Here is a 44,571-nt window from a genome sequence, read left to right as displayed (position 1 = left end):
CCGGTGGGTTCGAGCGCCGTGACGACCGTGGCGACCGTCCGCAGGGTGGGTTCCGTCGCGATGACCGCAGCGACCGCCCGCAGGGTGGCTTCCGCCGTGACGACCGTGGCGACCGTCCCCAGGGTGGCGGCTACCGCAGCGACCGTGGCGACCGCCCGTCGTACGGCGACCGCCCGCAGGGTGGCGGCTTCCGTCGGGACGACCGCGGTGACCGTGGCGGGTTCCGTTCCCGTGACGACCGTGGCGACCGCGGTGGCTACCGGGGTGGCCGGGACGACCGTGGCGGGTTCAACCGCGACCAGGACGAGCGTCGGATGGAGCCGGTGCGCCGGCTGCCGATCCCGGACGACGTGACCGGGTTCGAGATCGACGCGGATGTCCGTCAGGACCTGAAGAGCCTGCCGAAGACCCTCGCCGACGACGTGGCGCGCAACCTGGTGATGGTCGCGCGGCTGCTCGACAGCGAGCCGGAGGAGGCCTACAACTACTCGCGCGTCGCGCTGCGGCTGGCGTCGCGTGTGGCGAGCGTCCGTGAGGCGGCCGGCTTCGCGTCGTACATGACGCAGCGGTACTCCGAGGCGCTGACCGAGTTCCGTGCGGCGCGGCGGATGACCGGCCGGGTGGACCTGTGGCCGGTGATGGCGGACTGCGAGCGTGGTCTGGGCCGTCCGGAGCGGGCGCTGGCGATGGCCGGCGAGCCCGAGACGAAGCAGCTGGACAAGGCCGGTCAGGTCGAGATGCGCCTGGTCGCGGCGGGTGCCCGCGCGGACCTGGAGCAGTTTGACGCGGCCGTGGTGACGCTGCAGAGCCCGGAGCTGGCGTCCTCGGCGATTCACCCGTGGACGGCGCGCCTGCGCTACGCGTACGCCGACGCGCTGATCGCGGCGGGTCGGGCCGACGAGGCCCGCGAGTGGTTCGTGAAGGCCGTGGAGGCCGACTCGGACGGTTCGACCAACGCGTCCGAGCGGCTGGCGGAGATCGACGGCGTGGAGTTCACCGACGCGCTGGACGAGGACGCCGAGGCCGAGGCCGTGGAGTCCGAGGAGCCGGCCCGCAAGCCGGTCAACAAGGACGACATCGGCGACGACCGGATGATCTTCGAGGACGAGGAGGACGTCGAGGAGTTCTACGACGACGACGACCTCGAGATCGACGAGGAGTACGACGAGGACTCCTTCGAGGAGAAGAAGCCGAAGCAGGCCTGATTCTCAACTGGCAGTCAGACGGCCCCCGTTCCGGGTAGGAGCGGGGGCCGTTCTGCGTGCTGCGCGGGTTCGGGTCAGCCGAGTTCGAGGGAGCGCAGAACCAATCCGGTGGCCGGTTTGGGGCCGAAGGAGGTGGACTTGCGGGGCATCGTGACGCCCTGCTCGGCGAGGCGGCGGACCACGCGTTCCTCGACGGGGTGGAGCAGTACGGCGGTGCCACCGGTGCGGGCGGCCTCGCGGACGGCGGCCTCGGGGGAGTGCAGGTAGCCGATGTGCTCGGGGCTGTCGGGGACGTGCCAGGTGCGGTCGAGCAGGGTGGCGTGCAGGACGGTGGCGTCGAGGTGGCGCCATTCCTCGGGGCGGTCGGTGCGGACGGTGGCGTCGAGGGTGCGTTCGTCGGGGCCGGTGAGCAGCAGGTAGCGGTCGTCGCCGGCGGTGAGGACGAAGGCGTTGCGGGCGTCCGTGCGGGCCTCGCCGAGGGCCTTGAGGGCGTCGTCGAGGGAGCCGGGGAGTTCGGTGAGCTGCCAGACGTCGGGGTCGAGGGCGGCGATCGCGGCGTGCAGCGGCAGGCGGTGCAGGACGCGGTGGATGGCGCGGACCCGCAGCGGGTAGCGGTCGGTGTCGACGAGCAGGACCAGGCCGCGGTCCCAGGGGCTGCGGGGCAGGTGGCGGTGTTCGCGCTGGAGCCGCAGGTACATCTCCCAGCGGTGGTGGCCGTCGGCGATGAGGGCGCGGCAGGTGGCGAGGTCGCGGCTGACGGCGGCCAGGTCGGCGGGAGCGGTGACGGCCCACAGCCGGTGGTGGGTGCCGTCGCTGGTGGTGACGTGCAGCAGTGGTTCGTCGGCGGCGGTGCGTTCGACGACCTCGGCGGCGCGGCCGTGGCCGCGGTAGGTGAGCAGCAGGGGTTCGAGGTTGGCGCGGGTGGTGCGCATCAGGCCGACCCGGTCGGCGACGGGCTTGGGCATGACGTCCTCGTGGGGGAGGACGACGCCCGTTTCGGCGCCGCTGACGGCGAGGGCGCCGATCAGGCCGCGTTGCAGGTCGCCGGTGGGGGAGTGCTGCTCGTAGACGTACAGGGCGGGCCGGGGGTCGGCGGTGAGGATGCCCTGTTCGCGCCAGTCGCGCAGCAGGCGGGCTGCGTGCCGGTAGCGGGTGTCGCGGTCGGGGCGGAGGCCGGAGTCCTCCGGTTCGGGGCGCGGCAGGATGAGTCGGACGATGTTGTGCGGGTCCGAGGTCTCCAGGTCCTGGCGCCGTCCGGGGTCCACCACGTCATAGGGGGGTGAGGTCACCGCGGCCAGGTCGCCGACCTTCTGGGGGTCGTAGCGCAGGCCGCGGAACGGGGACAGGGACAGCCCTGCGGTGGCGACGTGCCCGGGGTCTCCGGGGCCGCCCGAGGGCTCGTTGCCGATTTCGGCACGAGGGGCGCTCATCCTGGGCATGTTAGCCGGGTACTCCTTGTTGGGAGATCGCGATGCACGCGGCCGTTCCGGTTGCGGGCGGGGCGGTGGGCGCCGACCAGGAGAGCGGGGAGTTGCGGATGAGCTACGGGAGCCACGACGGCGACGGCGCGGAGGCCTCTTCGGGAAGTGCGGCGGGGGCGCCCGGCGGCGGGGTGTACGACTGGTTCCGGCGCGGGGTGCGGCTGTTGGAGGAGCGGCACCCGGCGGCAGCGGTGCAGCTGCTGGCGCGGGCGGCGGAGGCGGAGCCCGGGTCGCGGTCGATCCGGGAGGCGCTGGCGCGGGCGCAGTTCGACGCCGGGCAGTACGCGGCGGCGCTGGCGAGTTTCCGGACGGTGGCGGAGGCGGACCCGTCGGACGACTACGCGCAGTTCGGGTGGGGCGTGGCGGCGGCCCGGCTGGGGGACTTCGAGTCCTCGGCGGAGCACCTGGCGCTGGCAGTCGCGATGCAGCCCGGCAACAAGCACTACCGGGCGGCGCTGCGGCAGACCCGGGCGACGCTGGCGGCCCGGGCGGGGGCGTTCGGTCCGCTGCGGCCGGGGGCACCGGGGTACTTGGCGCCGCCTGAGGAGCCGGACGGGTCCTAAGGTTGCGGGTGTTCGATCGTTCGAGGTGAGTGGAGAGCTGTGATGGTGCGGAGCGTGCCGCAGGGTAGCGCGGTGGCGTTGACGGAGGCGTACGACACGGCGCTGCTGGACCTCGACGGGGTGGTGTACGCCGGGCCACACGCGATCGTGCACGCGGTGGAGTCCCTGGAGCGGGCGCGGGCGGCCGGGATGCGGCTGGCGTACGTGACGAACAACGCCTCGCGGCCGCCGCGGGTGGTGGCGGAGCACCTGTCGGAGCTGGGGGTGCCGGCCGAGCCCGCCGATGTGATCAACTCGGCGCAGGCGGCGGCGCGGGTGGTGTCGGAGAAGGTCCCGGCGGGTTCGCGGGTGCTGGTGATCGGCGGAGCGGGGCTGGTGGAGGCGCTGGAGGAGCGCGGGCTGGTGCCGGTGCGTTCCCTGGACGACGGCCCGGCGGCGGTGGTGCAGGGCTACGACCCGTCGGTCGGCTGGGCGGACCTCGCGGAGGCCTCGTACGCGGTGGGCCGGGGCCTGCCGTGGGTGGCGTCGAACACCGACATGTCGATTCCGACCGCGCGCGGCATCGCGCCCGGCAACGGGACGCTGGTGGCGGCCGTGTCGGCGGCGACGGGCGTGACGCCGGAGGTGGCGGGCAAGCCGCTGCCGCCGATGCACCGGGAGACGGTGCTGCGGACGGGCGCGACGCGTCCGCTGGTGGTCGGCGACCGCCTCGACACCGACATCGAGGGGGCGTTCAACGGCGGCGTGGACTCGCTGCTGGTCTTCACCGGCGTCACCACCCCCGAACTGCTGCTCGCCGCCCCCGTGCAGCACCGCCCGACCTACCTGTCGGACGACCTGCGGGGCCTGTTGGAGCCGCAGCCCGAGGTGTCGGAGCCGGTCGACGGCCGGTTCGCCTGCGGCGGCTGGGAGGCCGGCGTGGACGGCGGCGCGCTGACCCTGGACGGCGGCGGCGAGCGGATCGACGCGCTGCGGGCGCTGTGCGCGGCGGCGTGGACGTGGGCGGACGCGAACGGCGCTACCCCCGATACGTCAAAGGCGTTGGCAGCGCTGTGAGTTGACGATCAGCCGGGCGGGTATCCCGGGAGCACTGCTTCGGATCGTCCAGGGGGGATGATGCGCGGACGTGCGGTGAGGGCTGCCGGGCTGGTGGTGGCCGCGCTGGCGTTGCTGCTGGCGGGGTACCTCGGCGAAGCGGACGGGGAGCGCGGGCCGTACCGGATCTACCTGGCGGCGGCCGACCACATGCCGCCGGGTGACCCGCAGTTGCGGGTGCAGCGGCCGACGGGGATGGCCGTCGAGCAGCTGTCGGGGTGGGGGAGCGCGCCGGGGCCGAATCCGCAGGACTGCTCGGCGAGCTGAGGAGCCATCAACTCGGTTGTGGCCACGGCCGGTTGCGGGATCGCCACAGCGGGTAACCCTACGGCTTCGAGTCGGCCAAGGGGGAGACGATGCGCAGACGTGCTGTCGGGGGCGCCGGGCTGGTGATGGCCGCGTTGGCGTTGGCGGGATGCGCGGGAGGGCCGGCCCCCAAGCCACCGGACGGGGTCGGGACGCCGACCGGGCTGCCGTCGGCGGTGCTTGTCCAGATGGTGCAGGAGCGGTTCCTGGGCGGGCGGGAGCCGGTGGCGGGTTCGTTCCAGGAGGTCGGGCGGACGGAACAGGCGGTGGCCTACCGCTGGTCGGAGCAGGGCGGGAAGTGGTGCGTCACCGTGGCCGCGCTGGACGCCACCGGCGGGTGGAGCCCGTGCTTCGACCCCCAGGACCGGACGCCGCTCGCGGACCCGCCGGCTGCCAAGGTGCTGACGCGGAGCCGGCTGGAGACGGGCGGCTGGGCGGCCGTGCTCACCGCCGACGGCGAGCGGCCGCTGGAGTTGCAGTGCGGGTCCTGGGCGGCGCGGCTGATCGACGTCGGCACCGCGGAGGTGCCGGGCGGGACGCGCCGGTACTACCTGGCGCTGGCGAAGGAGATGCCGCAGGGCACCCCGCAGCTGCGGGTGGAGCGGGCGGCGGGGGCGACCGCCGAGCCGCTGCCGGTGGCGACGTCGACGACGGGGCCGCAGCAGTCCTGCGGGTGAGCGCAGGCGTCAGAGCAGGCTGCGCAGGCGCAGCAGGTCGAGGAAGCTCGCGTCCAGCTTGAGGCGGCCGGTGGCCCAGGCGGTGGGGAACGCCAGCTTGCCGTCGACCAGGGCGACCAGGTCGTCGCCGGTGGTGGCGAGCCGGATGTCGGCCTTGGCGGTGGGGGCTCCGGGGTTTTCGGTGATGCCGGTGAGCTGCCCGTCGGTGAGCCGCCCGGTGAAGGTCAGGCCGAGGTCGGTGAGGTGGCAGCTGAGCGACCGGTCGAGGGCGGTGGCCTTGCGGACGTCGCCGTTCGCGCCGGCGAGGTTGCGGCTGAGCTGCTCGAGTGCGCGGCGGCACTCCTCGATGGTGACCATGGGTGCGGCGTACTCCTGTCTCGGTGGTCGGTGGGGCGTTCCACGCTAACGCGCCGGGCGGGCGGGGCGGCCGGGCGGGGGTGACCGGGGGCCGACCGTGGGGCGGGTGGTGCGGGCGGGTACGGGCCGGCGTAGGACGGGGTAGCGTCAGTGCGGGCAGTCGGTGCCCGCGGAGGAGGCGGTTCGGATGCTGCGGGATGCGGTGCGGGGTGTGGTGGTGGTCGCGACGGAGCTCGCCGAGGAGGCGAGCCGTCGGGTGCTGGGCGCGGCCGAGGGGCTGATCCAGCGGACCGGTGAACTGCCGCCCGGGGTCGAGCAGTTGCGGGTGCTGGCCGAGGAGACGGTGACGGCCGGGCGGGCCGGGGTGGACCTGGTCGCGGGCGTCGTCAAGAGCGAGGCCGAGCGGGTGTTCGAGAAGGTCGGCGACCAGGTGGTGAAGGTCGGCGTGGTGCTGAGCTTCCTCGAGTCGAAGCTGCGCGAGGTCGAGGAGCCGGCCGTACCCGAGCCCGAGGAGAAGCCGGAGGAGCCGACGGTCCGCCCGGCCGCCCGGGCCCAGGGCCTGTTCGGCGCCGGGTGGGACGCGGAGCCCGCGCCCGCCGACGAGGCGTCGGACGGGGCGGCCGGGCAGCCGACGAACACGGCACCGGCCACCCCGGCGCCCCGGAAGGCGACCGCCCGCAAGGGCGCGGCGGCCAAGCAGGCCGCGGCGAAGCGCTCGGTGCCGCGAAAGGCCCCGACGGAGGGCGGCGCGGCCGTGACGCCGAAGACGGTGGCGAAGAAGGCCGCCGCGAAGAAGACGGCCGCGAAGAAGACGGCCGTGAAGAAGACCGTGACCAAGAAGGCCACCGCCGACAGCCCGTCGGCCCCGCTGCCTGCCGCGGCGAACAAGGCCGCGGCGAACAAGGCCGCCGTGAAGAAGGCCGCCGCGAAGAAGGCCGCACCGGCCAAGAAGACCGCGACCGAGAAGAAGGCCGCACCCGGCAAGGCCACGACCGCGAAGAAGGCGCCCGCGCGGAAGCCCGCCGCGAAGCCGGAGCCAGGGAGCACCGACGATGAGTGAGGTGCCGTGGACGGGCGAGTCCGAGGTGGACGAGGCGCTGGCCCGGCTGGGGGAGACGGACGGGGTGGGGGCAGGGGAGCTGGTCGAGGTGTACGAAGATGTTCATGCGCGGCTCGCCGCGACCCTCGCGGCGCTGGACCGCGAGTGACGATTGCGGAATGTGGGAGCTGACGTAGTAGTGGCAGTGGCACGACGCCGTCTGGATGCGGAGCTGGTGCGGCGGAAGCTGGCCCGGTCGCGGGAGCATGCGAGCGAACTGATCGCGGCGGGCCGGGTGACGGTGGGCGGCACGGTGGCGACGAAGCCGGCCACGCAGGTGGAGACGGCGGCGGCCGTGGTGGTCGCGAAGGACGACGCGGACCCGGACTACGTGTCGCGGGGCGGCCACAAGCTGGCGGGCGCGTTCGCCGCGTTCGTCCCGCAGGGCCTGGTGGTGGAGGGCCGGCTCGCGCTGGACGCGGGGGCGTCCACCGGCGGCTTCACCGATGTGCTGCTGCGCGCGGGCGCGGCGCACGTGTTGGCGGTGGACGTCGGCTACGGGCAGCTCGCGTGGTCGCTGCAGAGCGACGAGCGGGTGACGGTGATGGACCGCACCAACGTGCGGGAGCTGACGCCGGAGCTGATCGGCGGGACGCTCGTCGACCTGGTGGTGGGCGACCTGTCGTTCATCTCGCTGGGCCTGGTGCTGCCGGCGCTGGCCGGCTGCGCGGCGCCGGACGCGGACCTGGTGCTGATGGTGAAGCCGCAGTTCGAGATCGGCAAGGACCGGCTGGGCTCGGGCGGCGTGGTGCGTTCGCCGGAGCTGCGGGCCGAGACGATCCGCCAGGTGGCGTCGCAGGCCTGGCAGTTGGGCCTGGGCGTGCGGGCGGTGACGGCGTCGCCGCTGCCGGGGCCGTCGGGGAACGTGGAGTATTTCCTGTGGCTGCGCCGGGATGCGGAGCAGCTGGATCCGGCCGACGCGGACCGGGCTGTGGCGGAGGGCCCCAAGTAGGGTACTTGGCAGGCGTCCGAGCGTTGCGCAGACTGGCATGCCACGACCGGGCCAGCAAGGTCCGGCGGGCGTAGGGAGAGGGCAGCGGGCAATGAGCGATCGTCGTACGGTCTTCCTGATCGCGCACACCGGCCGGGAGGCCGCCCTGCGCAGTGTGGAAGGGCTGGTGGACGGCCTGCTGAAGGCGGGGATCCGGATCCGGCTGCTGGAGGCGGAGGCGGTGGGCCTGGATCTGCCGGACGGGGTGGAGCTGGTGCCGGGCGGCCCGGGCGCGGCCGACGGCTGCGAGTTGATCCTGGTCGCGGGCGGGGACGGCACGCTGCTGCGGGGGGCGGAACTGGCCCGCGAATCCGGGTTGCCGATGCTCGGCATCAACCTCGGCCGGGTCGGCTTCCTCGCCGAGGCCGAGCGTGATGACCTGGCGACGGTGGTCGACCGGGTGGTGGACGCCGACTACGCCGTCGAGGAGCGGATGACCATCGACGTCCTCGTCCGCACCAACGGCGATGTGCTGCACGAGGACTGGGCACTCAACGAGGCCTCGGTGGAGAAGGCGGCACGCGAGCGGATGCTGGAGGTCGTCACCGAGGTGGACGGCCGCCCGGTGTCGAACTTCGGCTGCGACGGCGTGGTGCTTTCGACGCCCACCGGCTCCACGGCGTACGCGTTTTCTGGTGGCGGGCCGGTGGTGTGGCCGGAGGTGGAGGCGCTGCTGATGGTGCCGATCAGTGCGCACGCGCTGTTCGCCCGTCCGCTGGTGACGTCGCCGGACTCGGTGCTGGCCGTCGAGGTGCAGCCGAAAACGCCGCACGGGGTGCTGTGGTGCGACGGGCGGCGCTCGGTCGAACTCCCGGCCGGGGCACGGGTGGAGGTCCGCCGGGGCAAGACGCCGGTCCGCTTGGCGCGGCTGCACCGGGCGCCGTTCACGGACCGGCTGGTCGCGAAGTTCGCGCTGCCGGTGACAGGCTGGCGCGGGCGGTCGGGAACGGCCTGACTGCGCGACAAGCGCCAACCTGTCCGTAGGGTCGCGATCACGTGCAAGTCGTTGTCCTGCGTCGCGATCTTGCGGTTGGGTGCCTTCCGCTTCGCGCAGTTCCCCGCGCCCCTGCATTCTCGACCACCTGCTGTCAAAGGCTGCACGGCTCCGGATCCGCCGTCGCGAAGCGTTCGTTGCGGGCGAGTTCGGCGGCCTCGGTGATGCGGTGGAGGGCGTCGGGGACGTGGGTGGCGGGGAGGGTGAGGGGGAGGCGGAGGTACTCCTCGAACGCGCCGTCGATGCCGAAGCGGGCGCCGGAGGCGATGCGGACGCCGAGGCGTTCGCCGGCTCGGGCGAGGGCGGTGGCGGGGAGGCCGGGGGTGGCCACCCAGAGGGCGAGGCCGCCGGGTGGGAGGGTGAAGCGCCAGTGGGGGAAGTGCTGGGGCAGGGCGGCGGCGAAGGCTTCGGCGGTGGCGCGCAGGCCGGCGTGGCGTTCGGCGCGGACGGCGGGGAGGTGGTGGGTCAGCAGGCGGGTGGTGATCAGCTGGTCGAGGACCGGGGTGCCGAGGTCGAACAGGGCCCGGTCGGTGGCGAGTTGACGGACCAGGGACGGTTGGGCGCGCAGCCAGCCGATCCGTAGGCCGGGCCAGAGCAGTTTGCCGGCCGAGCCGACGGTGATCACCCGGGCGTCGCGGTCGAGTGCGGCAAGCGGGCGGGGCAGGTCGGAGTCGGCGACGCCCCAGCCGAGTTCGGCGCAGGTCTCGTCGGCGAGGACGGCGGTGCCGGCGGCGCGGGCGTGGGCGAGCAGGGCGCGGCGCTGGTCCTCGTCGATCAGGGCGCCGGTGGGGTTCTGGAAGTCGGGGATGGTGTAGGCGAGTTTGGGGGCGGCGCCGAGGAGCACGCGTTGCCACTGGGGGAGGTCCCAACCCGCTTGCCCGGCATGGTCGGTGGCGAACGGGACGGGTACCAGGCGGGCGCCGTGGCGGTCCAGGGCGCGCAGCGTGTTGGGGTAGCTGGGTGCTTCGACGGCGACCCGGTCGCCGCGGGTGAGCAGTGCGTGGTGGGCGAGGTGGAGGGCGCTCATCGCGCCGGTGGTGATCAGGATCTGGTCGGGGCCGGTGGGCAGGCCGCGTTCGGTGAAGCGGCGGGCGACGGCTTCGCGCAGGACGGGCAGGCCGGTCGGGTAGGTGCCGTGGCCGCAGGCGTAGGCGGGCAGCCGGTCGAGGGCGTGGGCGGCGGCCTCGGCGAGCTGGGGCGGGGCGATGGGCGCGGCGAGGCCCAGGTCGAGTTCGCTGCCGGGGCGGTCGGGGCCGAGCGGGTGCAGGGCGTCGGCGGGCGGCCGGGTGCCTTCGGGCAGGGCCGTCCAGGAGCCGGCGCCGCGCCGGGAGCGCAGGAAGCCGTCGGCGCGCAGTGCCTCGTACGCGGCGGCGACGGTGGTGCGGCTGAGCCGGAGTTCGGCGGCGAGTTCGCGTTCGGCGGGCAGCCGGGTGCCGGCCGGGAGGCGGCCGTCGGCGACCAGCCGGGAGACCCGGTCGGCGAGTGCCCGGTAGGCGGGGTGGCGGCCGTCCGCCGGGGGCAGTTGGCGGGCGAGGGCGTGCGGGGTCAGGGTGCTGTGCCACTCGGCCATCGGAAATCAGTCCACTCGGATCGGATTGGCCCTGTCGGGTGCCCTTTTGGACTGCCCATAGTGGCGTTCAGTGCCGAGGAACGGCAAGCACCGTACGAGAAGAGGTCCACCCGATGGCGGTCTCCCTGCCTTTGTTCGCCCGCTCCACCGACCTGCCCCGCCGGGTTGTCCAGCTCGCCGCCGGCCTGGTGCTGTACGGCGTCTCGATGGCCCTGGTGCTGCGCTCCTCGCTGGGCGGCAACCCGTGGGACGTCTTCCACCAGGGCCTGGCCCGGCACCTCGGCCTGAGCGTCGGCACCTGGGTGACGCTCGTCGGCGTGCTGGTGCTGCTGCTGTGGATACCGCTGCGGCAGAAACCGGGCGTCGGTACGGTCGGCAACGTGGCCGTCCTCGGCGTCGCGATGGACGCCACGTTGGCGCTGCTGCCGCACCCGCACGCGCTCGCCGCCCGGATCCCGCTGCTGGTGGCAGGCATCGTGCTGAACGCCGTGGCGACCGGCCTGTACATTGGGGCGCGGCTCGGCCCCGGCCCGCGGGACGGCCTGATGACCGGCCTGCACCGGCGCACCGGCCGTTCCGTGCGGCTGATCCGCACCGGCATCGAGTTGACCGTGCTGGCCGCCGGCATCGCCCTCGGCGGGACGTTCGGCGTCGGCACGGTCGCCTACGCGCTGGCCATCGGCCCGCTGGTGCAGTTCTTCCTGCCGCGCCTCACGGTGCCCGTTCCGGCCGCCACCTCCGGGTGAACCGGGGGGCGGTCGTCGCGCGCCGACGGTGGAACCTCGTAAGGTCGTCTCCGTGTTGGACGAGATGCGGATACGGGATCTGGGTGTCATCGACGACGCGGTGGTCGAACTCGCCCCCGGCTTCACCGCCGTCACCGGCGAGACCGGCGCCGGCAAGACCATGGTGGTGACCAGCCTCGGGCTGCTGCTCGGCGGCCGGGCCGACCCGGCGCTGGTGCGCAACGGCTCCGAGCGGGCCGTCGTCGAGGGCCGGCTGGCGCTCGACCCGGCCTCGCCGGTGGTGGCCCGGGCCCAGGAGGCGGGCGCCGAACTCGACGACGGCGAACTGCTGATCAGCCGTACCGTCTCCGCCGAGGGCCGCTCCCGGGCGCACGTCGGCGGCCGCTCGGTGCCGGTCGGGCTGCTCGCCGAGCTCGGCGAGGACCTGATCGCCGTGCACGGCCAGACCGACCAGCAGCGGCTGCTGCGCCCGTCCCGGCAGCGCGGCGCGCTCGACCGGTACGCGGGCGAGGCCGTCGCGGAGCCGCTGGCCCGCTACCGCGAGGTGTACCGCACCCTGCGCGAGGTGTCCGCGACGCTGGAGGAGCTGACCACCCGGGCCCGGGAACGCGCCCAGGAGGCCGACCTGCTGCGCTTCGGCCTGGAGGAGATCGCCGCCGCCGAACCCGTCGCCGGGGAGGACGCCGAACTGGCCGTGGAGGCCGAGCGCCTCGGCCACGCCGACGCGCTGTCCTCCGCCGCGACGCTCGCGCACACCGCGCTGGCGGGCGACCCCGCCGACCCGGAGGCCGTGGACGCCGGCACCCTGCTCGCCCAGGCCCGCCGCGCCGTGGACGCCGTCCGGCACCACGACGAGCGCCTCGCGCAGCTCGCCGACCGCCTCGGCGAGGTCGGCTACCTGCTCGCCGACGTGGCCGGCGATCTCGCCGGGTACGCCGACGACCTGGACGCCGACCCGGTGCGCCTGGCCGCCGTCGAGGACCGCCGCGCCGTCCTCGCCCACCTGGTCCGCAAGTACTCCGGCACCGAGGGCACCCTCGCCGAGGTCCTCGCCTGGGCCGAGGCCGGTTCGGTGCGGCTGCTGGAACTCGACGGCGACGACGAGCGGATCGACGAACTCGGCGCGCAGGAGACCGAGTTGCGCGCCCAGCTGGCCGACCTGGCCGCCGAGGTGTCGCACGCCCGGCACGCCGCCGCCGACAAGTTCGCCGCCGCCGTCTCCGGCGAGCTCGCCGAACTCGCCATGCCGCACGCCCGGGTGACCTTCGCGATCAGCCAGGTCGACGACCTGTCCGGCATCGAGATCGAGGGCCGCACCGTCTCCTACGGCGCGCACGGCGTGGACGAGGTCGAGGTGCTGCTCGCCCCGCACCCCGGCGCCCAGCCCCGCCCGATCGCCAAGGGCGCCTCCGGCGGCGAGCTGTCCCGCGTCATGCTGGCCGTCGAGGTGGTGTTCGCCGGCGCCGACCCGGTGCCGACCTACCTGTTCGACGAGGTCGACGCGGGCGTCGGCGGCAAGGCCGCCGTGGAGATCGGCCGCCGCCTGGCCAAGCTCGCCCGCAGCGCCCAGGTGGTGGTGGTGACCCACCTGCCGCAGGTCGCCGCGTTCGCCGACCGGCACCTGGTGGTGGAGAAGACCAACGACGGCACCGTCACCCGCAGCGGCGTGAAGACCCTCAACGACGAGGAACGGGTGCGCGAGCTGTCCCGGATGCTGGCCGGCCTGGAGGACTCCGAGCTCGGCCGGGCACACGCCGAGGAACTGCTGGCGGCCGCCCGCACCGCCCGGGGCTGACCCCGCCCCGCCCCCGCACGCGTCGCCCGGCCCGAACGGCCGGGCGACGCGCCGCAGCGGTGCCGACTGTCCAAGAGGGCGAGAGACCTGGCATCGTGGCGAGCGGAAACCAGCTGACTACGAGTCGGAGCGAAGACGACGTGGACCATTCCGCCGCCCGGGCCACCGCGGCCCCCCAGCTGCACGTGGTGCTCGTCCTGGCCGCCGCGACGGGCGGGATCGGCGCGCACGTACGCTCCCTGACGCAGGGTCTGGTCGCCCACGGGGTGACGGTCACGGTCTGCGCGCCCGAGGGCGCCGACCGCCGCTACGGGTTCTCCGCGGCCGGCGCCCGCCTGCACACCGTGGACATCACCCCCACCTCCGGGGCCCGCTCCGACGCCGTCGCGATCGGCGAGCTGCGCCGCGCCTTCACCGGCGCCGACGTCGTCCACGCGCACGGCCTGCGGGCCGGCCTGCTGTCCGACCTGGCGCTGCGCACCGCGGGCCGGTTCCCCGGCATCCGCCCGGAGACCCCGCTGGTGGTCACCTCGCACCACGCGCTGCTCTCCACCGGCCTGGACCGCCGGCTGCAACGCCTGATGGAACGCCGCGTGGTGCGGGCCGCCGACCTGGTGCTCGGCGCCTCCTCCGACCTGGTCGCCCGGGCCCGTGAACTCGGCGCCACCGACGCCCGGCTCGGCCCGGTCGCCGCCCCGCCGCTGCCGCCCGCCGACCTCGACCGCGCCGCGGCCCGGGCCGCGCTGCCCGGCATCGACGACGGCCGCCCCGTGGTGCTGGCGATCGGCCGCCTGGTCCCGCAGAAGTGCTTCTCGCTGCTGCTGGACGCGGTCCCGCACTTCGCCGCCGCCGGCGAACCGATGCCGCACGTGCTGCTGGCCGGCGACGGCCCCGAACGGCAGGCGCTGGCCGAGCGGGTGCGCGCCGAGAAGCTGCCCGTGGAGGTGCTCGGCCACCGCACCGACATCCCCGACCTGCTGGCCGCCGCCGACCTGGTGGTGCTCTCCTCCCGCTGGGAGGCCCGTTCGCTGGTCGCCCAGGAGGCGATGCGGGCCGGCGTGCCGGTGGTCGCCACCGCCGTCGGCGGCGTCCCCGAACTCGTCGGCGACGCCGCCGTCCTGGTCCCGTTCGCCGACCCGCGGGCGCTCGGCGGCGCCGTCCGTGAGCTGCTCGCCGACGACAAGCGGTGCGCCGAACTCGCGGACGCCGGCCACGCCCAGGCCCGCACCTGGCCGGACGAGGCGGCCACCGTCGCCCAGGTGCTGTCCGTCTACGACGAACTGGTGCAGCGTCAGCAGTGACGGGGTGTCAGTGCGACGACAGGTCCAGCCCGCCCGCGGCGGTCAGCCGAAGCGCCGTGTCGATCAGCGGAACGTGGCTGAACGCCTGCGGGAAGTTGCCGACCTGACGGCGCGTCCGCGAATCCCACTCCTCGGCGAGCAGCCCCAGGTCGTTGCGCAGCGCCAGCAGCCGTTCGAACAGCTCGCGGGCCTCGCCGACCCGGCCGATCATCGCCAGGTCGTCGGCCAGCCAGAACGAGCAGGCCAGGAACGCCCCTTCGTGACCTGACAGCCCGTCCACGTTCTTGGAGTTGCTGCCCTGACCATCGTCGTGTGTCGGGTACCGCAGCACGAAGCCGTCCTCGGTGGACAGTTCGCGCTGGATCGCCTCGATGGTGCCGATCACCCGCTTGTCGTCCGGCGGCAGGAAGCCGACCTGCGGGATCAGCAGCAGTGAGGCGTCCAGCTCCTTGCCGCCGTAGTACTGGGTGAAGGTGTTGCGGTCCGGGTCGTAGCCCTTGGCGCACACGTCCGCGTGGATCTCGGCGCGCAGCTTCTGCCAGCGCTCCGCCAGGCCCGGCGGCACGTGCTCCAGCTGCTCCAGCAGCTTGAGGGTGCGGTCGACGGCGACCCAGGCCATCACCTTGGAGTGCACGAAGTGCCGGCGCGGGCCGCGGACCTCCCAGATGCCCTCGTCGGGGTTGCGCCAGTGGTCCTCCAGGTACTCGATCAGGCGCAGCTGGAGCTGGTGGGCGTGGTCGTGCCGGGCCAGGCCCGACATGGTGGCCAGGTGCAGTGCCTCGACGACCTCGCCGTACACGTCGAGCTGGAGCTGTCCGGCGGCGCCGTTGCCGACCCGGACCGGGCGGGAGTCCTCGTAGCCGGGCAGCCAGTCGAGCGAGGACTCGGTGAGTTCGCGCTCCCCGGCGATGCCGTACATGATCTGCAGGTTCTCCGGGTCGCCGGCCACCGCGCGCAGCAGCCACTCGCGCCAGGCGCGGGCCTCCTCGCGGTAGCCGGTGCGCAGCAGCGAGGACAGCGTGATCGCGGCGTCCCGCAGCCAGGTGTAGCGGTAGTCCCAGTTGCGTTCGCCGCCGAGGTCCTCGGGCAGCGAGGTGGTGGGGGCGGCGACGATGCCGCCGGTCGGGGCGTAGGTGAGCGCCTTCAGGGTGATCAGCGAGCGGACCACGGCCTCCCGGTAGGGGCCCCGGTAGCGGCACTGCTCGACCCACTCGCGCCAGAACCGCTCGGTGGACTTCAGCGCGTCCTCGGCGTCCGGCGGCGCCGGGGCCGGCTCGTGCGAGGCCTTCCAGGTCAGCCCGAAGGCGATCCGCTCACCCTCGGTGACGGTGAAGTCGGCGTACGTGGTCAGGTCGCGGCCGTAGGTCTCGGCCCGGCCGTCCAGCCACACCGAGTCGGGGCCGGCCACCGCGACGGTGCGGTGCCCGCCGCCGGGCTGCTCCACCCGGTGCACCCAGGGCACGATCCGGCCGTAGCTGAACCGCATCCGCACCGCAGAGCGCATCCGGACGGTGCCGGCCAGGCCCTCCACGATGCGGATCATCTGCGGCACGTCGGGGGTGCCGAGCAGGTGCCGCGGCGGCATGAAATCGATCACCCGGACGGTGCCGCCCTGGGTGTCCCACTCCTGCTCCAGGATCAGCGAGTCGCCCCGGTAGCGGCGCCGGTCGCAGGGCAGCGCGGGTGCGGCGGCGGTCACCGGCGGGACGGGCGGCTCGGCGGCGTCCAGCAGGCCCCGGCTCGGCGGGGTGGCGGCGGGCGGCGGCTCGACGGGCAGCGCCGGGCCGATCCGCCAGAACCCGTGCTCGTCGGTGCCGAGCAGTCCCGCGAACACCGCGGGCGAGTCGAACCGCGGCAGGCACAGCCAGTCGACGGCGCCGTCGTGGCGGACCAGCGCGGCCGTCTGCATGTCCCCGATGAGCGCGTAGTCCTCGATGCGACCGGCCATGGCTCTCCGTTCCCAGCGGCCCAGCGTGCCCCGGCGGCGGCGGTGCGCATGGGTCGGGGGTCGGGCGAGGATGTCGACGTTTGAGCAGAATACGATGATTCGGGTGTTTCGGGCGCGTCCGGATTCCCCCGCCCGCCTGCCCGCACCTCGTGCGCCGCATGCCCTCCAGGCCCTTTCCCGACCCCCCGGGCGACCCGTCCGGACGACCCGCCGTGGCCCCGTCCACCCGGACGCGGGCGAGCACTCGCCGGGGCACTGATACGCTGGTATCCCGTGGAACTGGTGGGAACGAGGGCCGGGTAGCCCCTCCACCGGCGTCACTCTCCGACACGACACCCCACGGGAGCCCCCTCTTGGCACAGCCCCATTCCGGCAAGTCGGCCAACGGCCGCGCCGTGACGACCAAGCACCTCTTCGTCACCGGGGGTGTCGCCTCTTCGCTCGGCAAGGGCCTCACCGCCTCGAGCCTCGGCGCGCTTCTCAAGGCCCGCGGCCTGCGCGTGACGATGCAGAAGCTCGACCCCTACCTCAACGTGGACCCGGGCACCATGAACCCGTTCCAGCACGGTGAGGTCTTCGTCACCGACGACGGCGCCGAGACCGACCTCGACATCGGTCACTACGAGCGCTTCCTCGACACCAACCTGCACGGCTCGGCGAACGTCACCACCGGCCAGGTCTACTCCACCGTGATCGCCAAGGAGCGGCGCGGCGAGTACCTCGGCGACACCGTCCAGGTCATCCCGCACATCACCAACGAGATCAAGTCCCGGATCCGCCGGATGGCGACCGAGGACGTCGACGTGGTCATCACCGAGGTCGGCGGCACCGTCGGCGACATCGAGTCGCTGCCGTTCCTGGAGGCCGTCCGCCAGGTCCGCCACGAGGTCGGCCGCGACAACGTCTTCTTCGTGCACGTGTCGCTGCTGCCCTACATCGGCCCGTCCGGCGAGCTCAAGACCAAGCCCACCCAGCACTCGGTGGCCGCGCTGCGCAACATCGGCATCCAGCCCGACGCGATCGTGCTGCGCGCCGACCGCGAGGTGCCGCAGGCCATCAAGCGCAAGATCTCGCTGATGTGCGACGTCGACGAAGAGGCCGTGGTCGCCGCGATCGACGCCAAGTCGATCTACGACATCCCCAAGGTGCTGCACGCCGAGAACCTGGACGCCTACGTGGTGCGCCGCCTCGACCTGCCGTTCCGCGACGTCGACTGGACCACCTGGGACGACCTGCTGCGCCGCGTCCACGAGCCGCAGCACGTGGTCAAGGTCGCCCTGGTCGGCAAGTACATCGACCTGCCGGACGCCTACCTGTCGGTGACCGAGGCGCTGCGCGCCGGCGGCTTCGCCAACAACGCCCGGGTCGAGATCAAGTGGGTCACCTCCGACGACTGCGAGACCCCCGAGGGTGCGCAGCAGCAGCTCGGTGACGTCGACGCGATCTGCATCCCCGGCGGGTTCGGCGACCGCGGTGTCACCGGCAAGGTCGGCGCGATCACCTTCGGCCGCGAGAACAAGATCCCGCTGCTCGGCCTGTGCCTGGGCCTGCAGTGCGTGGTCATCGAGGCCGCCCGCAACCTGGCCGGCCTGCCCGAGGCGAACTCCACCGAGTTCGACCCGGCCGCCAAGCACCCGGTCGTCTCCACCATGGCCGAGCAGCTCGCCATCGTCGACGGCAAGGGCGACCTGGGCGGCACCATGCGCCTGGGCCTGTACCCGGCGAAGCTCGCCGAGGGCTCCATCGTGCGTGAGGTGTACGGCGGCGAGCAGTACGTCGAGGAGCGCCACCGCCACCGCTACGAGGTCAACAACGCCTACCGCGCGGACCTGGAGAAGACCGGCCTGCAGTTCTCCGGCCTCTCCCCGAAGGGTGACCTGGTCGAGTACGTCGAGTACCCGCGCGAGGTCCACCCCTACCTGGTCGCCACCCAGGCCCACCCCGAGCTGAAGTCCCGCCCGACCCGGCCGCACCCGCTGTTCGCGGGCCTGGTCGCCGCGGCGATCGACCGCAAGGTCGGCTGACGCTTCCGTTTTTGAGGCCGTGCTGTTCTGAGGCCGCCCGTCCCGGAGTTCGCTCCGGGACGGGCGGCCTCGGCGTGTCGGGGCTTCGGCTCCGCTAGATTGGTCCTTTGTGTCTGACTGACGAGAAGGGGCGGTGTTCGGTGACCGGAATGCGCGACGTGGCCGAGGAATGGGACGTCCGGGACGGGCACACGCCCTTCCAGGGCCGGATGACGGGCATGCGCTCCGAGCAGGTGCGGATGCCCGACGGCAAATGGGCCCAGCGCGACTACCAGCTCCACCCCGGCTCGGTGGCCGTCCTCGCCGTCGACGAACAGGCCCGCGTCCTCGTCCTGCGCCAGTACCGGCACCCCGTCCGGCACCGGCTCTGGGAACTCCCCGCCGGGCTGCTGGACGTCCCCGGCGAGAACCCGCTGCACGCGGCGCAGCGGGAGCTGTTCGAGGAGGCGTACTGCAAGGCGGGGAACTGGCGCCTACTGGTCGACTTCTACACCTCGCCCGGCGGCAGCAACGAGGCGCTGCGGCTGTTCCTCGCCACCGACCTCTCCGAGGCCGAAGGGGACCGCTACGCGGCCCACGGCGAGGAGCTGGAACTCGAGTCCGCGTGGGTCCCGCTGGAGCAGCTGCTCGACCTGGTCCTGGCCGGCGAACTCCACAACCCCACCCTCGTCACCGGCACCCTCGCCCTCCACACGGCCCTGACGCGCGGCGGCATCGACGCCCTCCGTCCGGCGGACGCGCCCTGGCCGGCCCGGCCGTTCTGAGACGCCGCTCCGCGATGGTGGGGGCTTCAAAGGGATGCCGGGTCGCCCACCTGCGCCCGCCCCGCTTCGCGGGCCCACCCGGCACCCGGCAGAACTGAAGGGGTGCGGGGTCGCTCGCCGGCGCTCCGGGCCCGGCCGGCACCCGGCAGAACTGAAGGGGTGCGGGGTCGCTCGCCGGCGCTCCGGGCCCAGCCGGCACCCGGCAGAACCCCACGATGCGGGGCGTTCTGAGTGCGCGCTCCGGGCCCAGCCGGCACCCTGCAGAACTAAAGGGGTGCGGGGTCGCTCGCCGGCGCCCCGGGCCCAGCCGGCACCCGGCAGGACCCCACGGGGTGGGGGTCGGGAGCGCGTCCACACTGCCCGTTGCGTCCCGTGCGGCTTGTGTGGCCGGGTTGGGCCGGGGGGGTGGTGTGGGGGTTGGTGGGACCGGGGTGTCCGGGTAGGGCGGGGTGGTCGAACTACGCTTCGCGGACAGGGCCCGGTGTGCGGGTCCGGGGGGCTGGGCGACGGGTCGGGAGTGGCGCGGGTGGCGAGGGATGCGGCGGCGGTGGCCGAGGCGACCGGAATCTTCGACGCGTTGCCTGCGGGCGCCCGGCCGTTCGGGGGGCGTACGGCGGAACTCGCGGCGCTGAGGGTGGCCGCGGGCCGGCCCGCCTCGGGGCGGGGGCGGTTGCTGGTGCTGGCGGGGCGGCCGGGGTCGGGCCGGACCGCGTTGGCCGTGGAGTGGGCGCGAAGCGTGGCAGGGGAGTACCCGGACGGGTTGCTCTACGCGCGGATGTCGGCGCCGGACGGGACGCGGGTGGGGGCGGGGCGGGCCGCGAGAAGGCTGCTGGAGCAGCTCGGTGAGCGGCCGGGTCTGGCGTTGCTGCCGGGGGCGGCCGAGGAGGATCCGGCGTGCGAGGCGCTGCGCGAGGCGTTGACGTCGCGGCGGGCGTTGCTGTTGCTGGACGACGTGCGGGACACCGGGCAGGTGTGGCCGCTGCTCGCCGAGAAGACCGAGTCGGTGGTGCTGGCCACCACCTCGGGGCCGTTGACCGGTATCGAGGGTATCGATCCGGTGATCCTGGGCGGCCTGGAGCACCGGGTCACGCTCGAGTTGCTGTCCGAGCTGGTCGGCGGTACCCGGATCTCCTGCGACCCGGTGGGCGCGGCCGATCTCGCGGAGGCGTGTGCGAATCGTCCGGCCGCGCTGCGGCTGGCGGCGGGCTGGTTGCGGACGGAGCCGAGGCTGGCCGTCACGGAGGCGGCGGCCCGGTTGCGTCGTCCGCCGGAGCAGGTGCGGGAGCGCTCCCGCGCGGAGGGGGCGGAGCAGTCGGACACCGTGCCGGTGGTGGAGGGCGATCCGCTGCGGGGGGCGTTCGAGCCCGCGTACCGGCGCCTTCCGGCGGCCCGGGCCAGGCTGTTGCGGCTGTGCACGCTGGCGCCCGGCCAGCAGGTCGACCTGCGGACCGCGTCGGCGTTGATGGGCTGCCCGGCGCCGGAGGCCGGGACGCATCTGGCGGCGCTGGCCGAGCTGGAACTGATGGAGCGGGAGCCGGCGGCCGCGGACGGCACGGAGCGCTACCGGGTGCCGGGGCGGCTGTACGGGCGGCTGGTGGAGCTGCGGACCGAGATCGACCGGCCGTCCGAGCTGGAGCTGGCCCGGGCCCGGCTGCTGGAGCGGCTGGTGCGGCTGGTCGATTCGGCGCGGCTGCTGCTGGATCCGGCGGCCGGGCCGAACCCGGACCCGCTGCCGGGGCCGCTGCGGCTGCGTTCGGCCGCGCACGCCGGGCAGTGGCTGCTGGGGGAGCGTGAGCAACTTCTCACCGCCGTCGCGGACGCCGTCGGCCAGGGCGACCTGGACGGCAGCGCGGGCCGGCTGGTGGCGGCGCTGCTGCGCACGCTGCCGCTGACCGGGGAGGCCGCGCCGGCCGATCTGCACGCGCTGCACGAGTCGGTGCTGAAGGTCGCCGAGCGGCAGCGCGCCCCGCGCCGGGCCGCCGCCGCGCTGCTCAACCTCGCCGAGCTGCAGGCGGAGGCGAACCGCTGGGAGCAGGCCGCGGAGCGCTACCGCCGGGCCGTGGAGCTGTCCCGGGGAGCCGGGGACGAGGACGGCTGTGCCCGCGCGCTGGAGGGCGTCGGCCACTGCCACCGGGCGCTCGGCGATCCGCTGCGGGCCGCCGACGCGTACGGGCGGGCGCTGGTGTTGCGGCAGGCGGTCGGCGACCCGGTCGCGGAGGCGCGGCTGCTGGTGCGGCTGGCGGAGGCGCACACGGCGCTGCGGCGCTTCGAGGAGGCGCTGCGCGAGTACCGCTCGGCGGCGGCGGTGCTGCGCCGGACCGGCGACGCGCAGGGCGAGGAGCGGGTCGCGGCGCTGGCCGATCGCCTGCGGCGGCACCTGGGCCAGGAGGGGCTTCGTCCGCTTTCGGAGTAGTGTCTTGAGTGCGGAGTTCATCCCGCAATGTGGCCCAAGAAAGCACGGAAGCCTACGAATCTGCCAACGAGTCGAGCTGATTTGTTCGCTTTGGAAGGCTGACACGCTGCCTGGGCTTCATTACACTCGAACTCAGTCGCGCATGGATCTATGCACCGGTTGCCCCCGTTGTGCTCATCGTGTGCGGCAACCCGCCGGTCTTCCCCCGGTAGGAATCCCCATGCAAGAGGACGTGTTAGCCCGTGAAGGTCGGCATCCCCCGCGAGGTCAAGAACCACGAGTACCGCGTGGCCATCACGCCTGCCGGTGTGCATGAGCTGGTCCGCAACGGACACGAGGTCGTCATCGAGGACAACGCCGGTGTCGGCTCCTCGATCCCCAACGAGGAGTACGTGGCCGCCGGTGCGACCATCCTCCCCACCGCCGACGAGGTGTGGGCCGCGGCCGACATGATCCTCAAGGTGAAGGAGCCCATCGCGTCGGAGTACCACCGACTGCGCAAGGGCCAGACCCTCTTCACCTACCTGCACCTGGCGGCCGACCGCCCGGGCACGGACGCGCTGCTCGCCTCCGGCACCACCGCCATCGCGTACGAGACCGTGCAGCTGGCGAACGGCGCCCTGCCGCTGCTGGCCCCGATGTCCGAGGTCGCGGGCCGCCTGGCCCCGCAGGTCGGCTCGTACCACCTGATGCGTCCGGCCGGCGGCCGCGGCACCCTGCCCGGTGGCGTGCCCGGCACCCACTCGGCCAAGGCCGTCGTCATCGGCGGTGGCGTCTCCGGCTGGCACGCGGCCACCATCGCCATCGGCATGGGCTACGACGTGACCCTGCTGGACCGCGACATCAACAAGCTGCGCGAGGCCGACAAGATCTTCGGCAACAAGATCAAGGCCATCGTCTCCAACTCGTTCGAGCTGGAGAAGGCCGTCGTCGAGGCCGACCTGGTCATCGGCGCCGTGCTGATCCCGGGCGCCAAGGCCCCGAAGCTGGTCACCAACGAGCTGGTCTCCCGCATGAAGCCGGGCTCCGTGCTCGTCGACATCGCCATCGACCAGGGCGGCTGCTTCGAGGACTCGCACCCCACCACGCACGCCGAGCCGACCTTCCAGGTCCACAACTCGGTCTTCTACTGCGTGGCGAACATGCCGGGCGCCGTCCCGAACACCTCCACCTACGCCCTCACCAACGCCACCCTGCCGTACGTGGTGGAGCTGGCGAACCGTGGCTGGAAGGACGCGCTGCGCCGCGACGCCGCGCTCGCCAAGGGCCTGAACGTGCACGAGGGCCAGATCACCTTCCCGGCCGTCGCCGAGGCCTTCGGCCTGGAGTCGGTCTCGCTGGAGAGCGTCCTCGCCTGACGTCCCGCACCTGCTGTCGCCCCCGGCCGTCCTTCCTTCGGTCCGGGGGCTTCGGCATGCCCGCGGCCGGCCCGGGGGGTTCCGCCGAGGTGTTCGGCGGTGTCCAGAGGTGTCCGGGCGTGTCCACGGTCGGTCAATTCCGGTGCGGTTTGTCACCCGCTCTGTCGACAAGACCACCTGACGGCCCCTCATGGCCCCCCGCCTGCGCGGAAACGTTAGGCTCGTCTCTTGACACGGGGTGGGTGGGTGGCCGACACAACGTGCCCACTACCGTGGATTGTGTTGCTGCGAATGCCCGAAACGGCCTAGAGTCGCAAACCGTTGGCATGCTGCCACGCTGACGAATCGACATAGAGTCCTGGATGGCCAAGGAGGTAAGACGACTTGTGAATGAGTCGACATTTGCTCCCGGGGGTGGTCAGCCAGGACTGGCGGAGCTCTCCGCCGGGCAGCCGAACGAGGAAGCCCGGCACGCCACGGTGGGTGCGCAGGAGGTCGGCTCGGTCGCGGTCCGCACCTTCGAGGCCCGCCAGAGCGCGGCGACTGCCGTCACCGACTACGACGCCGACTTCGCGGCGTACGGACTCGCGTACAACGAGCTCGGCTACGGGCCCTACGACGACCCCGACGCCGAGTACGAGCCCGACCCCGAGTACGCGGCCACCCTGGCCCCCGACGCGGCCCGCCAGCGCCGCGAGCGGGTCGGACCGACCGGCCGCCCGCTGCCGTACTTCCCGATCCCCGCGCCGGTCGCCGAGCATGGCCCCGCGCAGATCATCGCGATGTGCAACCAGAAGGGCGGAGTCGGCAAGACCACCTCCACCATCAACCTGGGCGCCGCACTCGCCGAGTACGGCCGCCGGGTCCTGCTGGTGGACTTCGACCCGCAGGGCGCGCTCTCCGTCGGCCTCGGCGTCAACCCGATGGAACTCGACGTCACGGTCTACAACCTGCTCATGGAGCGGGGCCTGACGGCCGATGAGGTCCTGCTGAAGACCGCCATCCCCGGCATGGACCTGCTGCCGTCCAACATCGACCTGTCCGCCGCCGAGGTGCAGCTGGTCAGCGAGGTCGCCCGCGAGTCCGCGCTGGCCCGCGCGCTCAAGCCGCTGCTGCCCGACTACGACTACGTCATCATCGACTGCCAGCCCTCGCTGGGCCTGCTGACGGTCAATGCCCTGACGGCCGCTCACAGCGTCATCGTGCCGCTGGAGTGCGAGTTCTTCGCGCTGCGCGGCGTCGCGCTGCTCACCGAGACCATCGAGAAGGTCTGCGAGCGGCTCAACCCCGAACTGCGCCTGGACGGCATCCTCGCCACCATGTACGACTCCCGCACCGTGCACTCGCGCGAGGTGCTGGCCCGGGTCGTCGAGGCGTTCGGCGAGCACGTCTTCCACACCGTCATCGGACGGACCGTCAGGTTCCCCGAGACCACCGTGGCCGGTGAGCCGATCACCACCTACGCCACCAACTCGGTCGGCGCGGCCGCGTACCGTCAGCTCGCCAGGGAGGTGCTCGACCGGTGCCGCCCCGTCGAGTGAGCCTCCCGGGGGCCGACGAACTGTTCCGGTCCACGGGCGGAATGGCTCTGTCGCCCTCGCTCGCGCGAAACGGTTCCGGCGGCGGGCCTGCCAACGGCGGGCCCTCCAAAGGCGGGCCTGCCGGGGCACAGGAGCCCTCGAAGGACGGTCAGGGCGCTCCCGTGGCGGGCCGCACCGCGGACGTCCCGGGCGCCCGGCCGGAGCCCCCTGCCGGCCCTGCGGGGCGCGCGGAGGACCCCGCCGAGGCGGCGCGGCGGGCGGCGACCACGACGGTGCGCGGACGCGGACGGGCCCGGCGCCCGTCCGGGCGGGAACGGCACGACGAGAAGATCACCGTGTACGTCTCCGCCGAGGAACTGATGGACCTGGAGCACGCGCGACTGGTGCTGCGCGGTGAGCACGGTCTGGCGGTCGATCGTGGGCGGGTGGTGCGCGAGGCGATCTCGGTGGTGCTCGCGGATCTGGAGCAGCGGGGCGAGGCGTCGATTCTGGTTCGGCGGCTTCGGGGGCGTTAGCTGCTGCTCGGGGCGCGTCCACGTGCAGGTCATTGTGGTGGGACGCGATCCTGCGGACAGGTGCGTTCCCCTTCGCGCAGTTCTCCCCCAGCCCTGGCGGGCTGGGAGGTGCCCCCACGCGGCCCCTGTTTTGGCACCCACCTGCGCCCCGGTTTCACGCTCGGATGCCTCAAAGGCTTTCTGCCAGAATGGGACGTTATGTTCCAGGTCCGGTTGGAGAACTTCGAGGGGCCGTTCGACCTGCTGCTCGGGCTGATCGCGAAGCACAGGATGGACGTCACCGAGGTGGCGTTGTCGAAGGTCACGGACGAGTTCGTGGCACACATCCGGGCGATGGGGCCGGAGTGGGACCTGGATGCGGCGACCGAGTTCCTGGTGGTGGCGTCGACGCTGCTGGATCTGAAGGCGGCGCGGTTGTTGCCGGCGGCGGAGGTCGAGGACGAGGAGGACCTGGCGCTGCTGGAGGCGCGGGACCTGCTGTTCGCGCGGCTGTTGCAGTACCGGGCGTACAAGGAAGTGGCGGGGCTGTTCGCGGAGCGGTGGGCGGCGGAGGCGTCGCGGCGGCCGCGGGCGGTGGGGCTGGAGCCGCACCATGCGCAGTTGTTGCCCGAGGTGGTGCTGACGGTCGGGCTGGAGCGGTTCGCGCAGCTGGCCGCGAAGGCGTTCCTGCCGAAGCCGAAGCCGGTGGTGTACGTGGATCACATCCACATGCCGCCGGTGAGCGTGCGGGAGCAGGCGGCGCTGGTGGTGGAGCGGTTGAGCGCGCTGGGGGAGGCGACGTTCGCGCGGCTGGTCGAGGACGCGGACAACGAGCTGGTGGTGGTGGCCCGGTTCCTGGCGCTGCTGGAGCTGTACCGGGAGAAGGTGCTGGCGTTCGAGCAGCCGCAGGCTCTGGAGGAGCTGGTGGTGCGCTGGGTCGCCGAGGGGGACCGGACGGTCGAGGTGACCGACGAGTTCGACCGCCCGGCGGGCGGGGAAGGCGGCGTTCGATGACGGAGCGGCGGCCGCGGCGGGCGCTCGGCCTGCCCGGGCAGGCCCGGCCGGGCGAGTGGCAGGAGCCGGTGCACCGGGACGGCGGGCCCGCGGCCGGGGTGCCGTTGCGGGCGGCGCTGGAGGCGGTGCTGATGGTGGCCGACGAGCCGGTGGCGGAGGCGCACCTGGCCTCGGTGCTGGACGCGTCCAGCGGTGAAGTGGCCGCTGTGCTGCGGGAGTTGGCGGCAGAGTACACGGCACAGGGGCGCGGTTTCGAGCTGCGGCAGGTGGCCGGCGGGTGGCGGTTCTACAGCCGTGCGGAGTGCGCGGCGGCGGTGGACCGGTTCGTTCTGGACGGGCAGCAGGCCCGGCTGACGCAGGCCGCGCTGGAGACGCTGGCGGTGGTGGCGTACCGGCAGCCGGTGTCGCGCGGGCGGGTTTCCGCGGTCCGTGGTGTGAACTGCGACGGCGTGATGCGTACCCTGGTACAGCGAGGACTGGTCGAAGAAGCCGGCACCGAGCCCGAAACCGGAGCGATCCTGTATCGGACGACGAACTACTTCCTGGAACGGATGGGGCTGCGCGGCCTGGACGAGCTGCCGGAGCTCGCGCCCTTCCTGCCCGAGGTCGACGACGTGGAAGCGGAGTCCCTGGAGGGCACGATGATCGCGCAGGCGGTCGCCGCCGCACAGGAGGGGCCGAACCAGGCCGACCGGACCCAGACGGATACGACGTACGGACATTTTGATGCGTAGCAGTGGCAACGGCAGGAACAGCGGCGGCGGTCAGGGCCGGGGCGGACAGGGCGGCCGGGGCGGCCAGCAGGGCGGCGGCCGCGGCGGGTCGTCCTACGGCCAGGGCGGCGGCCAGGGTCGCGGTGGGTCGTCCTACGGCCAGGGCGGCGGACAGGGCCGCGGCGGGCAGTCCCGCGGCGGCTCGGGCTCCTATGGTGGCGGCTCGGGCTCGTACGGGGGCTCGTCGCGCGGTGGCAGCGGGCGCGAGGAGCGTCGCTACCCGGACCGGCCGCTGCGGCCGGAGGAGCGCAAGTACGACCGCCCCGAGTACGGCGGCGGCCCGAACGCGACGCCCTCGTACAGCGCCTACGGTTCGCGCAAGCCCGGGGCGGCGCCCCGGCCGCGCCGGGACGGGCAGGGCGCGCCCGGCGACCCGCGGCGCCAGCCGCAGCGTTCGCGCGAGCTGCAGGGCCGGATCGAGGACCGGGTGCTGGCCCGGCACGAGGGCCCCGGCAAGCAGGTCGGCGAAGAGGGCGAGCGCCTGCAGAAGGTGCTGGCGCGGGCCGGCATGGGCAGCCGTCGGGCCTGCGAGGAGCTGATCGCGCAGGGCCGGGTCGAGGTCAACGGCAAGCTCGTCGTCGAGCAGGGCCTGCGGGTCGACCCGATGAAGGACGAGATCAAGGTCGACGGTCTGACCGTCGCCACTCAGTCCTACCTGTTCTTCGCGCTGAACAAGCCGGCCGGCGTCGTCTCCACCATGGAGGACCCGGAGGGCCGGCAGTGCCTGGGCGACTACGTGACCAACCGGGAGACCCGGCTGTTCCACGTCGGCCGCCTGGACACCGAGACCGAGGGCCTCATCCTGCTCACCAACCACGGTGAGCTGGCCCACCGCCTGACCCACCCCAAGTACGGCGTCACCAAGACGTACCTGGCGGCCATCCAGGGCCCGATCCCGCGCGACCTGGGCAAGCAGCTCGCCAAGGGTGTGGAGCTGGAGGACGGCTGGGCGCGGGCCGACAGCTTCAAGGTGATCTCCAACGTCGGCAAGAACTACCTGGTCGAGGTGACCCTGCACGAGGGCCGCAAGCACATCGTGCGTCGCCTGCTGGCCGAGGTCGGCTTCCCGGTGGAGAAGCTGGTGCGCACCGCCTTCGGGCCGATCTCGCTCGGCGACCAGAAGTCGGGCTGGCTGCGCCGGCTGACCAACCCCGAGGTGGGTGCCCTGATGAACGAGGTCGGGCTGTAGCAGCCCGCTCTGGAAGCCCGTTCGCCGTACGGCGGGCGGGCTTCCGGCGTGTGCGGAGGGCTTTGCCGGGTCTTGACCGGTGAGACGGGCCGTGCAGCCTTGCTATCGTTCGACCCGTTGGCAGAAGATTGCCACCGAAGTTCGCCCCGACGCGTGGCGGAAGTGCGCCACCGCGTCAGGGGACGGGGCGGCGGGGGAAGGAAGCACATGCTCGACGCATTCACCGTGCTGGGCCTCGGGCGGCCCGACGGTCAGGTGTACGCCGCGCTGGTCGTCGCGCCGCAGTCGACCGCCCAGGAGTTGGCCGAACACTGCGGCCTGACCCTGGACCAGTGCCGGCAGGCGCTGGACCGGCTGGCCGAACAGGGCATGGCGACCCGTGCCCCGGTCGACCGGGAGCGCTACCTGGCGGTCGCCCCGGACGTCGCCATCGGCACCCTGATAGGCCACCGCGAGGCCGAACTGCGCTCCGCCCGCGCCGAGATGCACCGCCTGATGGACGCCTTCCGGGAGGCGTCGCGGTACACCGACCCCGCGCACTCGGTGGAGGTGCTCACCGGCAGCGAGGCGATCGCCCAGCGGCTGGAGCACCTGGTGGAGTCCGGCCAGTACCAGATCCGCGGCTTCGACTGCCCGCCGTACGTGCAGGACCCGACCGTGCAGCAGCCCCGGCAGCGGGCCAAGCTCAAGGCCGGGGTGCGGATCCGTACCGTCTTCGACAAGGAGGCGATCGCCTGGCCCGGACGGCTCGAGCAGGAGATCCTCACCGGCGTCGAGGACGGCGAGGAGGCCCGGGTGCGGCCGGTGCTGCCGATGAAGATGATGATGGCCGACGACAAGATGGCGATCATCCCGATCAGCGTCGGCGACAGCGTCCTGGACGCCGCGTACGTCATCCACCCGTCCGCCCTGCTCCAGGCCCTGGACGCGCTGTTCGAGGCCGAGTGGGAGCGGGCCGTGCCGCTGCAGACCGTGATCGGCGACGGCGACGGCCCCGGGCCGGACTCCGACCACCTGAAGCTGCTCGGGCTGCTCGCCGCCGGCCTCACCGACGAGTCGATCGCCCGCTCGCTCGGCTGGAGCGCCCGCACCACCCAGCGCCGCCTGCAGGGCCTGATGCGCGAACTCGGGGCCACCACCCGGTTCCAGGCCGGGATGGCGGCCCGCGAGCGCGGCTGGCTGTAGTCCGCTAGCTCCAGGGGAGCAGCGCGGCCCAGCGGCCGTCCGGGCCGCGCTCCAGCTTCTCCAGGCCCACCACGGCCGTCCGGTTCAGCCGGCCGTAGATGTGCGGGAACAGCACCCCCTCGGTGCTTCCGGGAGGCGGCCCGCCGATGGCCGCCTCCCACTTCACCATCGGCTCGACGAGCTTCTCCTCGATCAGCAGCGCCATCAGTGGGTCCGGGGCCTGGGGGAAGAACAGGTTAGCGACCGCCAGCACCGTGGTCTCGTCCGGTGAGCAGTGCAGGAAGCCCTCGGTGAGCAGCGAGGCGGCGGTGTACGGCCGGCCCGGGTCGCGCAGCCAGTCGTCCAGCGGGGCGAGATGGTAGATCATGTCTCTTTTGTACCGGAGTTGACGCCGCGTCGGGCGCGACCGCTCACAGCCCCGCCACCTTCGCCGACGCCGACACCTCGTACACCAGCGTGACGGTGCGCCGGCCGCCCGGCGGCATCGGCACCTCCCAGCGGGCGATGCCGTCGGCGTCCAGCTCATCCGGCGGCGGCGAGCAGCGCTCCTTGCGCAGCCGCACCTCCACCGCCGACACCTCGGAGACCGGGATCCGCTCGCGGACCGTCACCACCTGCTCGGCGTCCTCGCCCGGCGCGGAGAACCGCGACAGGTGCAGGCGCACGGTGCGGGTCAGCAGGGTGCGCTGGCCGCCCAGGCCGGCGCCCTCGCGGCGCTCCTCGGCCTCCCGGACCACCCGCAGGCCGTCCGTGGCGCCGAACGCCAGGCGCACCGGCGCGCCCGCCGCGGCGAACTCCAGCGTGCCCCGGCCCGTGTAGCCGGAGCCGCGCACCAGGTCCACCGGGCCGGCCAGCAGCGCGTGGCCCGAGGCGTTGCGGAACGACACCACCTCCGTCACCAGCTCCGACAGCTCCGGCGCCGCCGAGAACTCGCTGCGCGCCCCCGTCTCGAACACGCTCACCGGCACCCGGTGCGCCCGCCCGTCCGAGGGCACCGTGACCGGCTCCGCGGCCCGCAGCACCCGGACCTCGCCGCCGTCGTCCACGCCCGGCAGGCCAGGTTCCAGCGGGCCCGCGTCGGCGATCGCCTGCTCGCGCAGCTCCACCTCGACGGTCTTCTTCTCCTGCGCGGAGCGCTCCCGCAGCACCAGCCGGTCCTCCACCAGCGCCGGCGGCTCGCCCGCCAGTGCCGAACGCGCCGTGGACAGCGTCAGGGCGACGTTCGACCAGTCCTCGCCGGTGCGCTGCCACACCATCGCCTCGGTCTCCAACCGCAGCGTGCCGCCCACCAGTTCGGCCCGGTACGCCGGACGCCACAGCGCGCACGGCGTCAGATGCCCCACCCGGGCCAGGAACCGGCCCGGCTCGGCGCACTCCACCGACAGCTCCACGAACGCCAGCAGCTCGGCCGGCTCCTGCTCGGCCCGGGCCAGCGCCAGCTCGGCGTGCCCCTGGGCCGCCATCAGCTCCGACGCGCGCAGCCGCGAGGCCCGCAACTGCTCGCCGTACGACTCCCGTTCGGCGTCCACCCGGTCCAGCTCGCGCGACCAGCGGGCCTGCTCCAGTTCGCCGCTGCCCGCGCCCTCGCCGATCTCCCGCAGCAGGTCCGCCGCAAGCTGGCCGAGCAGCGCCAGGCGCGCCTCCAGCCGCTCCTGGCGGCGCGACTCCGCCAGGTACTCGCGCTCCAGCTGATGCACCCGGCGGCGCAGCGCCGAATCGTCCGGCCCCGGCTCCAGCGGCGGCCGCGGCTGCCAGGACCGCACCAGGCGGACGTCCAGCACCTTCGCCGCGCCGGTCGGCGCGCCGTCCCCGGCCAGCACCGCCGCGTGCAGCGAACGGTCCACCGCCAGCGCCGTCACCGGGCCCAGCCGCAGCCGGTGCACGCCCGGCCGGAGCTCCAGCTCCGCCGTCCGCTCCAGCTGCGCCCGGTCCTCCAGGCACGTCACCGCGGTCACCGGAAGGGGAAAAGTCTCCTCGTGCACGTTCAACTCCTCCGATTTCCGCCGACCACGGCCTTACCGGCCGGGATGCGGATCACATAACCGCCCGTCAGCTCCACCGAACCTCCCGGCGGCACCACCACCCGGCGGATCCGCGCCGAGGCGGGCACCCCGGGGGACGGCTCCGCGGGAGGCGACCAGCCCGGACGCTCCTCGATCCGCACCTCCGCGTCGCCCGACACCGGGACCCGCTCGCGGACCTCCACCGACGCCTCGTGCGGCAGCCGGTTCACCAACTCGATCCGCACACCGTGGTCCAGCACCGTCGTCGAGTTCAGCACCCCCGACGTCGACTCGCGCACCTCGCTGTGCCGCGCCACCCGCAGCTCCTCCGCCCGGCCCAGGCCCAACTCCCGCACCCCGCCCGGCGCCAGCGTCGGCAGCCCCGCCGTCAGCAGGAACTCGCCGTCCACCGACACCTCCACCGGGCCGGCCAGCAGCGCGTGCGCCGTCGCGTTCGACAGCTCCAGCACCGCGTACACCGCCTCCTCCACCGACGGCACGCACACGTAACCCGTGCGCACCCCCACCGGGAGTTCCGCCACCGCCACCGTGTGCCACACCCCGTCCGAGGGGACGTGCGCCGGGGCCTGCGCGTCGAAACGGTGGTCGAACGACCCCGCCGACAGGCGCGGTGGCGCACCGAACCGCGGCAGCGGCAACCGGCCCACCTCCTCCGCCCCGCGCAGTGCGCCGCCCGCCCCGGGCCGCGACGGCTCCGGGAACAGCCGGCCCCGGCGGAACGGCTCCTGCTCCGGGCCCGCCAGCACCAGCGCCGCGTAGTCCAGCTGGTCGGACGACGGGCGGAGGGCCGGTTCGGTGTCCGCCAGTGGGGCGGGGGCCGCGCCGTACGGCGCGCCGGGTGGTGGGGGAGCGGCGGCAGCCATCGGCATCGGGGCGGGCGGCGGGGCGAAACCCGGGGCGGCGGGAACGGGTGCGGTGTCCGCGCCACCTGCCGCGCCGCCTGCTGCTCCAGCTGCCGCTCCGCCGAAGCGCGGACGGCCTGCCAGCGTGCCACCCGGGCGGGGGGCCCGCTTCGCGGACGGCCCCGGCCCCGGCATCGGCGCGGACGCCGCGACCGGCGCCGCTCCCGGCGCCCTGGGCGGCTCCGGTTTCGACCGCTGCGCGTCCTGCCAGCCGTCGAACAGGCCCGCCAGGCCCGCCGGTTGCGTCCGCCACCCCGACGGCGCGGGCGCCGCCTGGCTGCGGCCGATCCGCAGCGAGCTCAGCCGCGGCAGCCCGCCCGGCCCGGCGAGGTCCGCCGTCGACAACGCCAGCCGCACCCCCGACCAGTCCTCGCCCGTCCGCTGCGCCACCGACGCCCGCAGCACCAGCCGTGCCGAACGCTCGCCCCGGCGGTGCGCCAGTTGGTACGTCGGCACCCAGACCGCCCCCGGGACGGTGTACTCCACCTCCAGCTCCACCGGGCCCTCGCCGCGCACCGTCAGGTCCGCGCACGCCCCCGACTCCACCCCGCCGGGCTGTTCGGCGCTGGAACGGGTGCTCGCGGCCGCCGCCGCCGTCCGGAAGGCGTGCTCCGCCAGTTGAAGCTCCAGGGCCAGCTCCACCGCGCGCTCCTGGAGTACCTCCAGCCGGGCGTCCACGAACTCCGCCAGCGCCAGCACCGCTTCCGCCGGGGCCCGGCGGTGCCCCTCGTCCCGGCGGCGCTGCGGCGGCACCACGCGCAGTGCCGACACCTCGGCGATTCGCTTGTCCAACCGCTCCTGACGCTCCTGCAGCAGCTCGACGCGCTGCCGGAGATCCGTCAACTCCCGTTCCCAAGCCGGGAGTTCGTCCTCGCCGCGGACGCGCGCCGGATACGCCGTGCGGGCCTCGGCGACCCGGCCGGTGCCCGACAGCACCCGCACCCGCAGCGACCCCTCCGCCGCCAGCAGCGGCAGCCCCGCCACCCGCACCCGGCCGTCCGCCGGCAGCACACCCGACGCGCGGCGCCGGCACACCGCACCCACCGCGTGCACCACCACCGAGTCCAGCCTCGACTCCCACACCGCCAGCTGCCCCGCCACCCCGCCCCCTTCGACCGCCGGCCCGAACCCCGGACCCGGGCGCCCAGTCTGCACCCAACCCCCGTCACAGCGCCCGGATTTCTGCTGCGCGTCGGCCAACCCGCGCCCGGCACAGGCCCGTGCGGGACAATGGCCCGACCAGCACCGCGACCAGGGAAACGGGACCCCGCCATGCGAACAGCCGCCGTCATCGGCACCGGACTGATCGGCACCTCCGCCGCGCTCGCCCTCACCCGTCGCGGCATAAGCGTGTATCTGGAGGACGCCGACCAGGACGCCGCCCGCACGGCCGCCTCGCTCGGCGCCGGCACCACCGAACTCCCCGACGGGCCCGTCGACCTGGCGATCATCGCCGTCCCCCCGACGCTCGTCGGCAAGGTCCTCGCGGACTGCCAGCGACGCGGCCTCGCCCGCTGCTACACCGACGTCGCCAGCGTCAAGGCCGGTCCGCGCGGCGAGATCACCGCGCTCGGCCTCGACACCGTCCACTACATCGGCTCGCACCCGATGGCCGGCCGCGAACGCTCCGGGCCGCTCGCCGCCACCGCCGACCTCTTCGAAGGCCGGCCCTGGGTGCTCACCCCCACCCCCGACACCGACACCGAGACGCTCAACGCCGCCCTCGAACTCGTCGCGCTGTGCGGGGCGATGCCCATCGTCATGGACGCCGCCGACCACGACCGGGCCGTCGCACTCGTCTCGCACGCGCCGCAGCTGCTGTCCTCGCTGGTCGCCGCGAGGCTGGAGCACGCCGAAGAGACCGCGGTGCGGCTGTCCGGGCAGGGCGTGCGCGACGTCACCCGGATCGCCGCCTCCAACCCCGCGATGTGGATCGACATCCTCTCCGCCAACGCGGGCGTCGTCGCCGACATCCTCGACGACCTCGCCACCGACCTCGCCACCACCGTCACCGCGCTCCGTGCCCTCCAGGGCACCGACGAGAACGCCCGCCGCGAGGGCGCCGCCGGCATCGAAGCCGTCATGCGACGCGGCAACACCGGCCAGGCCCGCATCCCCGGCAAGCACGGCGCACCGCCCACCCGCTACGAGACCGTCACCGTCGTCCTCGGCGACCAGCCCGGCGAACTCGGCCGCCTCTTCGGCGAGGTCGGCGCCCTCGGCGTCAACATCGAGGACGTCACCATCGAACACTCGACGGGCCAGCAGGTCGGCCACGTGCAACTGTCCGTCGCGCCGTCGGTGGTGCGGGCGCTGGTGGCGGGGCTGCGGGAGCGGGGGTGGGGGGTGCGGGACTGACGGGCTTCGCCGCGGCCCGGGGCTTGGGCGAGGGGGGCTCGGGCTGCGGGGAACTCGTTGCGGGGGGAGCGATGAGTTTCGGGGGTGGGGGTCGTCTGTAGGGGTGGGCGCCGGTGGGGCGTCTGTTCTGTGGACGGAGGGCTCTGCGATGAGCGGGACTGGCGGGCGGCTGGCAGTGGTGGACATGGCGGCGTGGGAGGCGGCGCGGCAGGAGTTGCTGGTGCGGGAGAAGGCGCACACGCGGGAGGCGGACGCGTTGGCGGCGGCGCGGCGGGGGTTGCCGATGGTGGAGGTGGACGGGGCGGCCGAGGTGGTGGGCGCCGGTGGGGCGGTCGCGTTCCGGGACTTGTTCGAGGGGCGTGACGAGCTGGTGGTGTACCAGCACATGTGGTACGACGGGGCGCCGTTCCAGGGGCAGTGCGAGGGCTGCACGATGGTGGCGTGGCACCTGGGGGACTCCGCGTACCTGAACGCCCGGGGGGTCTCGTTCGCGGTGCTGACCAGTGGCCCGTGGGCGGAGGTCGCCCCGTACGTGGAGTTCATGGAGTACACCCAGCCGTGGTTCTCCGTGCGTGACGCGCCCGCGCCGATCGGCGGTGACATGGGCCGGCTGATGAGTTTCCTGCGGGACGGCGACCGGGTGTTCCTCACCTACAGCACCACCGGCCGCGGCACCGAGCGGATCAACAGCTCGCTCGCGCTGCTCGACATGACGCCGTACGGCCGCCGGGAGGGCTGGGAGGACGTCCCGGAGGGGTGGCCGGAGGTGCCGGACGCGGGGTCGCCGGTGGGTGGGCACGGCGCGCCGATCGGCTGGTTCTGGCGAACGGACGCCGACGGGGTGGCGACCTGGGGCCCGACCGGGCGGCCGGTGCCGCAGTGGACCCGTCCGGGGGCGTCGCCGGTGGAGACCCTCGGTCGGGGCGGCCACTGCCACTGACGACGGTCGAGCCGGGGACGGGGCCGGGACGGGGCGGGGCGGGAGTCCATTAACCTTGAGGTGAGTTCTTGTGCCGTGAGAGAGAGGTTCGCCCCGTGGACAGTGTCGACCGAGCGTCGAACAGCCCGGTCGTCGTCGCCATCGACGGACCTTCGGGTTCCGGGAAGTCGACGGTGTCGCGGGCGGTGGCCGCACGGCTGGGCCTGAGCTTCCTCGACACCGGCGCGATGTACCGGGCGATGACCTGGTGGATGCTCGCCAACGAGGTGGACGTGGACGACCCGGAGGCGGTCGCGATCGCCTGCGCGAAGCCCGTCATCGTCTCCGGCACCGACGCCGCCGGGCCGACCATAACCGTGGACGGCCAGGACGTCTCGGCCCCGATCCGCGGCCCCGAGGTGACCGCCAAGGTCAGCGCGGTGGCCGCGGTTCCCGCGGTGCGGGCCCGGCTGGTGGAGCTGCAGCGCGGCTGCGCCTCGCACGCCGCCCGGGGCATCGTCGCCGAGGGCCGTGACATGGGCAGCGTGGTGTTCCCGGACGCCACCGTGAAGGTTTTCCTGACCGCCTCCGAGCAGGCCCGTTCGGCCCGCCGGGCCGCCGAGCTGCGCGCCAAGGGCCTGGACGAGGCGACCATCACCGCGATGGCCGCCGACCTGGCCCGCCGGGACGCCGCCGACTCCTCCCGCGAGACCGCCCCGCTGACCCGGGCCGCGGACGCGGAGCTGGTGGACACCAGCGAACTCACCCTGGACCAGGTGATCGGCGCGATCATCGCCCTGGTCGAGGACCGGGCCGGCCTGACCGCCGCCTGATCCCCAACACCCCCTTTTAACGATCCGACCGCGCGAGATCCGCGCGGTTCGCGCTGCCCGCCGGGCAGGTACGCACGGTCCGCCCCTGGGAAGGGCCGGGCCGGGAAATGGAAGACGGAAACATGAGCAACGACACGACCGCCCAGCACGGCGAGCTCGGCGACGCCGAGTACGCCGAGTTCATGGCGCTCGCCGCCGAAGAGGGCTTCGACATCGGCGAGGTCGACGCCGAGCTGGACGGCCACGGCCCGCTGCCGGTGCTGGCGATCGTCGGCCGCCCGAACGTCGGCAAGTCCACCCTGGTCAACCGCATCATCGGCCGCCGCGAGGCGGTCGTCGAGGACCGCCCCGGCGTGACCCGTGACCGGGTCAGCTACGAGGCGATGTGGGCCGGCCGTCGGTTCAAGGTGCTGGACACCGGTGGCTGGGAGATCGACGTCCTCGGCATCGACGCGATGGTCGCGGGGCAGGCCGAGCTCGGCATCGAGCAGGCCGACGCGGTGCTGTTCGTGGTGGACGCCACCGTCGGCGCCACCGACACCGACGACGCGCTGGTCAAGCTGATCCGCCGGGCCGGCAAGCCCGTGGTGCTGTGCGCAAACAAGGTCGACGGCCCGTCCACCGAGGCCGAGGCCGCGTACCTGTGGTCGCTGGGCCTGGGTGAGCCGTACCCCGTCTCCGCCCTGCACGGTCGCGGCTCCGGCGACCTGCTGGACGCCGTGCTGAAGGTGCTCCCGGAGGCCCCGCCGCAGCTGTTCGGCGACGGCCAGGCTCCTGGCGGCCCGCGCCGCGTCGCGCTGATCGGCCGGCCCAACGTCGGCAAGTCCAGCCTGCTGAACAAGGTCGCCGGCGAGGACCGCGTGGTCGTCAACGAGCTGGCCGGCACCACCCGTGACCCGGTCGACGAGATGATCGAGCTCGGCGGCAAGACCTGGAAGTTCATCGACACCGCCGGTATCCGCCGCCGTGTCCACCTGACCTCGGGCGCGGACTTCTACGCCTCGCTGCGGACCTCCGCCGCGCTGGACAAGGCCGAGGTCGCGGTCGTCCTGGTCGACGCCAGCGAGACCCTCACCGAGCAGGACACCCGGATCATCTCGATGGCCGTCGAGGCCGGGCGCGCCGTCGTCGTCGCCTACAACAAGTGGGACCAGCTCGACGAGGAGCGCCGCTTCTACCTGGAGCGCGAGATCGAGCGCGACCTGGTGCAGGTCCAGTGGGCGCCCCGGGTGAACGTTTCGGCGAAGACCGGACGCCACATGGAGAAGCTCGTCCCCGCGATCGAGACCGCGCTGGCCGGCTGGGAGACCCGCATCACGACCGCCCGCCTGAACGCCTTCCTGGGCGAGCTGGTCGCCGCGCACCCGCACCCGATCCGCGGCGGCAAGCAGCCGCGCGTGCTGTTCGGCACCCAGGCAGGCACCCGCCCGCCGCGGTTCGTGCTGTTCGCCTCCGGCTTCCTGGAGGCCGGCTACCGCCGCTTCATCGAGCGCCGCCTGCGCGAGGAGTTCGGCTTCGAGGGCACCCCGATCTCGATCTCGGTCCGGGTGCGCGAGAAGCGCAAGAAGAAGTAGTAGTAGCGGACGCCGACACGGCTGTGGGCCGCGGACACCGGTGAGGTGTTTCGCGGCCCACAGCCGTTTTTCGTGCGCCCGTCAGGCGTCCCGGCCCGGGGGCAGTGACAGCACCGAGCGGTGCCGCCCGCCTGCCGGGCCGGCCGCCGGGCCGGCCGCCGTCGGGGCCGCGGGGACGGCGGCGGGGGCCGGGGGCGCGGCGGGCTGCGGGGACGGGCCGAGGTAGCCGGACGCCACCCAGCCCTGGCCGTTCCCCTGCGCGCCGGACGGCTGCGCGGGCAGGAACTGTGGCGCGGCCTGGGCCTGCGGCCCGGCGTACGGCTCGAAGGACTGGTGCTGCTGCGGGTACGCGGCGGGCTCACGCCGCTCGGCCGCCACCTCGCGCGGCGGCTGCTGGTCGCGGACCGCGAAGCCGGCGAAGCGCAGCCCCTCCTCGCCGGAGCGGTCGCCCGGCAGGGCACGGAACATCCGCCGGTACTCGGAGTACAGCGAGTCGTAGATCGGGGTGGCCGACACCGGGTGCTCCGCGTCGTACGACGGGCGCATGCCGGGGATCGACCGGCTGGCGGGGGAGGACGGACGGCCGGCGGAGGCGAGGTCGTAGCTGTACACGTAGGAGCCAACGAGCGAGACCGGCTTGGGATGCGGGGGCGCCGCCCCCAGTCCCAGTCGCAGGGCGGCCTGTCCGGTCGGCAGGGCGGCCTGTCCGGTCGGCAGGACCGGCCGAACAGGTTCTATGGCCGGACGGCCGCCCCGGACGTGCTCAACCTCGGCCGCGGTGGCCGGGGTTGACGCGCGGTCGGACGATCCGGTGGCGGCCGGGTCGTTCACGGGGTCGGTCATCGGTGCGCCCCCGCTCAGGTGCCGGCCAGCGGCAGCATGCCCGCGGCCAGCACGCCGCGGGCGGCGGCGCGGTCCAGGGCGATGCGCAGCAGGTCCTCGCGGGGCTGGCGGCCGACCGCGCCGGCCGGCACCGCGAACATGATCACCTCGGACTTGCGGGCCGCCGCGGCCCGCCACGCCGGGGTGACCTGCAGCGCCTGGTGGGCCTGCCACCAGGCGGCCGAGCCGCCGGTCGCCGAGGGCTGCAGGATCGCGTGCAGCTGCCCCATCGCCATCAGCACCGACCAGCCGGCCCGCGGCCGGGCGGGTGCCCGGTTGACGTCCGGGATCAGCTGGAAGCCGTGCTCGGTCAGCAGCGTCAGGAACTCGTCCTCGCCGCTGGTGCTGCCCGGCCGTCCGACCGGCCCGGTCGGCTCGATCGCCAGCGCGGCCTGCTGGGTGTCGCCGCACAGCACGATTCCGCAGGTCACGCCGAGCACGGCGGGCTGCGACCGGCCGACCGTCGCGGTGTTGATCGGCTCCGGGACGGTCACCAGGGCGACCGGCTGGGGCTGGGAGGGGTGGGGCTGGGAGAGCTGGGGCTGGGAGAGGTGGGGATGCGAGGGCTGTGGCGGTACGGGCGCCGTCGGCTGGGGGGTGGGGGCCGCCCCGCCCTGGCTGATCGAGGCGACGGCGCCGCGCAGCTGCTGCTCGTCCACCGGCACCACCTGGGACGGGATGCAGCGGGCGTGCGCGAAGGCCAGCACCGCGGTCTCGTCGCCGACGAACAGGACCGTGCTGGTGGGTTCGCGCAGCGAGTCGCCCGGTTGTCGGCAGGAGGTGCAGTCGTAGGCGTCCGGGGCGTGCGCTCCGGCCAGCAGGCCCTCGGCCTCTTCGTCGCCGATTTCGGCGCGTACGTCCTCGCTCACCTGAAGCATGCGCGGCACAAAGACTCCTCGTTTCGCCCTGACGTTCTGTGTGCGCCCGGTGGGACATTCCGGGTGCGCGGCGCGGGGCGCGCCGACCGCCATTACCAACGGGAGGTTGTGGCTGGGGTCACGGGTCGGCGTGCGGACGACGAGATTTGCGTGGCTTATGACTGCCCTGTGTACGCGGGACGTCGCTATCTGTCGACGCTGTGCCCGACCTCACACCGGTCAAACTGTGACCGGGACCATATCCGCATATGGAATGACCTTCGGAAATACGGACAAAGCGGACATTTCGCCTTCGTTTACTTGATCAATACCCCCGGTAACCCCTCATTGACCTGGGAGAACCCGAAACTGTTTGGCGCGCCGTGAAGCGGCTCGTAGGTTCATGGCCGGTGCAACGAGCACCTCCCGGGTTCACCCCCGACGCAACGGTCCGCTCCGGCTCACCCCGGAACCGGACCCTGCGCCACCGGCGCGACGGCAGCCAGCCGCCGCCGGGGATGCGGACAGGTGGCCGGGGCGGCAAGCGGCACGTCCGACACGTGCACGGCCGCCCACCGGACTTGGCGAGCGAACACGGCCCTGCACAGGGTCTGGTTCCGCCTGCCCATCCCGGGGATGTCGAGAGGGATCTCATGACTTTCCGTAACGAGACTGCCGCTGCCACCACCACCGTCTCCAAGCGCAACCGCGTCCGCGCGGCTGTCGTCGGTGGCGCGCTGCTCGCCGCGCCGGTGGCCGGCCTCGTCACGGCCAACTCGGCCTCCGCCGCCGACGTTGCCACCTGGGACAAGGTCGCTCAGTGCGAGTCCAGTGGCAACTGGTCGATCAACACCGGCAACGGCTTCTACGGTGGCCTGCAGTTCACCTCCTCCACCTGGGCCGCGTTCGGTGGCACCGCGTACGCCGCGCAGGCCAACCTGGCCACCAAGGCGCAGCAGATCTCCGTCGCCGAGAAGGTGCTCGCCTCCCAGGGCCCCGGCGCCTGGCCGGTGTGCTCCGTCAAGGCCGGTCTGACCAAGGGCGGCGCGCCGGCCCAGGTCGACACCTCTGCCGGTTCCTCCTCGACCTCGACCTCCACCTCGTCGAACACCGCGAAGTCGACCTCGTCGAACACCGCGAAGTCGACCTCGTCGAACACCGCGAAGTCGAACACCGCCGCCGCGGACAACTCCGCGAAGGCCTCCCGCTCCGAGACCCGCGCCCAGGCCCCCAAGGCCCAGCAGAGCGCCCCCGCGAAGCAGGACGCCCCGAAGCAGACCTGGAAGAACAAGTCCGGCGCTGCTGCCAACACCTACACCGTCAAGTCCGGTGACACCCTGTCCAAGATCGCCGCCGGCCTCGGCGTCGACTGGCACGCGCTGTACAACAACAACACCGGTGTCGTCGGCGGCAACCCGGACCTGATCCTCCCCGGCCAGGTCCTGTCCGTCTGAGACACCCCCGGAAGCCCCTCCGCTTCCACCGGGATCCGCTGATCCCCTCCTGTCGGCGTGAAGCCGCCACCCTGCCTGTCGCGGGGTGGCGGCTTCCGCCGTTCGCGGATGCTGTTACGGGTGGGCGATGGCCGCGAGGACGCCCGGTGCCACCGTGTCGGGAAGCGCGGCGGACGGGAAGCGGCGCAGCAGCGCGGCCCGCACCGCGTCCGGGGGGACGGGTTTGCCGAGTTCGGTCTCGAAGGCACGCAGGTAGTCGCCCGTCCAGACGACCGGATCGGGAACGTGGTCCGGGACCGGGGTGGTGAGGTGGCGGTGGCCCGGGACGGTGCGCTGCGGTTCGAGGGCGGCGATCTCGTCCAGCAGCGCGATCCAGGCGGTGCGCTCGGCGGCGTGCGGGGTGTCGGCGAGCCGCGGGTGGACGTTCAGCCACAGCAGCGGGCCGCCGAACAGGGTCCGGCTGCGGTGCTCCCACACGTAGTGCCGGTCCGGCAGGCCGAGGGACGCGCCGCGCAACTCCAGCCGGTGATCCTCCAGCTCCACCGCGTCCTCGGCCAGCGGCTCCAACCCGACCAGCCGGGTGGGGAGTTCCGCCCCCAGGCCGGCCCACGCGGCGCGCACCGCGACGTGATCGCGTTCGATCCGGGCCAGGACGGGCGCCGGGGAGAGGAACCGGGCCTCCGGGAACTCGTCGCGCAGCACCTCCGCCGCGAGCCAGTACTCCGGCGCGAAGTCCGGCACCAGCACGGCGCTCAGCCGCCGCCCCGAGGACGTGACCTCCCGGGCCAGCCGCCGACCGTCCGCCAGCCGCAGCCCCGTACCGATCAGCACCGCCCGGTACTGCCCGAGCACCAGCATCGCCACCTGGTGCGACGACTCCTCGGGAAGATCCACCGCCCGGAACTCCAGGGGATGCATCGCGCCTCCTCCGCCAACCGGCAACACCCTCCACCCCCAGGGTCGGACGGGACGGGGGTCGGCGCATGTGGGGCGACGGGTGGGCGGCGGGGCGGATCTGAGGGGATCGGGTCCCGGAGGGGGACGGGGGCCGGCCGTTCTGGGGTGGTGGTGAGGCGGGGACCGGAGGGTGGGGCTGGGGCAGAGGGCGCCGGACGGGACGGGGGCCGGCGCATGTGGGGCGACGGGTCTTGGGGCGGGGTGGGGCGGCCGGGGGAGGTGCGGTTGGGCCGGGGTGGGGCGGCCGGGGGAGGTGCGGTTGGGCCGGGGTGGGGCGGCCGGGGGAGGTGCGGTTGGGCCGGGGTGGGGCCGGCCGGGGGAGGTGCGGTCGGCCGGGAGGGGGCCGGGGTGCGGGTGGGAACATGGAGGGATGAGTGGTGGCGAGGTGTTCGCCGGGGAGCTGTTCGGGCGTGAGCGGGAGGAGCCGGCGCCCGGGGTGGTGCTGGTGCCGGGGTGGCTGGGGACGGGGGAGCAGCGGGAGCTGGTCGCGGCGTGCCGGGAGTGGGCGCGGCCACCGGCCGGGATGCGGACGGTGACGCTGCCGACCGGCGGGGTGATGTCGGTGCGGACGGTGTGCCTGGGCTGGCACTGGTATCCGTACGGATACGCACGAACCGTGGTGGACGGGGACGGCGCGCCGGTGAAGGCGTTCCCGCCGCTGCTGGGGGAGCTGGCCCGGCGGGCGGTCGCGGAGGCGTACGGCGACGGCGCCGGCGGGATCGCGGGCGCGGCGGGCTTCGCGCCGGACGTGGCGCTGGTCAACCACTACCCGCACGGCGCGAAAATGGGCCTGCACCGGGATCGCGAGGAGCGGGTGGACGCGCCCGTGGTGTCGCTGTCGCTGGGTGACAGCTGCGTGTTCCGGCTCGGCAACACCGAGACCAGGACCCGCCCCTGGACGGATCTGGAGCTGCGCAGCGGCGATCTGCTGGTGTTCGGCGGCCCGATGCGGTTCGCGTACCACGGCGTGGTGCGGACGCTGCCGGGGACCGCCGACCCGGACCTCGGGCTGGTGGGGCGGCTGAACATCACGGTGCGGCAGTCCGGCCTGGAGTAGCACGGGCCCTGGCGTGCGGTCGTGGAGTGGCACGGGCCGTGGCCTGCCGGTCCTTGCGTGTGCCGCGTGCCGGTCGTGGAGTGGCGCGGGCCGTGGCCTGCCGGTCCTTGCGTGTGCCGCGTGCCGGAGGGCGGGAATGCCCGGCGGGCGCGGAGACTTGTGTTGGACGGAACAGGCGTCCGGCGGCACACCCAGCCCCGCCCGGCCGCCCGGAGAGGGAGCGACACACATGGGAACCCCCGTCGACCAGCTCGTCGACCTGCTCGACCTGGAGCGGATCGAGCTGAACATCTTTCGCGGCCGCAGCCCCGAGGAGGCGCTGCAGCGCACCTTCGGCGGGCAGGTCGCCGGCCAGGCGCTGGTCGCGGCGGGCCGTACGGTGGACGAGGACCGGCCGGTGCACTCGCTGCACTCCTACTTCCTGCGCCCCGGCATCCCCGGTGTCCCGATCGTCTACCAGGTGGACCGGATCCGGGACGGACGCTCCTTCACCACCCGCCGGGTGCTGGCCATCCAGGACGGGCGGTCGATCTTCGCGCTGACCGCGGACTTCCACAAGCCCGAGCCCGGTGGCATAGAACACCAGTTCCCGATGCCGGACGTCCCCGCCCCCGAGGACCTGCCGAGCGCGCTGGACGAGGTCGGCTCCCGGCTCGGCGAACTGCCGCCGTTCATCAGCCGCCGCCAGCCCTTCGACATCCGCTACGTCGACCGGCTCAGGTGGAGCCGCGAGGAACTCGACGGCGTCGAGGCCCGCAGCGGCGTCTGGCTGAGGACCAACGGCCCGCTCCCCGACGACCCGCTGATCCACGTCTGCGCGCTCACCTACGCCAGCGACATGACACTGCTGGACGCCGTTCGCGCGCCCGTCGAACCCCTGTGGGGAGAACGGAACTTCGACATGGCCTCGCTCGATCACGCGATGTGGTTCCACCGCCCGTTCCGGGCCGACGACTGGCTGCTGTACCAACAGGAGTCGCCGATCGCGCACGGCGCGCGCGGCCTGGCCCGCGGCGAAATCTACAACCGGGAGGGGCAGTTGGTGGTCTCCGTGATGCAGGAGGGCCTGTTCCGCCCGCTCGCCGGGCGCTGACCCTTCCGCCAGTCGTCCGGGCCCGTCCCGGGCCCGTCCCGGGCCCGTCCCAGACCCGTCCCGGACCCGTCCCGGACCCGTCCCGGACCCGTTCCAGACTCGTCCAGCCGAAACAAGTGCACGAACCAGAGCACCACTTGGAGGCAGTCCGATGACCGACACCGCAGCCGAGGCGTGGCAGCACTGGACGGAGTCCCGGAGCGCCGCGGTGAGCGCCCCGCACGGCCCGCTGGCGCTGACCGGCACCCACTGGTTGGAGCCCGAACCGGCGAAGCTGCCCGGCCTGCCCGGCACCTGGTGGGCCGAGAACGGCACCGTGTGCGCCGAACTCGCCGCCGGGGACGGCGTCCGACTCGAAGGCGAGCAGCAGGAGGCGACCGGCCGGGTCGCGCTGCGCCCCGACACCGACCCGGGCGCGCAGATCGCCGTGCTGGACGCGCTGCGCCTGGTCCCGATCGAGCGCGAGGGCGAACTCGCCCTCCGCGTCTTCGACCCCGACGCGCCGCGCCGGGCCGCGTACGCCGGGATCTCGGTCTTCCCGTACGCGCCCGACTGGGCCGTGCCCGCCGTGTTCACCCCCTTCGAGAGCGGCGCGCAGGACTTGATGGTGGAGAACGCCGATGGCCGGTCCCGTCCGATGACGGTCGCCGGCCAGGTCGCGTTCATGCTGGCCGGTCAGGAGTTCACCCTGACCGTCAGCGGCTCCGGGGGCCCGCTGAGCGGTGTCATCGCGGACGGCACCAGCGGCCGGGAGACCTATCGGTTCCGGTTCATCACG

Annotated in this window: 40 protein-coding genes (1 of these 40 running past the window's edge); 30 read left to right on the top strand and 10 right to left on the bottom strand. The window is 73.8% G+C overall.

What is annotated here, in order from left to right; genetic code table 11:
* The first annotated feature begins 332 nt into the window (after positions 1-332).
* Complete coding sequence (locus tag ACFYS8_RS06960; protein ID WP_387636896.1) at positions 333-1,205, top strand: tetratricopeptide repeat protein; 873 nt, start codon at positions 333-335, stop codon at positions 1,203-1,205.
* 74 nt (positions 1,206-1,279) lie between these two features.
* Here ACFYS8_RS06960 and ACFYS8_RS06955 read toward each other — a convergent pair whose 3' ends face one another.
* Complete coding sequence (locus ACFYS8_RS06955) at positions 1,280-2,635, bottom strand: DUF1015 family protein (protein WP_387636748.1); 1,356 nt, start codon at positions 2,633-2,635, stop codon at positions 1,280-1,282.
* Positions 2,636-2,676: 41 nt separating this feature from the next.
* On the opposite strand from ACFYS8_RS06955, the gene ACFYS8_RS06950 reads away from it, so the two are divergent.
* From ACFYS8_RS06950 to ACFYS8_RS06935, 4 genes are all read left to right on the top strand, one after another.
* Positions 2,677-3,249, top strand: coding sequence for a tetratricopeptide repeat protein (locus ACFYS8_RS06950; protein WP_387636746.1), 573 nt, complete (start codon positions 2,677-2,679; stop codon positions 3,247-3,249).
* A gap of 42 nt (positions 3,250-3,291) precedes the next feature.
* Complete coding sequence (locus ACFYS8_RS06945) at positions 3,292-4,305, top strand: HAD-IIA family hydrolase (RefSeq protein WP_387636744.1); 1,014 nt, start codon at positions 3,292-3,294, stop codon at positions 4,303-4,305.
* 75 nt (positions 4,306-4,380) lie between these two features.
* Positions 4,381-4,611 (top strand): hypothetical protein, encoded by a 231-nt coding sequence (locus ACFYS8_RS06940; protein ID WP_387636742.1) that lies wholly within the window; start codon positions 4,381-4,383, stop codon positions 4,609-4,611.
* A gap of 89 nt (positions 4,612-4,700) precedes the next feature.
* Entirely contained in the window at positions 4,701-5,327 is a 627-nt protein-coding gene (locus ACFYS8_RS06935; RefSeq protein WP_387636739.1) for a hypothetical protein, read from the top strand.
* 9 nt (positions 5,328-5,336) lie between these two features.
* On the opposite strand, the gene ACFYS8_RS06930 is transcribed toward ACFYS8_RS06935, so the two are convergent.
* On the bottom strand, positions 5,337-5,684 hold the full coding sequence (locus ACFYS8_RS06930) for an SCP2 sterol-binding domain-containing protein (RefSeq protein WP_387636736.1): 348 nt from the start codon (positions 5,682-5,684) through the stop codon (positions 5,337-5,339).
* 187 nt (positions 5,685-5,871) lie between these two features.
* Here ACFYS8_RS06930 and ACFYS8_RS06925 point away from each other — a divergent pair, with 187 nt between their 5' ends.
* From ACFYS8_RS06925 to ACFYS8_RS06910, 4 genes are all read left to right on the top strand, one after another.
* Positions 5,872-6,744 (top strand): hypothetical protein, encoded by an 873-nt coding sequence (locus ACFYS8_RS06925; protein WP_387636733.1) that lies wholly within the window; start codon positions 5,872-5,874, stop codon positions 6,742-6,744.
* Positions 6,737-6,892 carry a hypothetical protein gene (locus tag ACFYS8_RS06920; RefSeq protein ID WP_387636730.1) on the top strand — a complete coding sequence of 52 codons (156 nt, stop codon included), beginning with the start codon at positions 6,737-6,739 and terminating at the stop codon, positions 6,890-6,892. The genes ACFYS8_RS06925 and ACFYS8_RS06920 overlap by 8 nt, the downstream gene beginning before the upstream one ends.
* 36 nt (positions 6,893-6,928) lie before the next feature.
* Complete coding sequence (locus ACFYS8_RS06915; protein WP_387636728.1) at positions 6,929-7,735, top strand: TlyA family RNA methyltransferase; 807 nt, start codon at positions 6,929-6,931, stop codon at positions 7,733-7,735.
* A gap of 91 nt (positions 7,736-7,826) precedes the next feature.
* The gene (locus tag ACFYS8_RS06910; RefSeq protein WP_387636726.1) at positions 7,827-8,729 is read left to right on the top strand and encodes an NAD kinase; all 903 of its coding nucleotides are present in this window, start codon (positions 7,827-7,829) and stop codon (positions 8,727-8,729) included.
* 133 nt (positions 8,730-8,862) lie between these two features.
* Here ACFYS8_RS06910 and ACFYS8_RS06905 read toward each other — a convergent pair whose 3' ends face one another.
* Positions 8,863-10,338 (bottom strand): PLP-dependent aminotransferase family protein, encoded by a 1,476-nt coding sequence (locus tag ACFYS8_RS06905; protein WP_387636724.1) that lies wholly within the window; start codon positions 10,336-10,338, stop codon positions 8,863-8,865.
* A 113-nt stretch (positions 10,339-10,451) separates the two neighbouring features.
* Here ACFYS8_RS06905 and ACFYS8_RS06900 point away from each other — a divergent pair, with 113 nt between their 5' ends.
* The 3 genes from ACFYS8_RS06900 (at position 10,452) to ACFYS8_RS06890 (ending at position 14,180) form a co-directional block, all read left to right on the top strand.
* Positions 10,452-11,084, top strand: a complete 633-nt coding sequence (locus ACFYS8_RS06900) for a YitT family protein (protein ID WP_387636722.1) — start codon at positions 10,452-10,454, stop codon at positions 11,082-11,084.
* 64 nt (positions 11,085-11,148) lie between these two features.
* Positions 11,149-12,879, top strand: coding sequence for a DNA repair protein RecN (recN, locus tag ACFYS8_RS06895; protein ID WP_387636894.1), 1,731 nt, complete (start codon positions 11,149-11,151; stop codon positions 12,877-12,879).
* 140 nt (positions 12,880-13,019) lie between these two features.
* Entirely contained in the window at positions 13,020-14,180 is a 1,161-nt protein-coding gene (locus ACFYS8_RS06890) for a glycosyltransferase family 4 protein (protein ID WP_387636719.1), read from the top strand.
* Between the two features lie 7 nt (positions 14,181-14,187).
* On the opposite strand, the gene ACFYS8_RS06885 is transcribed toward ACFYS8_RS06890, so the two are convergent.
* A complete protein-coding gene (locus ACFYS8_RS06885) occupies positions 14,188-16,128 on the bottom strand; it encodes a glycoside hydrolase family 15 protein (RefSeq protein WP_387636716.1) in 1,941 nt (646 codons plus the stop codon).
* 353 nt (positions 16,129-16,481) lie between these two features.
* Between ACFYS8_RS06885 and ACFYS8_RS06880 the strand changes: the two genes are divergently transcribed.
* The 10 genes from ACFYS8_RS06880 (at position 16,482) to ACFYS8_RS06835 (ending at position 28,883) form a co-directional block, all read left to right on the top strand.
* The gene (locus ACFYS8_RS06880) at positions 16,482-18,152 is read left to right on the top strand and encodes a CTP synthase (protein ID WP_387636714.1); all 1,671 of its coding nucleotides are present in this window, start codon (positions 16,482-16,484) and stop codon (positions 18,150-18,152) included.
* Positions 18,153-18,301: 149 nt separating this feature from the next.
* Positions 18,302-18,916: an NUDIX domain-containing protein gene (locus ACFYS8_RS06875; RefSeq protein ID WP_387636891.1), complete on the top strand. Its 615-nt coding sequence runs from the start codon at positions 18,302-18,304 to the stop codon at positions 18,914-18,916.
* Positions 18,917-19,442: 526 nt separating this feature from the next.
* Positions 19,443-21,329 carry a tetratricopeptide repeat protein gene (locus ACFYS8_RS06870; RefSeq protein WP_387636712.1) on the top strand — a complete coding sequence of 629 codons (1,887 nt, stop codon included), beginning with the start codon at positions 19,443-19,445 and terminating at the stop codon, positions 21,327-21,329.
* A gap of 242 nt (positions 21,330-21,571) precedes the next feature.
* Positions 21,572-22,687, top strand: a complete 1,116-nt coding sequence (gene ald / locus ACFYS8_RS06865) for an alanine dehydrogenase (protein ID WP_043910240.1) — start codon at positions 21,572-21,574, stop codon at positions 22,685-22,687.
* 479 nt (positions 22,688-23,166) lie between these two features.
* Complete coding sequence (locus ACFYS8_RS06860) at positions 23,167-24,228, top strand: ParA family protein (RefSeq protein WP_387636889.1); 1,062 nt, start codon at positions 23,167-23,169, stop codon at positions 24,226-24,228.
* Between the two features lie 41 nt (positions 24,229-24,269).
* On the top strand, positions 24,270-24,743 hold the full coding sequence (locus ACFYS8_RS06855) for a hypothetical protein (RefSeq protein ID WP_387636710.1): 474 nt from the start codon (positions 24,270-24,272) through the stop codon (positions 24,741-24,743).
* A gap of 198 nt (positions 24,744-24,941) precedes the next feature.
* Positions 24,942-25,736 carry a segregation and condensation protein A gene (locus ACFYS8_RS06850; protein WP_387636707.1) on the top strand — a complete coding sequence of 265 codons (795 nt, stop codon included), beginning with the start codon at positions 24,942-24,944 and terminating at the stop codon, positions 25,734-25,736.
* Positions 25,733-26,470: an SMC-Scp complex subunit ScpB gene (scpB, locus tag ACFYS8_RS06845; RefSeq protein ID WP_387636705.1), complete on the top strand. Its 738-nt coding sequence runs from the start codon at positions 25,733-25,735 to the stop codon at positions 26,468-26,470. The genes ACFYS8_RS06850 and scpB overlap by 4 nt, the downstream gene beginning before the upstream one ends.
* The gene (locus ACFYS8_RS06840; RefSeq protein ID WP_387636702.1) at positions 26,463-27,698 is read left to right on the top strand and encodes a pseudouridine synthase; all 1,236 of its coding nucleotides are present in this window, start codon (positions 26,463-26,465) and stop codon (positions 27,696-27,698) included. The genes scpB and ACFYS8_RS06840 overlap by 8 nt, the downstream gene beginning before the upstream one ends.
* 207 nt (positions 27,699-27,905) lie before the next feature.
* Complete coding sequence (locus ACFYS8_RS06835) at positions 27,906-28,883, top strand: helix-turn-helix domain-containing protein (RefSeq protein ID WP_387636700.1); 978 nt, start codon at positions 27,906-27,908, stop codon at positions 28,881-28,883.
* A gap of 4 nt (positions 28,884-28,887) precedes the next feature.
* Here the strand turns inward: ACFYS8_RS06835 and ACFYS8_RS06830 are convergent, their stop codons facing one another.
* Genes ACFYS8_RS06830 through ACFYS8_RS06820 form a run of 3 tightly spaced genes read right to left on the bottom strand, consistent with a single transcriptional unit; the run spans position 28,888 to position 32,910 of the window.
* On the bottom strand, positions 28,888-29,250 hold the full coding sequence (locus ACFYS8_RS06830; protein ID WP_387636698.1) for a DUF952 domain-containing protein: 363 nt from the start codon (positions 29,248-29,250) through the stop codon (positions 28,888-28,890).
* Between the two features lie 43 nt (positions 29,251-29,293).
* Positions 29,294-30,871, bottom strand: coding sequence for a mucoidy inhibitor MuiA family protein (locus ACFYS8_RS06825; protein ID WP_387636695.1), 1,578 nt, complete (start codon positions 30,869-30,871; stop codon positions 29,294-29,296).
* Positions 30,868-32,910, bottom strand: a complete 2,043-nt coding sequence (locus ACFYS8_RS06820; RefSeq protein ID WP_387636693.1) for a DUF4139 domain-containing protein — start codon at positions 32,908-32,910, stop codon at positions 30,868-30,870. Before ACFYS8_RS06820 ends, ACFYS8_RS06825 begins: the two co-directional genes overlap by 4 nt.
* Before the next feature lie 171 nt (positions 32,911-33,081).
* Between ACFYS8_RS06820 and ACFYS8_RS06815 the strand changes: the two genes are divergently transcribed.
* The 4 genes from ACFYS8_RS06815 to der all read left to right on the top strand — a co-directional run bounded on the left by ACFYS8_RS06815 (position 33,082) and on the right by der (position 37,493).
* Entirely contained in the window at positions 33,082-34,167 is a 1,086-nt protein-coding gene (locus ACFYS8_RS06815) for a prephenate dehydrogenase (protein ID WP_387636691.1), read from the top strand.
* A 148-nt stretch (positions 34,168-34,315) separates the two neighbouring features.
* Complete coding sequence (locus tag ACFYS8_RS06810) at positions 34,316-35,107, top strand: DUF899 family protein (protein WP_387636689.1); 792 nt, start codon at positions 34,316-34,318, stop codon at positions 35,105-35,107.
* Between the two features lie 95 nt (positions 35,108-35,202).
* Positions 35,203-35,919 carry a (d)CMP kinase gene (cmk, locus tag ACFYS8_RS06805; protein ID WP_387636687.1) on the top strand — a complete coding sequence of 239 codons (717 nt, stop codon included), beginning with the start codon at positions 35,203-35,205 and terminating at the stop codon, positions 35,917-35,919.
* Positions 35,920-36,041: 122 nt separating this feature from the next.
* Complete coding sequence (gene der, locus ACFYS8_RS06800) at positions 36,042-37,493, top strand: ribosome biogenesis GTPase Der (protein WP_387636684.1); 1,452 nt, start codon at positions 36,042-36,044, stop codon at positions 37,491-37,493.
* A gap of 81 nt (positions 37,494-37,574) precedes the next feature.
* Here the strand turns inward: der and ACFYS8_RS06795 are convergent, their stop codons facing one another.
* Positions 37,575-38,336 (bottom strand): hypothetical protein, encoded by a 762-nt coding sequence (locus tag ACFYS8_RS06795; RefSeq protein WP_387636682.1) that lies wholly within the window; start codon positions 38,334-38,336, stop codon positions 37,575-37,577.
* Between the two features lie 14 nt (positions 38,337-38,350).
* Positions 38,351-39,253 (bottom strand): hypothetical protein, encoded by a 903-nt coding sequence (locus ACFYS8_RS06790; protein WP_387636679.1) that lies wholly within the window; start codon positions 39,251-39,253, stop codon positions 38,351-38,353.
* A gap of 632 nt (positions 39,254-39,885) precedes the next feature.
* On the opposite strand from ACFYS8_RS06790, the gene ACFYS8_RS06785 reads away from it, so the two are divergent.
* Positions 39,886-40,686: a transglycosylase family protein gene (locus ACFYS8_RS06785; RefSeq protein WP_387636677.1), complete on the top strand. Its 801-nt coding sequence runs from the start codon at positions 39,886-39,888 to the stop codon at positions 40,684-40,686.
* Positions 40,687-40,800: 114 nt separating this feature from the next.
* Here ACFYS8_RS06785 and ACFYS8_RS06780 read toward each other — a convergent pair whose 3' ends face one another.
* Complete coding sequence (locus ACFYS8_RS06780; protein ID WP_387636675.1) at positions 40,801-41,604, bottom strand: MBL fold metallo-hydrolase; 804 nt, start codon at positions 41,602-41,604, stop codon at positions 40,801-40,803.
* Between the two features lie 409 nt (positions 41,605-42,013).
* On the opposite strand from ACFYS8_RS06780, the gene ACFYS8_RS06775 reads away from it, so the two are divergent.
* The 3 genes from ACFYS8_RS06775 to ACFYS8_RS06765 all read left to right on the top strand — a co-directional run.
* Positions 42,014-42,700 (top strand): alpha-ketoglutarate-dependent dioxygenase AlkB family protein, encoded by a 687-nt coding sequence (locus ACFYS8_RS06775; protein ID WP_387636672.1) that lies wholly within the window; start codon positions 42,014-42,016, stop codon positions 42,698-42,700.
* Between the two features lie 229 nt (positions 42,701-42,929).
* Positions 42,930-43,793 carry an acyl-CoA thioesterase II gene (tesB, locus tag ACFYS8_RS06770; RefSeq protein WP_387636670.1) on the top strand — a complete coding sequence of 288 codons (864 nt, stop codon included), beginning with the start codon at positions 42,930-42,932 and terminating at the stop codon, positions 43,791-43,793.
* A 151-nt stretch (positions 43,794-43,944) separates the two neighbouring features.
* On the top strand, positions 43,945-44,571 hold the 5' portion of the coding sequence (locus ACFYS8_RS06765) for a DUF1684 domain-containing protein (RefSeq protein WP_387636667.1). 162 nt of this gene lie beyond the right edge of the window; 627 of the gene's 789 nt are visible here — the first part of the coding sequence; the start codon lies at positions 43,945-43,947; its stop codon lies beyond the right edge, outside the window.

The sequence above is a fragment of the Kitasatospora sp. NPDC004615 genome (genome assembly GCF_042873545.1).
GTDB lineage: Bacteria > Actinomycetota > Actinomycetes > Streptomycetales > Streptomycetaceae > Kitasatospora.
The sequence above is the reverse complement of the archived record's forward strand: the minus strand, read 5'-3'. Positions and strand labels throughout refer to the sequence as shown.

Bases quoted from the DNA above. Each gene is read 5' to 3' on its own strand.
- ACFYS8_RS06935 (WP_387636739.1), top strand. From the start codon at position 4,701: ATGCGCAGACGTGCTGTCGGGGGCGCCGGGCTGGTGATGGCCGCGTTG.
- ACFYS8_RS06835 (WP_387636700.1), top strand. From the start codon at position 27,906: ATGCTCGACGCATTCACCGTGCTGGGCCTCGGGCGGCCCGACGGTCAG.
- ACFYS8_RS06780 (WP_387636675.1), bottom strand. From the start codon at position 41,604: ATGCATCCCCTGGAGTTCCGGGCGGTGGATCTTCCCGAGGAGTCGTCG.
- ACFYS8_RS06810 (WP_387636689.1), top strand. From the start codon at position 34,316: ATGAGCGGGACTGGCGGGCGGCTGGCAGTGGTGGACATGGCGGCGTGG.
- ACFYS8_RS06795 (WP_387636682.1), bottom strand. From the start codon at position 38,336: ATGACCGACCCCGTGAACGACCCGGCCGCCACCGGATCGTCCGACCGC.
- ACFYS8_RS06875 (WP_387636891.1), top strand. From the start codon at position 18,302: ATGCGCGACGTGGCCGAGGAATGGGACGTCCGGGACGGGCACACGCCC.
- ACFYS8_RS06855 (WP_387636710.1), top strand. From the start codon at position 24,270: ATGGCTCTGTCGCCCTCGCTCGCGCGAAACGGTTCCGGCGGCGGGCCT.
- ACFYS8_RS06920 (WP_387636730.1), top strand. From the start codon at position 6,737: ATGAGTGAGGTGCCGTGGACGGGCGAGTCCGAGGTGGACGAGGCGCTG.
- scpB (WP_387636705.1), top strand. From the start codon at position 25,733: ATGACGGAGCGGCGGCCGCGGCGGGCGCTCGGCCTGCCCGGGCAGGCC.
- ACFYS8_RS06840 (WP_387636702.1), top strand. From the start codon at position 26,463: ATGCGTAGCAGTGGCAACGGCAGGAACAGCGGCGGCGGTCAGGGCCGG.
- ACFYS8_RS06785 (WP_387636677.1), top strand. From the start codon at position 39,886: ATGACTTTCCGTAACGAGACTGCCGCTGCCACCACCACCGTCTCCAAG.
- ACFYS8_RS06945 (WP_387636744.1), top strand. From the start codon at position 3,292: ATGGTGCGGAGCGTGCCGCAGGGTAGCGCGGTGGCGTTGACGGAGGCG.
- ACFYS8_RS06900 (WP_387636722.1), top strand. From the start codon at position 10,452: ATGGCGGTCTCCCTGCCTTTGTTCGCCCGCTCCACCGACCTGCCCCGC.
- ACFYS8_RS06850 (WP_387636707.1), top strand. From the start codon at position 24,942: ATGTTCCAGGTCCGGTTGGAGAACTTCGAGGGGCCGTTCGACCTGCTG.
- ACFYS8_RS06815 (WP_387636691.1), top strand. From the start codon at position 33,082: ATGCGAACAGCCGCCGTCATCGGCACCGGACTGATCGGCACCTCCGCC.
- tesB (WP_387636670.1), top strand. From the start codon at position 42,930: ATGGGAACCCCCGTCGACCAGCTCGTCGACCTGCTCGACCTGGAGCGG.
- ACFYS8_RS06955 (WP_387636748.1), bottom strand. From the start codon at position 2,635: ATGAGCGCCCCTCGTGCCGAAATCGGCAACGAGCCCTCGGGCGGCCCC.
- der (WP_387636684.1), top strand. From the start codon at position 36,042: ATGAGCAACGACACGACCGCCCAGCACGGCGAGCTCGGCGACGCCGAG.
- ACFYS8_RS06775 (WP_387636672.1), top strand. From the start codon at position 42,014: ATGAGTGGTGGCGAGGTGTTCGCCGGGGAGCTGTTCGGGCGTGAGCGG.
- ACFYS8_RS06950 (WP_387636746.1), top strand. From the start codon at position 2,677: ATGCACGCGGCCGTTCCGGTTGCGGGCGGGGCGGTGGGCGCCGACCAG.
- ACFYS8_RS06885 (WP_387636716.1), bottom strand. From the start codon at position 16,128: ATGGCCGGTCGCATCGAGGACTACGCGCTCATCGGGGACATGCAGACG.
- recN (WP_387636894.1), top strand. From the start codon at position 11,149: ATGCGGATACGGGATCTGGGTGTCATCGACGACGCGGTGGTCGAACTC.
- ACFYS8_RS06925 (WP_387636733.1), top strand. From the start codon at position 5,872: ATGCTGCGGGATGCGGTGCGGGGTGTGGTGGTGGTCGCGACGGAGCTC.
- ACFYS8_RS06790 (WP_387636679.1), bottom strand. From the start codon at position 39,253: ATGCTTCAGGTGAGCGAGGACGTACGCGCCGAAATCGGCGACGAAGAG.
- ACFYS8_RS06910 (WP_387636726.1), top strand. From the start codon at position 7,827: ATGAGCGATCGTCGTACGGTCTTCCTGATCGCGCACACCGGCCGGGAG.
- ACFYS8_RS06830 (WP_387636698.1), bottom strand. From the start codon at position 29,250: ATGATCTACCATCTCGCCCCGCTGGACGACTGGCTGCGCGACCCGGGC.
- ACFYS8_RS06930 (WP_387636736.1), bottom strand. From the start codon at position 5,684: ATGGTCACCATCGAGGAGTGCCGCCGCGCACTCGAGCAGCTCAGCCGC.
- ACFYS8_RS06905 (WP_387636724.1), bottom strand. From the start codon at position 10,338: ATGGCCGAGTGGCACAGCACCCTGACCCCGCACGCCCTCGCCCGCCAA.